Origin of the sequence: Streptomyces beigongshangae (genome assembly GCF_019710745.1) — a bacterium.
GTDB classification, from domain to species: domain Bacteria; phylum Actinomycetota; class Actinomycetes; order Streptomycetales; family Streptomycetaceae; genus Streptomyces; species Streptomyces beigongshangae.
This window is the reverse complement of the sequence record NZ_JAHKJW010000063.1, coordinates 1-40983: the sequence shown is the minus strand read 5'-3', so window position 1 is coordinate 40983 and position 40983 is coordinate 1. Positions and strand designations below refer to the sequence as shown.

36 protein-coding genes and 2 pseudogenes are annotated in these 40983 nt (G+C 71.5%); 12 read left to right on the top strand and 26 right to left on the bottom strand.

The genetic code is table 11. The annotated features are described in order from the left end of the window. Nucleotides 1-653 (top strand): TerD family protein (locus KM933_RS32845; RefSeq protein WP_221359209.1); only part of this gene is annotated, 653 nt, incomplete at its 5' end. A 77-nt stretch (nucleotides 654-730) separates the two neighbouring features. Here the strand turns inward: KM933_RS32845 and KM933_RS32840 are convergent. Beyond that, the gene (locus KM933_RS32840) at nucleotides 731-2191 is read right to left on the bottom strand and encodes an alkaline phosphatase PhoX (protein ID WP_221359207.1); all 1461 of its coding nucleotides are present in this window, start codon (nucleotides 2189-2191) and stop codon (nucleotides 731-733) included. A 281-nt stretch (nucleotides 2192-2472) separates the two neighbouring features. Here KM933_RS32840 and KM933_RS32835 point away from each other — a divergent pair, with 281 nt between their 5' ends. Continuing rightward, nucleotides 2473-2691, top strand: a complete 219-nt coding sequence (locus tag KM933_RS32835; protein ID WP_221359211.1) for a hypothetical protein — start codon at nucleotides 2473-2475, stop codon at nucleotides 2689-2691. A gap of 135 nt (nucleotides 2692-2826) precedes the next feature. Here the strand turns inward: KM933_RS32835 and KM933_RS32830 are convergent, their stop codons facing one another. Continuing rightward, nucleotides 2827-4251 (bottom strand): hypothetical protein, encoded by a 1425-nt coding sequence (locus KM933_RS32830; RefSeq protein WP_221359206.1) that lies wholly within the window; start codon nucleotides 4249-4251, stop codon nucleotides 2827-2829. Nucleotides 4252-4623: 372 nt separating this feature from the next. Between KM933_RS32830 and KM933_RS32825 the strand changes: the two genes are divergently transcribed. Beyond that, nucleotides 4624-6456, top strand: coding sequence for an endonuclease/exonuclease/phosphatase family protein (locus KM933_RS32825; RefSeq protein WP_221359204.1), 1833 nt, complete (start codon nucleotides 4624-4626; stop codon nucleotides 6454-6456). A gap of 190 nt (nucleotides 6457-6646) precedes the next feature. Here KM933_RS32825 and KM933_RS32820 read toward each other — a convergent pair whose 3' ends face one another. From KM933_RS32820 to KM933_RS32770, 11 genes are all read right to left on the bottom strand, one after another. Then, entirely contained in the window at nucleotides 6647-7348 is a 702-nt protein-coding gene (locus KM933_RS32820) for an antibiotic biosynthesis monooxygenase (RefSeq protein ID WP_221359202.1), read from the bottom strand. Between the two features lie 252 nt (nucleotides 7349-7600). Then, nucleotides 7601-8590 (bottom strand): 2,3,4,5-tetrahydropyridine-2,6-dicarboxylate N-succinyltransferase, encoded by a 990-nt coding sequence (gene dapD, locus KM933_RS32815; protein WP_221359200.1) that lies wholly within the window; start codon nucleotides 8588-8590, stop codon nucleotides 7601-7603. A gap of 26 nt (nucleotides 8591-8616) precedes the next feature. Then, a complete protein-coding gene (locus KM933_RS32810; protein WP_221359198.1) occupies nucleotides 8617-8937 on the bottom strand; it encodes a DMT family transporter in 321 nt (106 codons plus the stop codon). A gap of 133 nt (nucleotides 8938-9070) precedes the next feature. After that, nucleotides 9071-9403 carry a metal-sulfur cluster assembly factor gene (locus KM933_RS32805; RefSeq protein WP_030039960.1) on the bottom strand — a complete coding sequence of 111 codons (333 nt, stop codon included), beginning with the start codon at nucleotides 9401-9403 and terminating at the stop codon, nucleotides 9071-9073. Beyond that, nucleotides 9400-9867 carry a Fe-S cluster assembly sulfur transfer protein SufU gene (gene sufU / locus KM933_RS32800; protein ID WP_221359196.1) on the bottom strand — a complete coding sequence of 156 codons (468 nt, stop codon included), beginning with the start codon at nucleotides 9865-9867 and terminating at the stop codon, nucleotides 9400-9402. Before sufU ends, KM933_RS32805 begins: the two co-directional genes overlap by 4 nt. 16 nt (nucleotides 9868-9883) lie before the next feature. After that, nucleotides 9884-11140 (bottom strand): cysteine desulfurase, encoded by a 1257-nt coding sequence (locus KM933_RS32795; protein WP_221359194.1) that lies wholly within the window; start codon nucleotides 11138-11140, stop codon nucleotides 9884-9886. After that, entirely contained in the window at nucleotides 11137-11901 is a 765-nt protein-coding gene (gene sufC / locus KM933_RS32790; RefSeq protein WP_221359192.1) for a Fe-S cluster assembly ATPase SufC, read from the bottom strand. Before sufC ends, KM933_RS32795 begins: the two co-directional genes overlap by 4 nt. A gap of 7 nt (nucleotides 11902-11908) precedes the next feature. Further along, entirely contained in the window at nucleotides 11909-12250 is a 342-nt protein-coding gene (locus KM933_RS32785) for a non-heme iron oxygenase ferredoxin subunit (protein WP_221359189.1), read from the bottom strand. Continuing rightward, nucleotides 12250-13470, bottom strand: a complete 1221-nt coding sequence (gene sufD / locus KM933_RS32780) for a Fe-S cluster assembly protein SufD (protein ID WP_221359187.1) — start codon at nucleotides 13468-13470, stop codon at nucleotides 12250-12252. Before sufD ends, KM933_RS32785 begins: the two co-directional genes overlap by 1 nt. 58 nt (nucleotides 13471-13528) lie before the next feature. Then, entirely contained in the window at nucleotides 13529-14953 is a 1425-nt protein-coding gene (gene sufB / locus KM933_RS32775; protein WP_221359185.1) for a Fe-S cluster assembly protein SufB, read from the bottom strand. Beyond that, entirely contained in the window at nucleotides 14950-15711 is a 762-nt protein-coding gene (locus KM933_RS32770; RefSeq protein WP_221359183.1) for a helix-turn-helix transcriptional regulator, read from the bottom strand. Before KM933_RS32770 ends, sufB begins: the two co-directional genes overlap by 4 nt. A 239-nt stretch (nucleotides 15712-15950) precedes the next feature. Between KM933_RS32770 and KM933_RS32765 the strand changes: the two genes are divergently transcribed. The 3 genes from KM933_RS32765 (at nucleotide 15951) to KM933_RS32755 (ending at nucleotide 18777) form a co-directional block, all read left to right on the top strand. Then, on the top strand, nucleotides 15951-16874 hold the full coding sequence (locus KM933_RS32765; RefSeq protein ID WP_221359181.1) for an ABC transporter ATP-binding protein: 924 nt from the start codon (nucleotides 15951-15953) through the stop codon (nucleotides 16872-16874). Further along, complete coding sequence (locus KM933_RS32760; protein WP_221359179.1) at nucleotides 16871-17665, top strand: ABC transporter permease; 795 nt, start codon at nucleotides 16871-16873, stop codon at nucleotides 17663-17665. Before KM933_RS32765 ends, KM933_RS32760 begins: the two co-directional genes overlap by 4 nt. A gap of 104 nt (nucleotides 17666-17769) precedes the next feature. Beyond that, the gene (locus tag KM933_RS32755; RefSeq protein ID WP_221359177.1) at nucleotides 17770-18777 is read left to right on the top strand and encodes a COX15/CtaA family protein; all 1008 of its coding nucleotides are present in this window, start codon (nucleotides 17770-17772) and stop codon (nucleotides 18775-18777) included. A 31-nt stretch (nucleotides 18778-18808) separates the two neighbouring features. Here the strand turns inward: KM933_RS32755 and KM933_RS32750 are convergent, their stop codons facing one another. The 3 genes from KM933_RS32750 to KM933_RS32740 form a co-directional block, all read right to left on the bottom strand. Then, on the bottom strand, nucleotides 18809-19915 hold the full coding sequence (locus KM933_RS32750; RefSeq protein WP_221359175.1) for an amidohydrolase family protein: 1107 nt from the start codon (nucleotides 19913-19915) through the stop codon (nucleotides 18809-18811). A gap of 143 nt (nucleotides 19916-20058) precedes the next feature. After that, nucleotides 20059-20415 (bottom strand): hypothetical protein, encoded by a 357-nt coding sequence (locus KM933_RS32745; protein WP_221359173.1) that lies wholly within the window; start codon nucleotides 20413-20415, stop codon nucleotides 20059-20061. 137 nt (nucleotides 20416-20552) lie between these two features. Further along, a complete protein-coding gene (locus KM933_RS32740) occupies nucleotides 20553-21509 on the bottom strand; it encodes a heme o synthase (RefSeq protein WP_221359171.1) in 957 nt (318 codons plus the stop codon). Nucleotides 21510-21875: 366 nt separating this feature from the next. Between KM933_RS32740 and tkt the strand changes: the two genes are divergently transcribed. Genes tkt through pgl form a run of 5 tightly spaced genes read left to right on the top strand, consistent with a single transcriptional unit; the run spans nucleotide 21876 to nucleotide 28574 of the window. After that, nucleotides 21876-23978, top strand: a complete 2103-nt coding sequence (gene tkt, locus KM933_RS32735; protein WP_221359169.1) for a transketolase — start codon at nucleotides 21876-21878, stop codon at nucleotides 23976-23978. A 34-nt stretch (nucleotides 23979-24012) separates the two neighbouring features. Continuing rightward, complete coding sequence (gene tal, locus KM933_RS32730) at nucleotides 24013-25131, top strand: transaldolase (protein WP_221359167.1); 1119 nt, start codon at nucleotides 24013-24015, stop codon at nucleotides 25129-25131. Nucleotide 25132: 1 nt separating this feature from the next. Continuing rightward, complete coding sequence (gene zwf, locus KM933_RS32725) at nucleotides 25133-26659, top strand: glucose-6-phosphate dehydrogenase (protein WP_308013617.1); 1527 nt, start codon at nucleotides 25133-25135, stop codon at nucleotides 26657-26659. Next, complete coding sequence (gene opcA / locus KM933_RS32720; RefSeq protein ID WP_221359163.1) at nucleotides 26656-27771, top strand: glucose-6-phosphate dehydrogenase assembly protein OpcA; 1116 nt, start codon at nucleotides 26656-26658, stop codon at nucleotides 27769-27771. Before zwf ends, opcA begins: the two co-directional genes overlap by 4 nt. Next, entirely contained in the window at nucleotides 27768-28574 is an 807-nt protein-coding gene (gene pgl, locus KM933_RS32715; RefSeq protein WP_221359161.1) for a 6-phosphogluconolactonase, read from the top strand. Before opcA ends, pgl begins: the two co-directional genes overlap by 4 nt. A gap of 213 nt (nucleotides 28575-28787) precedes the next feature. On the opposite strand, the pseudogene KM933_RS32710 reads toward pgl, so the two are convergent. Next, nucleotides 28788-29024 (bottom strand): annotated as a pseudogene (locus KM933_RS32710) (DUF4097 family beta strand repeat-containing protein); the annotation flags it as partial. Here KM933_RS32710 and KM933_RS32705 point away from each other — a divergent pair. Next, nucleotides 29023-29331: pseudogene (locus KM933_RS32705) on the top strand (MarR family transcriptional regulator); the annotation flags it as partial. The pseudogenes KM933_RS32710 and KM933_RS32705 overlap by 2 nt on opposite strands. A gap of 79 nt (nucleotides 29332-29410) precedes the next feature. On the opposite strand, the gene pgi reads toward KM933_RS32705, so the two are convergent. From pgi to KM933_RS32660, 9 genes are all read right to left on the bottom strand, one after another. Next, complete coding sequence (gene pgi, locus KM933_RS32700; protein WP_221359159.1) at nucleotides 29411-31066, bottom strand: glucose-6-phosphate isomerase; 1656 nt, start codon at nucleotides 31064-31066, stop codon at nucleotides 29411-29413. 225 nt (nucleotides 31067-31291) lie between these two features. Beyond that, nucleotides 31292-31627, bottom strand: coding sequence for an RNA polymerase-binding protein RbpA (locus tag KM933_RS32695; protein WP_003957010.1), 336 nt, complete (start codon nucleotides 31625-31627; stop codon nucleotides 31292-31294). A gap of 300 nt (nucleotides 31628-31927) precedes the next feature. Next, on the bottom strand, nucleotides 31928-32158 hold the full coding sequence (gene secG, locus KM933_RS32690) for a preprotein translocase subunit SecG (RefSeq protein WP_009300451.1): 231 nt from the start codon (nucleotides 32156-32158) through the stop codon (nucleotides 31928-31930). 144 nt (nucleotides 32159-32302) lie between these two features. Then, nucleotides 32303-33079 (bottom strand): triose-phosphate isomerase, encoded by a 777-nt coding sequence (gene tpiA / locus KM933_RS32685; protein WP_221359157.1) that lies wholly within the window; start codon nucleotides 33077-33079, stop codon nucleotides 32303-32305. Between the two features lie 6 nt (nucleotides 33080-33085). Further along, nucleotides 33086-34297 carry a phosphoglycerate kinase gene (locus KM933_RS32680; RefSeq protein ID WP_221359155.1) on the bottom strand — a complete coding sequence of 404 codons (1212 nt, stop codon included), beginning with the start codon at nucleotides 34295-34297 and terminating at the stop codon, nucleotides 33086-33088. A gap of 143 nt (nucleotides 34298-34440) precedes the next feature. Beyond that, a complete protein-coding gene (gene gap / locus KM933_RS32675) occupies nucleotides 34441-35451 on the bottom strand; it encodes a type I glyceraldehyde-3-phosphate dehydrogenase (protein WP_221359153.1) in 1011 nt (336 codons plus the stop codon). A gap of 202 nt (nucleotides 35452-35653) precedes the next feature. Then, nucleotides 35654-38617 (bottom strand): M14 family metallopeptidase, encoded by a 2964-nt coding sequence (locus KM933_RS32670; RefSeq protein WP_221359151.1) that lies wholly within the window; start codon nucleotides 38615-38617, stop codon nucleotides 35654-35656. 369 nt (nucleotides 38618-38986) lie between these two features. After that, a complete protein-coding gene (gene whiA / locus KM933_RS32665) occupies nucleotides 38987-39976 on the bottom strand; it encodes a DNA-binding protein WhiA (protein WP_221359149.1) in 990 nt (329 codons plus the stop codon). Then, on the bottom strand, nucleotides 39967-40983 hold a 1017-nt coding region (locus KM933_RS32660), incomplete at its 5' end, for a gluconeogenesis factor YvcK family protein (RefSeq protein ID WP_221359147.1). The genes KM933_RS32660 and whiA, both read right to left, overlap by 10 nt.

Sequence of the window (40983 nt, the reverse complement as noted above, 5' to 3'; positions counted from 1 at the left end):
CGGCCGCGCCCCTCGCCGCCCCCGCCGCCCCGCCCGCGCCCCCGGCGGCGCCTCCGGCCCCCGCCATGGGCGCCGGGAAGATCAACCTCGACAAGGGCCGCGTAAGCCTCCAGAAGAACGAGACCGTGTCCCTGGTCAAGGGCGGCCGCCCGCTCCTCTCCCAGGTGAAGATGGGCCTGGGCTGGGAGCCGGCGTACCGCGGCAAGGACATCGACCTGGACGCCTCGGTGATCGCCTACGGCCCGCAGCGCAACCACATCGACAGCTGCTACTTCGGCAAGCTCTCGATCGTGAACGGCGCGATCAAGCACTCCGGCGACAACCTCACGGGCGAGGGCGGCGGTGACGACGAGGTGATCGTCGTGGACCTCGGCCGCCTCCCCCAGGACGTCACGGGCCTGGTCTTCACGGTGAACTCCTTCTCCGGCCAGAAGTTCACGGAGGTGGCCAAGGCATACTGCCGTCTCCTGGACGCCGCCACGGGCGAGGAACTGGTCCGCTTCGACCTCACGAGCGCGGAGCCGCAGACCGGCGTGATGATGGCCAAGCTCATCAAGCAGTTCTCCGGCGAGTGGGAGATGACGGCCCTGGGCACCTTCGTCAAGTCCCGCACGGTCCGCGGCATGGTGAAGCCGTCGGCCCAGGCGCTCTAGGCCCCGGCCACCGGCGCCACGGCCCCGCACCCGGCAGCGCGACCGGGGCGGGGCCGTGGGGCGGGACCGGCGGAGTCTCAGCGGCGCCGCTGCCGCTTCCAGGGGCCCTCGACGGCCACCATGATGCCCGGCTCCTGGATGTTGGCGTACAGGGTCTTCCCGTCGGGCGAGAAGGTGACGCCGGTGAACTCGCTGAACTCGGGCTCCTCCTCGGTGCCGATGTTCAGGTCGTTGCGGGCGATGGGGTAGGTGCGGCCGCTCTCCGTCGCGCCGAAGAGGTGCGAGACGCCCTCGCCGTCCTCGGCGATGACGAGACCGCCGTACGGGGAGACGGTGATGTTGTCGGGCCCGTCGAAGGCACCGTCCTTCGACGGGTCGGGGTTCACCCCGAGGAGGACCTTCAGGGTGAGCGTGCGCCGCTTGGGGTCGTAGAACCAGACCTGTCCGTCGTGCCGGCCCGGGCTCTCCTCCCGGGCGTAGGACGAGACGACGTACGCGCCGCCGTCGCCCCACCACATGCCCTCGAGCTTGCGGGCGCGGGTGACCTCACCGGCGCCGAACTGCTCGCGCACGGGCACGGTCCTGGCGTCGCGGTCGGGCACGTCGATCCAGTCGACCCCGTACACGGTGCCGATCCTCGTGGCACGGGACAGGTCGTCGACGTAGCGGCCGCCGGAGTCGTAGCACCTGGGCGCCTGGAGCACCCCGGCGTCGTCGGCGAGCGTACGGAACTTCCCGCGGCCGTGGGTGAAGCCGTGCGGGGGCTTCCAGCGGAAGAACAGACCGTTGGGGTCGGAGTCGTCCTCGGTGAGGTAGGCGTGCCCCCGCTTGGGGTCGATGACGACGGCCTCGTGGTCGTACCGGCCGAAGAACTTCAGGGGCTTGGGGTCGCGGTTGGCACGGCGGTCGATCGGGTCGACCTCGAAGACGTACCCGTGGTCCTTGGTCATGCCGTTCTCGCCGGCCCGGTCGGAGTTCTCCTCGCAGGTGAGCCAGGTGCCCCAGGGGGTGCTGCCGCCCGCGCAGTTGGTGGAGGTGCCGGCGATACCGACCCATTCGGCGACCGCGCCGCCGGGACGCACCTCGACGACCGTGCAGCCGCCGGACGCGGCCGGGTCGTAGACGAGTCCCTCGGCCAGCGGCACGGGGTACGCCCAGCCGGCGCGCGGTCCCTTCAGCTCGTGGTTGTTGACGAGGAGGGTGGTGCCGCGCGGGCCGTCGAAGGCGGCCGTGCCGTCGTGGTTGGACGGGGTGAACTCCCCCGACTCCAGTTTCGTCCGCCCGCTGTGCGTGATGACGCGGTAGGAGAACCCGGCGGGCAGCGCGAGGATGCCCGCCGGGTCGGGCAGGAGCGGCCCGTAGCCGACGCTCCCCCCGGGCCGGCCGGCGTCGTGCAGTTCGTCGTCGCCCACGGTCTCGGTGTCCGTGGCGGCGAGGGCGCCGGGCGCGGTGGCGAGCGTGCCGACGCTGCCGGTCAGCGCGACACCGGCGCCGGCGATCGCGGATCGTCCGGTGAATTCCCTGCGGGTGAGCGGCATGCTGTCTCCTGTGGCGGTGGAGTGTGACCGTGGCGGGGGTGACGCGTGGGTGGTGCGGACCCGGCTGCCGGGCACCGGGACACGGTCCCGTCCGCGCCTGAACACCGGTTGAACACCGCCCGACGTATCGGGCCCCCCTTGTGTGAACGCGGCCCGTTCCGTCCGTCCGGCCCGTCGGGGGCTCCCGCGCCGCCATACGGCGCAACAGCACTCGCGTCCGGACCGCGGGCCGCCATAATCTCGGTACCAAGGATCCGCACGCCCTCTGGAGGCGAGCCGAAGTGGACGCACGTCAGGCACGCCGGCTGCACGAGGAGCGGCTGATGGCACTGGCCCATGTCAGTGGTGTCGGCATCGGCCGCGACGAGGACTCCGGCGAGGACGTGATCGTCGTCTTCGTGACCCGCAAGGTCCCGCGCGACGACCTCGCCCCCGAGGACACGGTCCCGGACGAGCTGGAGGGCATCCCGGTCCGGGTCCTGCCCATGGACTCCCCCTGAGGCTTTCCCGCGGTCCCGGCCATCGGCCGAAGGGCAGGGGCGCAGCCCCGCCCACCAGGGGCGCGGGGAACCGCGCGACCGGCCCCCACGCACCCGCGGCCGAAACTCCCGCGTCTGCCCCGCCTCCGCCCCGCTTCAACCCCGCTGCGACCGCGCCTTGAACGCCGCCTTGCGCGCCTCCTTGGCCACCGCCCGGTCCGGATGCAGCCGCCCCATCGCCTCCAGCACCTCCGGCGTGGCCGGATGCTCCACCCGCCACGCCGCGGCGAAGAACGAACCGTGCTGCGCCGCGAGCCCTTCCACCAGCGCCCGCAGCTCCTCGGAGTTCCCCTCCGCCGCGAGCTGCGCGGCGATCGTGTCGACGGTCAGCCAGAAGACCATCTCCTCGGACGGCGCGGGCACGTCCGGCACCCCCCGCTCGGCGAGCCAGACCCGGGCGAGCCCGCCCAGTTCGGCGTCGTCGAGCACCTCGTGCAGCGCGGGCGCGGCCTCCGCGCCGACCAGGGACAGCGCCTGCTGGCAGCGCAGCCGCCGCAGCGGGGCGCCCGCGTCGGCGCCCCGGGCGGCGGCGAGCAACTCCCGCGCGGCGTCCAGCGGTTCGCGCCGGGCGAGCCACTGCTCGGTCTCCGCCTGTGCGGCCGTCGGCGGGAACGTGGACGTGGAGTCGAGCAGCACGTCGGCCCCCTTGTCCGCGAGATCGCCCACCGCGGGCGCCGCGAACCCGGCCTCCAGGAGCCGCGCCCTGATGCCGTACACCCCGAGCGGGGTGAGCCGCACCATCCCGTACCGGGTGACGTCCGTGTCGTCCACGGCCGCGGAGGGCTCCTCGTCGGCGTCGGCCATGAGCGCCTCGTCGACGGGCTGGAAGTCGACGAGCCCGGCCGGCTCCAGGACCCGGAACTGGTCGTCGAGCCGCATCATCGCGTCCGACACCTGTTCCAGGACGTCGTTGGTGGGCTCCCCCATGCCGTCCGGCACGATCATCGACGCGGCGAGGGCGGGCAGCGGCACCGGGGCGTCGTCCGGGCCGTCCGCGCGGGCGGTCAGCAGATAGAGGTTGCCGAGCACGCCGTCGAGGAACTCGGCCTCCGCCTCGGGGTCCCAGTCCAGTGCGGAGAAGTCGATCTCGCCGCCCGCGTCCACGGCCTCCACCAGGTCCTCCAGGTCGGGCACGCTCGCGTCGGCCAGCACCGTCTCCAGGGCGCCCGTCCACAGTCCCAGCACGTCCTGCGGCGCTCCCGACAGGACGAGGCCCAGGTCGGCGCCGGTGGTGACCGTGCCCTCCTCCTCGTCCACGACCACGACCAGCCCGGTGTCCACGGCCACCCGCCATGCCTCACTGGCGTACGCCGCGGCGTCCTGCCCGTCGAGGCCCAGCTCCGCGGCGGCGGCCGCCAGCTGTTCCCCGACGAGTTCGCCGCCGGCCCCGACCCGGATGTCCGGACCGGCCCAGCGGGCGAGCCGCACGGCACGCGAGAGCAGCGGCGTGGCGAGCGCGTCCCGCGCGAGCTCCGCTTCGGAGTGCAGACGCACCGGCGGCAGGGGGGAGCTGTCTGACATCGGCTGGTTCTCCTAGGACGAACAGTCGGTACGAGCGGTCGGGCGTACATGTCGGCATCCGTCTCGGCATCCGTCTCGACGCCCGCCCCCGACGGACGTGCCGGATGTTTCGGACGTACCGAACGACCCCGGGGCCGCCCGCCGTGCCGCGCACGGGTCGGCGGGCCGCCCGGAAGACCGTCCTGGGGCCGTCCGTGACATGCGGTATCAGCCTAGACGGATTTGAACCCATGCCGCCCGGTTCATGAACCCGCCGGAAGTATTCAGCCAGGGAGCCTTGACAAGCCCCGTGGCCGGGCACGAGATTGACGCGCGTAGATCCGCCGATCCGTCTTCGTTCCGGCTCCCACGCACGTCCCCGGAGGGATTCCGTTGCCGAGCAAGCCTTCCGCGCGCATAGCCGCGCTCACCGTCGCCGCCGCCTGTTCCATGGCGTCCCCGGTGGTCCTCACCTCACCCGCCCACGCGGATGCCGTGGCCGTCCACGACATCCAGGGCTCCACCCGGACCTCCCCGCTCGTGGGGCGGCAGGTCACGGACGTGGCCGGCGTCGTCACGGGCGTACGGACCTACGGTTCGTCCCGCGGTTTCTGGATCCAGGGTCCGTCCGCGGACGCCGACCCGGCCACCAGCGAGGGCGTCTTCGTCTTCACCGGCTCCACGCCGACGGTCGCCGTCGGCGACTCGGTCACCGTCTCGGGCACGGTCACGGAGTTCGTGCCGGGCGGCGCCTCGTCCGGCAACCAGTCGGTCACGCAGATCTCCCGGCCGGCGGTGACGGTGGTGTCGAGCGGCAACGCGCTGCCCCGGGCCGCGGTCATCGACAGCCGTTCCGTGCCCGCCGCGTACGCGCCCGGGGGCGACCCGGCGGCGGGCGGTTCGGTCGACGGCCTCACCCTGCGGCCGAAGAAGTACGCCCTCGACCTCTACGAGTCCCTGGAGGGCATGAACGTCGCGATCGGCTCGTCGCGCGTGGTCACCGCGACCGACGCGTTCTCCGAGCTGTGGGTGACGGTCAAGCCGCACGAGAACGCGAACCGCCGGGGCGGCACCGTCTACGGCGCGTACACCGAGCAGAACACCGGCCGGCTCCAGATCCAGTCGCTGGTCCCGGCCGCCACGCAGCCCTTCCCGGCGGCGGACGTCGGCGACACCCTCAAGGGCACCACCGAGGGCCCGCTCGACTACAGCCAGTTCGGCGGCTACACGCTGACCGCCCGCACCCTGGGCACGGTCGTGTCCGGCGGCCTGGAGCGCGAGACGACCCGCGGGCAGTCGCGCGGCGAGCTCGCGGTCGCCACGTACAACGTCGAGAACCTCGACCCGGCGGACGGCACGTTCGCCGACCACGCGGCCGCGATCGTCGACCACCTCCGGTCGCCCGACATCGTGTCCCTAGAGGAGATCCAGGACGACAACGGCCCGGTGGACGACGGTACGGTCGCCGCCGACCTGACCCTGCGGAAGCTGGCCGACGCGATCACCGCCGCCGGCGGACCCGCCTACGAGTGGCGCTCCATCGACCCGGTGGACCTCGCGGACGGCGGCGAGCCGGGCGGCAACATCCGCCAGGCGTTCCTCTACAACCCGGCGCGGGTGTCGTTCGTCGACCGCGCGGGCGGCGACGCCACCACCGCCGTCGGCGTCACGAAGGTGCGCGGCAAGGCGCACCTGACACTCTCCCCGGGCCGCGTCGACCCGGCGAACGCTGCCTGGACGAACAGCCGCAAGCCGCTCGCGGGCGAGTTCGTCTTCCGCGGCGAGACGGTCTTCGTGATCGCGAACCACTTCGCCTCGAAGGGCGGCGACCAGGCGCTGCACTCGCAGTTCCAGCCGCCGGCGCGCAGCTCGGAGACCCAGCGCCACCTCCAGGCGACCGCGGTGAACACCTTCGTCAAGGAGATCCTGGCGAAGCAGCGCAACGCGGACGTCGTCACGCTCGGCGACATCAACGACTTCGAGTTCTCGCGGACGACGAAGCTCCTGGAGGCCGGCGGGGTCCTGTGGTCGGCCGTCAAGTCGCTGCCGGAGAGCGAGCGGTACACCTACGACTACCAGGGCAACAGCCAGGTCCTCGACCAGATCCTGGTCAGCCCGTCGATCCGCGGGGGCCGCGGCCTCGCCTACGACAGCGTGCACATCAACGCGGAGTTCGCCGACCAGATCAGCGACCACGACCCGCAGGTGCTGCGCTTCCGCCCGTAGCCGTTCCATCGTGTCCGCGGTGCCCGCGGCGAGCGGCGAGGCCCGGGTCCAGGAGGGGGTTCCCGGACCCGGGCCTCTCACCGGTGCCCGTCCCGTCCCCACGGAGGGCGCCCGGTAAGACGCCGGACCGCCGCCGGGGGTTCATCGCCGAGGGCGGCCGGTTCGAGGAGCCGGTTCACCAGGGGCGGGGTCACTCGGGGGCGAGACCGAGCGCGTGGGTGTAGCGGCCGACCGTGGACCGCTTCAGTCCGGGGTACGTCTGTACGCGCTCCCACTGCGGCGTGCGCGACCCCACCCCGTCGCCCGGCGCGGCCATCGCCCGCCGGTGCGCGTCGGCGCTCTCCCACTCGGCGTAGTTGAGGACCTTCCTGCCGTCGGTGCTCAGGTGGAAGTGGGCGGAGATGCCGCCGGGGTGCGGGGCCGGCTCGCTCTCCAGGGCCTCGAACACCGCGTCCACCCAGGCCCGTTGCCGCGCGGCGTCGGCGTCCTCGAACTCGATCTCCACGATCACGACGCAGCCCGGCGCCCGTGTCCCCGTCTCCCGGACGCCGCTGCGGTGGTGCCGGTACCGGTCGAGTCCCACCCGCTCGATCCCGGGCACGACCACGTCGATCTCGTCCACCCGCTCCTGCCGGTGGACCTTCACGAACGCCTCGTGATCCTGTTCGCTCCGCCACTGGGAGTGGTGCAGCAGGGTCGTGCCGTCCTCCCCGGCGTACACGTGGTACCCGAGCAGTCCTTCGGCCGGCCACGGCCGCCTCTCCCAGGTGGCGGCGATCGCCTCGACCGCCGCCCGCTGCCGTTCGGGGGTCCCCACCCGCCAGGTGCTGAAGATCGGGGCCCCGACCTCGGGACGGGCCATCTCGGGGTGCTCATCGGTACGACGGGTCATCACGGCCTCCGGTGATCGCTGCTCTGCACGGACGCCACCCACCCTCCGACCTCAACCGGACTGGAGGTCAAGCCGTGCTCGGGGACGCGGNACCTCAACCGGACTGGAGGTCAAGCCGTGCTCGGGGACGCGGGGAACCGCGCGGCCCGCACCCGCTCGCCCGCACCCGCCCCGCGGCATCCGCCCGCGCACGACGGCGAGCGCCCTCCCGCCGTGCGGGAGGGCGCTCGCCGAAGAGAGCCGCGGAACGCCTCAGTTGTGGCTGTGGAGCACGTCGTTCAGCCCGCCCCACACCGCGTTGTTCGGCCGGGCCTCGACCTTCCCCGTCACCGAGTTGCGGCGGAACAGGATGTTGGAGGCCCCGGACAGCTCACGGGCCTTGACGATCTGCCCGTCGGGCATCGTCACCCGCGTGCCCGCCGTGACGTACAGCCCGGCCTCGACCACGCACTCGTCGCCGAGGGCGATGCCGACGCCCGCCTCGGCCCCGATCAGGCACCGCTCGCCGATGGTGATGCGCACGTTGCCGCCGCCCGACAGCGTGCCCATGGTGGAGGCGCCGCCGCCGATGTCGGAGCCGTCGCCGATCACGACGCCGGCCGAGATCCGGCCCTCGACCATCGACGTGCCGAGCGTGCCGGCGTTGAAGTTCACGAAGCCCTCGTGCATCACCGTGGTGCCCTCGGCGAGGTGCGCGCCGAGGCGGACCCGGTCGGCGTCGGCGATCCGGACGCCCTTGGGCGCCACGTAGTCCGTCATGCGCGGGAACTTGTCGATGGACGTCACGGCCAGGTGGAGGCCCTCGGCGCGGGCGTTCAGCCGGACCTTCTCCACGTCGTCCACGGCCACCGGGCCGAGCGAGGTCCAGGCGACGTTGGCGAGGTGGGCGAACAGGCCGTCGAGGCTCAGTCCGTTCGGCCGCACCAGCCGGTGCGAGAGCAGGTGCAGGCGCAGGTACGCGTCGTGCGCGTCGACCGGCTTCTCGTCGAGCGAGGAGATGACCGTACGGACCGCGACCACCTCGACGCCACGGCGGGCGTCCGGTCCGACGGCCTTCGCGGCGCCCTCGCCGAGAAGCTCCACCGCGCGCTCCCCGGACAGCCGCTCGGAGCCGGAGGGGCCGGGCTCGGCCACCAGTTCGGGTGCCGGGAACCAGGTGTCGAGGACGGTGCCGTCGGCGGTGATCGTGGCGAGCCCCGTGGCGACGGCGCCGGTGGTGCGTGTAGCAGTCGTGTCGGTCATGACAGAAACCTAACGTGGCGGGGCCGTCAGTGCGCCCCGCCCGTGTTCAGCACCACGACCCCGGCGATGATCAGCGCGACCCCGGCGAACTTGGTGACCGTCAGTCCCTCCCCGAGGAACACCGTCCCGATCACCACGACGGCCGCCGTGCCGAGCCCGGACCAGATCGCGTACGCCGTGCCGACGGACACCGTCCTGAGCGTCTGCGCGAGCAGCAGGAAGGCGACGACGTAGCCGACGGCGGTCAGCACCGAGGGCCAGAGCCTGCTGAAGCCGTCGCTGTACTTCATGGCGGTCGTGGCGGCCACCTCCGCGGCGATGGCTCCGGTGAGCAACACGTATCCCATGGACGCGAGCGTACGCAGCACCGCACACACCCGTACACGGAGCCGGCCCGGCCCGGCCGGCTGCGGGAACGCGGCACGGCCCCCGGCGCGAGCGCCGGGGGCCGTGCACATGCCTGCAGATCCCGCGGAGGGCTCAGACGTTGAAGCCCAGCGCCCGCAGCTGCTCGCGGCCGTCGTCCGTGATCTTGTCCGGGCCCCACGGCGGCATCCACACCCAGTTGATGCGGAGCTCGTTCACGATGCCGTCCGTGGCGGACTTGGCCTGGTCCTCGATGACGTCGGTGAGCGGACACGCCGCCGACGTCAGGGTCATGTCGATCGTCGCGATGTTCGCGTCGTCGATGTGGATGCCGTAGATCAGTCCGAGGTTGACGACGTCGATGCCCAGCTCGGGGTCGACGACGTCGTACAGGGCCTCGCGGACTTCTTCCTCGGAGGCCGGTTTCATCTCGATGGTCTCGCTCATGCCGTCTTCCTCTCGGCGCCGGCCTCGCCCAGGGCCTGGGCCGTCGCGTCCTTCCAGGCCATCCAGCTCAGCAGCGCGCACTTCACGCGGGCCGGGTACTTCGAGACCCCGGCGAACGCGACCGCGTCCTCCAGGACCTCCTCCATCGCGTCGTCGGGCTCGATGCGTCCCTTGGACTGCATCAGCTCCAGGAAGGTCTCCTGGATCCGCTGCGCCTCGGCCAGGTCCTTGCCCACGAGCAGGTCGTTCAGTACGGAGGCCGATGCCTGGCTGATGGAGCAGCCCTGGCCCTCGTACGAGACGTCGCCGATCGTCGTGCCGTCGTACTTCACGCGCAGCGTGATCTCGTCGCCGCACGTCGGGTTGACGTGGTGCACCTCGGCGTCGCCGTCCCGCAAGCCCCGCCCGTGCGGGTGCTTGTAGTGGTCCAGGATGACTTCCTGGTACATCGAATCCAGCTTCACGGTGTCAGCCAGCCCTTCAGCCGAAGAAGTTCCGTACGTGCTCCAGACCGTCGACCAGTGCGTCGATCTCGGCCGGCGTGGAGTACAGATAGAACGACGCCCGCGTGGTCGCAGGAATTCCGTACCGCAGGCAGACGGGCCGTGCGCAGTGGTGTCCGACCCGGACCGCGATGCCCTGCTCGTCCAGGACCTGGCCCACGTCGTGCGGGTGGATGTCACCCAGCGTGAACGAGATCGCCGCGCCGCGGTCCTCCGCGGTCGCCGGACCGATGAACCGCAGGTCGGGGACCTCGCCGAGCTTCTTCACCGCGTACTCGGTGAGGGCGTGCTCGTGCGCGAGGATCTTGTCCATGCCGATCGCGTCCAGGTAGTCGATCGCCGCGCCGAGACCGACCGCCTGGGCGATCGGCGGGGTGCCCGCCTCGAACTTGTGCGGGGCGGGGGCGTACGTCGACGAGTGCATCGACACCGTCTCGATCATCTCCCCGCCGCCCAGGAACGGGGGCAGGTCCTCCAGCAGCTCCTGGCGGCCCCAGAGGACGCCGATGCCGGTCGGACCGCACATCTTGTGGCCGGTGAAGGCCACGAAGTCGGCCTGCAGGGCCTGTACGTCCAGCGGCATGTGCGGAGCGGCCTGGGAGGCGTCGACGCAGACCAGCGCACCGACCTCCTGCGCGCGGCGCACTATCGCCTCGACCGGGTTGACGGTGCCCAGGATGTTCGACACCAGCACGAAGGAGACGATCTTCGTCTTCTCCGTGATGACCTCGTCGATGTTCGACAGGTCGAGCCGGCCGTCGTCGGTCAGGCCGAACCACTTCAGCTTCGCGCCCGTGCGCTGCGCGAGCAGCTGCCACGGCACGATGTTGGAGTGGTGCTCCATCTCCGTGATGACGATCTCGGTCTCGTGGTCCACCCGGTAGGGCTCGTCGGCCCAGCCGAGCATGTTGGCCACGAGGTTGAGCGACTCGGAGGCGTTCTTCGTGAAGATCACCTCGTCGCGGCTCGGCGCGTTGACGAACGCCGCGACCTTGTCGCGCGCGCCTTCGTACAGCGCCGTGGCCTCCTCCGCGAGCACATGCACACCGCGGTGGACGTTGGCGTTGTAGCGCTCGTAGTAGCCACTGAGCGCGTCGATCACCTGGCGCGGCTTCTGCGAGGTCGCCGCGTTGTCCAGGTAGACGAGCTTCTGGCCGTCGTGGACCTGGCGGTCCAGGATGGGGAAGTCCTTACGGATCGCCTCGGTGTCGAGGAGGCCCGGCAGCTGTGTCACTCGGATGCGCCACCCTTCACGTACTTGTCGTAGCCCCCGGCCTCCAGCTGGTCGGCGAGCTCCGCGCCGCCGGACTCGGCGATGCGGCCGTTCGCGAACACGTGGACGTGGTCGGGCTTGATGTAGCGCAGGATGCGTGTGTAGTGCGTGATCAGCAGGGTGCCGACCTCACCGGTCTCCCGGACGCGGTTGACGCCCTCGGAGACGACGCGCAGGGCGTCGACGTCCAGGCCGGAGTCGGTCTCGTCGAGGACCGCGATCTTCGGCTTGAGCAGTTCCAGCTGGAGGATCTCGTGGCGCTTCTTCTCGCCGCCGGAGAAGCCCTCGTTCACGTTGCGCTCGGCGAAGGAGGGGTCCATGTTCAGGCGCTGCATGGCCTCCTTCACCTCCTTGACCCACAGGCGCAGCTTGGGGGCCTCGCCGCGGATCGCGGTGGCGGAGGTGCGCAGGAAGTTGGAGACGGAGACGCCGGGGACCTCGACCGGGTACTGCATCGCGAGGAACAGGCCCGCGCGGGCGCGCTCGTCGACGGACATCTCCAGGACGTCCTCGCCGTCGAGGGTGACGGTGCCGCCGGTGATCGTGTACTTGGGGTGACCCGCGAGCGAGTAGGCGAGCGTCGACTTGCCGGAGCCGTTCGGGCCCATGATGGCGTGCGTCTCGCCCTGCTTCACGGTGAGGTCGACGCCCTTGAGGATCTCCTTCGTGGCGTTGTCGGCCTCGACGGTGACGTGCAGGTCTCGGATTTCAAGCGTTGCCATGGGTGCCTCAGGACTCCTGGGTGAGGGAGGCGTGGACGTCGACGAGGACGCTGCCCCCTTCGATCTTTACGGGGTATACGGGGACGGGGCGCGTCGCGGGGAGGCCGGACGGCTTGCCGGTTCGCAGGTCGAAGGCGGAGCCGTGCAGCCAGCACTCGATCTGGCAGTCCTCCACCTCGCCCTCGGAGAGCGAGACGTTCGCGTGCGAGCAGATGTCGTGGATCGCGAACACCTCGCCCTCGGTCTGCACGAGCGAGACCGGCGTGCCGTCGAGTTCCACCCGCTTCGGGGTGTCCTCCGCCAGCTCGTCGAGTCCGCAGGCGCGCAGGAACGTGGGAGAGTCAGCCATCAGACCGACGCCCCCAGCTCCTCGTCGATCTTCACGAGAAGGCGCTCCTCGATGTCGTCGACGCCGATCTGCTGGACCAGCTCGGCGAAGAAGCCGCGGACCACGAGCCGGCGGGCGTCGTCGGCCTGGATGCCGCGGGCCATCAGGTAGAAGAGCTGCTCGTCGTCGAAGCGGCCGGTCGCCGAGGCGTGCCCGGCGCCGACGATCTCGCCGGTCTCGATCTCCAGGTTGGGCACGGAGTCGACGCGGGCGCCGTCGGTCAGCACCAGGTTCCGGTTCATCTCGTACGTGTCGGTGCCCTCGGCCCTGGCCTCGATGAGCACGTCGCCGATCCACACGGCGTGCGCGGCCTCGCCCTGGAGGGCGCCCTTGTAGACGACGTTGGACTTGCAGTGCGGGACGTTGTGGTCGACCAGGAGGCGGTGCTCCTGGTGCTGGCCGGCGTCCGTGAAGTACAGGCCGAGCAGCTCGGCCTCGCCGCCGGGACCGGCGTACGTGACGCGCGGGTGCAGGCGCACGACGTCGCCGCCGAAGGTGACCACGAAGGACTTGAAGGTGGCGTCCCGGCCGATCAGCGCGTTGTGCTGGCCGACGTGGACGGCCTTGTCGTCCCAGTCCTGGACGGAGACGACGGTGAGCTTCGCGCCGTCGCCGAGGACGAAGTCGACGTTGGCGGCGAGGACCGCGTCACCGGTGTGGTCGATGACGACGACGGCCTCGGCGAAGGCTCCCAGCTCGACGACCTGGTGGCCGTAGGCGACACCGCCCTGGCCGTGCACGGCGATGCGGATCGGCTCGGTGAGGACCGTCTCCTTGGGGACGGTGACGACACCGGCCTTCTCGAACGCCGAGTAGGCCTGCGCGGCGACGCGGTCCACCGGGGTGCCGGCCCGGCCGAGCCGCTCGTCGTCGCGGCCGACGGTCTCGACCGTGACGCCCTCGGGCGCCTCGATGTCGACCCGCACGCCGTCGCCGGTGGCGACGGCCGTGCCGTCGTGCAGCCCGCGCAGCCGCTCCAGCGGGGTGAACCGCCATTCCTCCTCGCGGCCGTGGGGGACCGGGAAGTCCGCCACGTCGAAGGACGGGGGCGCGCTCATGCGCGTGGCGACGGTCGACTCGGCGGCCACCGCGATCTGGCCGGCGGTCGTGCTGCCCACCGGTAGGGGTCCCCCCGCACGAGCGGAGTCGAGAATGGGGGAGTTCTGCTGAGCCTCAGCCATGGCTGTCGGTCTGCTCTCTTCCTACGTCAGAAATCTGGCTACTGCTTCGGGGGTGGGTCTAGCCGACCGCGCCTTCCATCTGCAGTTCGATCAGCCGGTTGAGCTCCAGGGCGTACTCCATGGGCAGCTCCTTGGCGATGGGCTCGACGAAGCCGCGCACGATCATCGCCATCGCCTCGAACTCGGAGAGACCGCGGCTCATCAGGTAGAAGAGCTGGTCCTCGGAGACCTTGGAGACGGTCGCCTCGTGGCCCATGGACACGTCGTCCTCGCGGACGTCCACGTAGGGGTACGTGTCCGAGCGGGAGATCGTGTCGACGAGCAGCGCGTCGCAGAGCACGTTCGACTTGGAGCCGTGGGCGCCCTCGCCGATCTCGACGAGACCGCGGTAGGACGTACGGCCGCCGCCGCGTGCCACGGACTTCGACACGATGTTGGAGGAGGTGTTCGGCGCCATGTGGACCATCTTGGAGCCGGCGTCCTGGTGCTGGCCCTCGCCCGCGAAGGCGATGGACAGGGTCTCGCCCTTGGCGTGCTCGCCCATCAGGTAGACGGCCGGGTACTTCATGGTGACCTTGGAGCCGATGTTGCCGTCGATCCACTCCATGGTCGCGCCCTCGTACGCCACGGCGCGCTTGGTGACCAGGTTGTAGACGTTGTTCGACCAGTTCTGGATGGTCGTGTAACGGCAGCGGGCGTTCTTCTTGACGATGATCTCGACGACCGCGGAGTGCAGCGAGTCCGACTTGTAGATCGGGGCGGTGCAGCCCTCGACGTAGTGCACGTAGGCGCCCTCGTCGACGATGATCAGGGTCCGCTCGAACTGGCCCATGTTCTCCGTGTTGATGCGGAAGTACGCCTGGAGCGGGATCTCGACCTGCACGCCCTTCGGCACGTAGATGAAGGAGCCGCCGGACCACACCGCGGTGTTCAGCGACGCGAACTTGTTGTCGCCGACCGGGATGACCGTGCCGAAGTACTCCTTGAAGAGCTCCGGGTGCTCCTTCAGGGCGGTGTCGGTGTCGAGGAAGATGACGCCCTGCTCCTCCAGGTCCTCGCGGATCTGGTGGTAGACGACCTCGGACTCGTACTGGGCCGCGACACCGGCGACGAGGCGCTGCTTCTCCGCCTCGGGGATGCCGAGCTTGTCGTACGTGTTCTTGATGTCCTCGGGCAGGTCCTCCCAGGACTCCGCCTGCTTCTCCGTGGAGCGCACGAAGTACTTGATGTTGTCGAAGTCGATGCCGGAGAGGTCGGAGCCCCAGTTCGGCATGGGCTTCTTGTCGAACAGGCGCAGGCCCTTGAGACGGAGCTTGGTCATCCACTCCGGCTCGTTCTTCTTCGCGGAGATGTCCCGGACGACGTCCTCGTTGATGCCGCGCTTGGCGGAGGCACCGGCCACGTCGGAGTCGGCCCAGCCGTATTCGTAGTTGCCCAGACCCTCGAGCTCGGGGTGGGCGGTCTCCTCGATGGGGAGCGTCATGCGGGGTTCCTCCCGGCGGTGCTTGCGGATGCGTTGTCAGAAATCTCGGCGGGCCCGGCCGGCCCGGAGATCTTGGGGATGAACGTCGTGCAGACGCCGTCGCCGTGGGCGATGGTGGCCAGCCGCTGGACGTGCGTTCCGAGCAACTGGGAGAAGAACTCGGTCTCCGCCTCGCACAGCTGCGGGAACTGCCCGGCGACGTGGGCGACCGGGCAGTGGTGCTGGCAGAGCTGCTCACCGACCGGTGCGCTGCGCGCCGTAGCAGCGTACCCGTCCGCGCTCAGGGCCTTGGCCAGGGCCTCGGCCCGCTTCTCGGGGGCCGCGGACTCGACGGCCTCGCGGTACGCCCCGGCCTGGGCGGCCATCCTGGCGCGGGCGAAGGCGAGGAGCGCGCCCTCGCCGCCCTCGCGCTCCGCGATCCAGCGCAGGGCGTCGGCGGCGAGCTGGTCGTAGGACTGGTCGAAGGCGTCGCGGCCGCAGTCGGTCAGGGCGAACACCTTGGCGGGCCGCCCGCGCGTACGGGCGCCGTAGACCTTCTGCTCTCGGGCGACCACGACGTCGTCGGAGACGAGGGCGTCCAGGTGCCGGCGGACGGCGGCGTGGGTCAGGCCCAGCCGTCCGGCGAGGTCGGCCACGGTCGACGGACCGTGGTCCAGGATGGACCGCGCGACCCGGTTGCGCGTCGAGCGCTCACCGGTCGCGAGTTCCTCCTGAGGGGCCCCCGTGGGGGTCTCCCGAGCCTCGCCGACGTTTTTCACAACGCCATTGTTGCGTAATTCCTCAGGGAGTGACAAGCCGTGCTGGTGGCGGGCGGGGTGCGGTGCATCACTTAGGCAAACCTAAGCTTGACCTGCGGGAATGATCTTTGATCGATCAACCGGGCGGTCCGGGGGCGGGCGCGGACCGCGCGCCGGTGGCGCCCTCCGTGCCCCGCCCCGCTCTGCGGCGCCCGCCGGGTCCTCCCTAGACTTGGCCCCCATGCGAAGTGAGGCCGCCCATGCGAAGTGACCCAGTCGTCCAGGTCAGCGGCCTGGTGAAGCGCTACGGCGGGAGAACCGCCGTGGCCGGCCTGGACCTGGTGGCCCGGCCGGGCATCACCGCCGTGCTCGGGCCGAACGGCGCGGGCAAGACGACCACCGTCGAGAGCTGCGAGGGGTACCGGGAGCCGGACTCCGGGACGGTCCGGGTGCTGGGCCTCGACCCGGTGCGCGAGGCCGCCGCCCTGCGCCCCCGCATCGGCGTGATGCTCCAGTCCGGCGGTGTCTACTCCGGCGCCCGCGCCGGCGAGATGCTCCGGCACGTGGCGAGGCTGCACGCGCATCCGCTGGACGTGGACGCGCTGACCGAGCGCCTGGGCCTGGGTGGCTGCGGCCGCACGGCGTACCGGCGGCTCTCCGGCGGTCAGCAGCAGCGCCTCGCGCTCGCCATGGCGGTCGTCGGCCGCCCCGAACTGGTCTTCCTGGACGAGCCGACCGCGGGCCTCGACCCGCAGGCGCGCCGGGCCACCTGGGACCTCGTCCGCGAGCTGCGGGCCGACGGGGTCTCGGTGATCCTGACCACGCACCACATGGACGAGGCGGAGCAGCTCGCCGACGACGTGGCGATCATCGATGCGGGCCGGGTCGTCGTCCAGGGCCCGCCCGAGGAGCTGTGCCGCGGGGGCGCCGAGAACACCCTGCGCTTCGGCGGCCGCCCCGGCCTCGACATGTCCTCGCTCCTCAAGGCCCTCCCGGCCGGTTCCACGGCGGACGAGCCGGCCCCGGGCTCGTACCGGGTGGGCGGCCAGATCGACCCGCAGCTGCTCGCGACGGTCACGACCTGGTGCGCCCAGCACGGGGTGATGCCGGAGAAGATCTCCGTGGAGCGGCACACCCTGGAGGACGTCTTCCTGGAACTCACCGGTAAGGAGCTGCGCGGATGAGCGCGGGAACGGACGGCCGGGCCACGGCCGCGGGCACCTACGCGCCGAGGCCGGGAGCGGCCCCGCTGTCCCGCATGATCGCGGCGCAGGCGGCGCTGGAGACGAGGATGCTGCTGCGCAACGGCGAGCAGCTGCTGCTGACGGTCGTCATCCCGACGCTGCTGCTCGTGCTGTTCAGCGCGGTGGACATCGTCGACACGGGTGCGGGTGAGGCCGTCGACTTCCTGGCGCCGGGCATCCTCGCGCTGGCCGTGATGTCGACGGCGTTCACCGGCCAGGCCATCGCGACGGGCTTCGAACGGCGCTACGGCGTGCTGAAGCGGCTCGCCGTCTCGCCGCTGCCCCGCTGGGGGCTGATGACGGCCAAGACACTGTCCGTGCTGGTCACGGAGGTCCTCCAGGTCGTCCTGGTGACGGTGATCGCCCTGACGCTCGGCTGGTCGCCCCAGGGGGGCCCGCTCGCCGTGCTGCTCCTGCTGGTCCTGGGCACCGCGGCGTTCTCCGGCCTCGGCCTGCTGATGGCGGGGACCCTGAAGGCGGAGGCCACCCTGGCCGCCGCGAACCTGGTCTTCCTGCTGCTGCTCGTCGGCGGCGGCGTGATCGTCCCGCTGGACAGGTTCCCCCCGGTGGCGCAGGACGTGCTCGGCCTGCTGCCGATCTCGGCCCTCTCCGACGGCCTGCGGGACGTGCTCCAGCACGGGGCCGGGACGCCCTGGGGCGACCTGGCGGTGCTGGCCGTCTGGGCGGTCGCGGGCCTCGCCGCCGCGGGCAGGTTCTTCCGCTGGGAGTGACGGACCGGGGTGACGGACGGAAGTGACGGACGGAAGTGACGGACCGGTGGTACGCGGCGGTGGGGAGGGGGGCTCGTGAAAGCGTGCACAAGCAGCCCCCTACGATGGACGCCGTGCCAAACGTGACCCGAGCGGACGCCGCTCAAGCCGTGCGCAACCCGCTCGCCTTCATCGCCGGGCGCTGGACCCCCTCCCCCCGGACGGTCCGGCGCGCCGCCCTCGCCGCGCTCGTCATGGCGGTGCTGATCGTGGTCACCGGTGGTGCCGTCCGGCTGACCGGCTCGGGCCTCGGCTGCCCCACCTGGCCCAAGTGCACCGACGACTCGCTCACCAGCACCCGTGAGATGGGTGTGCACGGCGTCATCGAGTTCGGCAACCGCATGCTGACGTACGTGCTGTGCGCCGCGGTCGGCTGGGCGATCGTCGCCGCGCGTGCGCAGAAGCCGTACCGGCGCGGCCTCACCCGGCTCGGCTGGGCGCAGTTCTGGATCGTCATGGGCAACGCGGTCCTCGGCGGCATCGTCGTCCTGGTGGGCCTGAACCCGTACACGGTCGCCGCGCACTTCCTGCTCTCCACCGCCCTGATCGCCGTCGCCACGGTGATGTGGCACCGCACCCGGGAGGGCGACGGCGCGCCGCGTCCGCTGGTGGGCGAGCCGGTGCGGCAGATGACCCGGGTACTGGTCGCCGTCACCGTCCTGCTGATCGCGGTGGGCACGGTCGTCACCGGCGCGGGCCCGCACGCCGGCGACTCCAGCGAGGTCCACCGCATCCCGCTGGACTGGGAGGACGTCACCAAGCTGCACGCCGTCCTGGCCTGGATCGTGGTGACGCTGACCTTCGCCCTGTGGTTCGTCCTCAAGGCGGTCGACGCCCCCGGGGCCCCCCTGCACCGCACCCGCGACCTCTTCCTGGTGCTGCTCGCCCAGGGCGCCGTCGGATACGTCCAGTACTTCACCGACCTGCCGGAGGTCCTGGTCGGCCTCCACATGTTCGGCTCCTGCCTGGTGTGGATCGCCACGCTCCGCGTCCTGCTGGCACTGCGGGAGCGGCCCGCCGCCGCGGGGGTCGCGGCGGAACCGCCGGAGCGGTCGGCACTCACCCGTACCTGAGCGGCCACGGGACGGCCGGTCCGGGGGCGGCTCACCCCACCCCGTACACCCGTCGCGCGTTCCCCGCCGCGACCAGCCCCGCCACCCGCTGCGCGTCGGCCCGCGACCAGGCCCCCTCGGCCACCCAGGCGCCGAGCACCCGCGCCAGCGCCTCGCGGAACAGACGTGCCGCGACCACGTGGAGTTCGGGCAGTCCCTGGGCCCCGCTGGAGAAGAGCAGCTTGCCGAAGGGGGCGAGCTCCAGTATCTCGGAGAGCACGGCGGCCGCCCGGGCGCCGGTCCGTACGAGCGCCGCGCCCAGGTCGGCGTACACGTGCGGGAACGCTCCCGCGAGATGCGCCGCGTGGCGGTGGTACGGATAGCCGTGCAGCAGCACCAGATCGGTGCCGAGGCCGGTCGTCGCGCGGGCGAAGTCGGCGAGCAGGACGGGGTCGGCGCGGTCGACGCGCGAGCCGGGGCCGCCGAGACCGGCGTGGAGCTGGAGCGGCAGCCCGGAGGCGACCGCGGTCCACAGCAGGTGTCCGATCAGCACCGGATCGCTCAGCGGACCGCCCACCCGGCGGCCCGCCAGCCACCGGCCGGCCGCGCCCCGCACCTCCGCGGGCCCCGGCGGCTCGGGCGCGAGCGCCGGTCCGTGCCGTGCGCCCGCCACGGAGGTGAAGGCCACGGCGTGGGCGGCCGCGCCCCGCACCGACTCGGCGAGGTTGGCCAGGAACGACCCGACGGTGCCCGAGGTGTCGGCGACCTGCTCGGCGAGCAGTTCGAGACGGACGATCTCATGGGCGTCCGCGGCCCCCGTACGGGCCATCTCGCCGGGGCCGGTGAGGTCGCCCGGCAGTCCGGTGTCGACCAGGTACGTGGTGATGCCGCTCCCCCGCAGCAGCCTGCGCCCCGCCTCCAGGACGCCCAGCTCCCGGCGCCGCGCCAGGTAGTGGGCGGGCGGGCAGTGCGGTTCGAGGCCGAGCAGCGGGGGACACCAGCGGCGTACGGCGAAACCGGTCTGCGTGTCGAAGAACGTGGTGCCGGCGGCGGGCGGTCCCCCGCTCCCGGCGAGCCGGGCCTCGAAGGTGCCGAGGCCCAGCTCCGTCCGCAGCACGCCGTGGCAGTACTGGTCCACCAGCGACGGCGTTTCGATCATCCGGACTCCCCCACGGGTGGGCTCTGCCATGTGCAGGGCTTAACGGGTGAGGGGGTTCCCGGGTGTGGGTCCGGGGCGTTTCGGTGGGTGCGGCCCGGCCGCGGCCGGGCCTGCCGTTCGCCGCATCCCCGCGGGGGCACGGGTCAGCCGTTGGAAGGGCCGCCCACCTGGATGCCCGCCATACGGGTCCATTCGTACGGGCCGGTCCTGACCTTGTTCGCGAAGTCGCCGCCGAAGTCCTCGTGGACGGTGATGCCGGACCGCTTCACGGCCTGTTCGGCGAGGGCGTGGGTCGGGGCCACGAGGTCGCCCCACTCGCCGTCCTCCCCCACGAGGACGATCCGGGCGCCCTTCTGCCCGAGGTACGCGACATGCCCCTCGGCACCGCCGTGCGCCTGCGCGAAGGAGGAGATCCGCCGGGCGAGCTTGGCCACGCGCCGCTCACCCCGGGCGTCCCGCGGGGCGCCCGCGCCTTCGTCAACCTGCTGAGTGTCTGCCATACCCCGATGCTACCGACGGGTAGCAACCAGGGCCACGCCCGGTGTCCCTCCAGGGGCACGGGGAACTGCGCGACCGGCCACGACGGACCCGCGCCCGGCAGCATTCCGGAGCCACTCCGGGAGGGAGACGCGGCGCGTCAGCGAAGGAACGGGTCCACGGCCACCGCCACGAACAGCAGCGACACGTACGTGATGGACCAGTGGAACAGCCGCATCTCCTTGAGCTTCGCCCCCACGGCACCCCCCTTGGCCCGGGACTGCAGCCCGTGCGCCTCCCAGAGCCAGAACCCTCCGGTCACCAGCGCCACGACGGTGTAGAACCACCCCGTGTAGCCCAGCGGGGTGAGGAGCAGGGAGACGACGACCATCGCCCAGCTGTAGAGCACGATCTGCCGTGCGACGACCCGGTTGGAGGCGATGACCGGCAGCATCGGCACGCCCACGCGCGCGTAGTCCTCCTTCACCTTCATGGACAGCGGCCAGTAGTGCGGCGGTGTCCAGAAGAACATGACGAGGAAGAGGATGACGGGGGCCCACGACATGGAGTCGGTGACGGCCGACCAGCCGATGAGGACGGGCAGGCAGCCCGCGATGCCGCCCCACACGATGTTCTGCGAGGTACGCCGCTTGAGGATCATCGTGTAGACGACGACGTAGAAGAGCAGGGCCCCCAGCGACAGCCAGGCGGACAGCCAGTTGACCGTCAGCCCGAACAGGAGCGTGGAGACCACGGCGAGCGTGATGCCGAAGGCCAGGCACTCGCGGGGGCTCACCATCCCGGTGACCAGTGGGCGCTGCGCCGTACGCTCCATGAGCGCGTCGATGTCGCGGTCGATGTACATGTTCAGCGCGTTGGCGCCACCGGCGGAGAGGTAGCCGCCGAGGCAGGTGAGGAGCACCAGCTTCAGATCGGGCACCCCCTGCTCGGCCAGGAACATCACCGGGACCGTGGTGATCAGCAGCAGCTCGATGATCCGCGGCTTGGTGAGAGCGACGAACGCCTTGACCCGGGCCCCGAACGGCCGGTGCTTCCTGCCCTGGCTCGTCCCTCCGAGCAGCCCCGCTGGACGGGATTCAACGGCCGTCACGCACACCCCTGACAGAGACTCCCAGCGAACCCCGGGTGTGAACTCCCGGTAAAGGCTCGCGCGTACCACGCCACTGTAGACGTTGCCCAGACCCCGGCCTTCGCGGGGGTCGGGTCGTGTCGAAAGGGCTCGCGGAGGACTGATCGGCCGTGTATTGAGCAGTCGGACGAGCAGGGCCGTATTCACCTGCCGAACACGGATGCCGCATACGGAACGCGCCGGTCGGGAGGCGGGAGAAGGAGAGTCCCGGCAGTCTGGAATGACTCGAAAGAATGCGCGTTGCCACGGGGGTAGGCTCGACAGCGAGCCGGTGGGCGCCGCGTGCACCGGCATTCGACATGTGCAACATGTGGAGAGGAGCCCTGACCCAGGGTGAGCACCAAGCCGACCACAACGGACCTCGAGTGGACCGAACTGGACCAGCGGGCCGTCGACACCGCCCGCATCCTGGCCGCCGACGCAGTACAGAAGGTCGGGAACGGCCATCCGGGTACGGCGATGAGTCTGGCACCCGCCGCGTACACCCTCTTCCAGAAGGTGATGCGGCACGACCCGGCGGACCCCGAATGGACCGGCCGCGACCGTTTCGTGCTGTCCGCGGGCCACTCGTCCCTGACCCTCTACACCCAGCTGTACCTGGCCGGCTTCGGCCTGGAGCTGGACGACCTGAAGTCCTTCAGGTCATGGGGCTCGAAGACCCCGGGGCACCCCGAGTACGGGCACACCCGCGGCGTGGAGACGACGACCGGGCCGCTCGGCCAGGGCGTCGCCAACGCGGTGGGCATGGCGATGGCCGCCCGCTACGAGCGCGGTCTCTTCGACCCGGAGGCCGCCCCCGGCACCTCCCCGTTCGACCACTTCATCTACGCGATCGCCGGTGACGGCTGCCTGCAGGAGGGCATCTCCGCCGAGGCGTCCTCGATGGCCGGCCACCAGAAGCTCGGCAACCTGGTCCTGCTGTGGGACGACAACCACATCTCGATCGAGGGCGACACCGAGACCGCCGTGTCCGAGGACACGGTGAAGCGGTACGAGGCGTACGGCTGGCACGTGCAGCGCGTGGAGCCGCAGGAGAGCGGCGACCTCGACCCGGCCGCCCTGTACGCCGCGATCGAGGCCGCGAAGGCGGTCACGGACAAGCCGTCGTTCATCGCGATGCGCTCGATCATCGCCTGGCCCGCCCCGAACGCGCAGAACACCGAGGCCGCGCACGGCTCGGCGCTCGGCGACGACGAGGTCGCGGCCACCAAGCGCGTCCTCGGCTTCGACCCGGAGAAGACCTTCGAGGTCGCCGACGAGGTGCTGGCGCACGCGCGCAAAGCGCTCGACCGCGGCCGCGAGGCCAAGGCCGAGTGGGAGAAGGGCTTCGCCGAGTGGCGCAGCGCCAACCCGGAGCGCGCCGCCGAGTTCGACCGCTTCGCCGCGGGCGAGCTGCCGGCCGGCTGGGAGGAGAAGGTCCCGGTCTTCGAGACCGGCAAGGGCGTCGCCACCCGTGCCGCGTCCGGCAAGGTGCTCCAGGCCCTCGGCGCCGTCATCCCCGAGCTGTGGGGCGGCTCGGCCGACCTCGCGGGCTCGAACAACACGACGATCGACAAGACGTCGTCGTTCCTCCCGGCGGACAACCCGCTGGAGCAGGCCGACCCGTACGGCCGCACGATCCACTTCGGCATCCGCGAGCACTCCATGGCCGCGGAGATGAACGGCATCGCGCTGCACGGCAACACCCGCATCTACGCCGGCACCTTCCTGGTGTTCTCGGACTACATGCGCAACGCCGTCCGCCTGTCGGCGCTGATGCACCTGCCGGTGACGTACGTGTGGACGCACGACTCCATCGGACTCGGCGAGGACGGCCCGACCCACCAGCCGGTCGAGCACCTGGCCTCGCTGCGCGCCATCCCCGGGCTGAACGTCGTGCGCCCGGCCGACGCCAACGAGACCGCGCTCGCGTGGCGCGAGATCCTGCGCCGCTACACCAAGGTCTTCGGCGAGGGCAACCCGCACGGTCTGGCGCTGACCCGCCAGGGCGTCCCGACGTACGCCGCCAACGAGGACACGGCCAAGGGCGCGTACGTGCTCTTCGAGGCCGAGGGTGCCGACGGGCGGAGTGCCGAGCCCGAGGTCGTCCTGCTCGCCACCGGCTCCGAGGTGCACGTGGCCGTCGAGGCCCGTGAGCGGCTCCAGGAGGAGGGCACCCCGACGCGGGTCGTGTCCGTGCCGTGCGTGGAGTGGTTCGACGAGCAGGACCAGGAGTACCGGGACGCGGTGCTTCCCCCGTCCGTCCGGGCGCGGGTCGCGGTCGAGGCCGGCATCGGCCTGACCTGGCACCGTTTCGTCGGGGACGCGGGCCGCATCGTCTCCCTGGAGCACTTCGGTGCCTCGGCCGACGGCAAGGTCCTCTTCCAGGAGTTCGGCTTCACCGCCGAGAACGTCGCGGACGCCGCCCGGGAATCGATCGCCGCAGCCCAGCGCTGACGCTTACATACGACACGTAGGAGATGCATTTCCCATGACAGACGCACTGAAGCGCCTCTCCGAAGAGGGCGTCGCGATCTGGCTGGACGACCTGTCGCGCAAGCGGATCACGTCCGGCAACCTCGCCGAGCTGATCGACCAGCAGCACGTCGTCGGCGTCACCACCAACCCCTCCATCTTCCAGAAGGCCATCTCGCAGGGCGACGGCTACGACCAGCAGCTGTCGGACCTCGCCGCCCGCGGGGTCAGCGTCGAAGAGGCCATCCGCATGATCACGACGGCGGACGTCCGGGACGCCGCCGACATCCTGCGGCCGGTCTTCGACGCGACGCAGGGCCAGGACGGCCGCGTCTCGATCGAGGTCGACCCGCGCCTGGCGCACAACACGAAGTCGACCGTCGCCGAGGCCAAGCAGCTCGCCTGGCTCGTCGACCGGCCGAACACGCTCATCAAGATCCCGGCGACCGAGGCCGGCCTGCCCGCGATCACCGAGACGATCGCCCGGGGCATCAGCGTCAACGTCACGCTGATCTTCTCCCTGGAGCGCTACCGCAAGGTCATGGACGCGTACCTGGAGGGTCTGGAGAAGGCCCAGGCCGCCGGCCTCGACCTCTCCACCATCCACTCGGTGGCGTCCTTCTTCGTGTCCCGGGTGGACACCGAGATCGACAAGCGACTGGACGCCCTCGGCACCGACGAGGCCAAGGCCGCCCGCGGCAAGGTGGGCCTCGCCAACGCCCGGCTCGCCTACCAGGCGTACGAGGAGGTCTTCTCCTCGGAGCGCTGGGCCGCCCTGGACAAGGCGCAGGCCAACAAGCAGCGTCCGCTGTGGGCCTCGACCGGCGTCAAGGACCCGGCCTACAAGGACACCCTGTACGTCGACGACCTGGTCGCGCCGAACACGGTGAACACCATGCCGGAGGCGACGCTGTTCGCCGCCGAGGACCACGGCGACATCACCGGCGACACCGTCACCGGTACGTACGAGCAGGCCCGCGCCGAGATCGACGCGGTCGAGAAGCTCGGGATCTCGTACGACGAGGTGGTCCAGCTCCTGGAGGACGAGGGCGTCGAGAAGTTCGAGAGCGCCTGGAACGACCTGCTCAAGTCGACCGAGGCCGAGCTCAAGCGCCTCGCCCCCTCGGAGGGCTGAAATCTTGTCGAGCAGCAATCCGCTGCGTGACCCGGCGGACCGACGGCTCCCGCGTATCGCGGGGCCGTCGGGCCTCGTCATCTTCGGGGTCACGGGCGATTTGTCCCGTAAAAAGCTTATGCCTGCTGTTTATGACCTGGCCAACCGCGGTCTGCTGCCGCCGGGCTTCTCGCTCGTCGGCTTCGCGCGCCGCGAGTGGGCGAACGAGGACTTCGCCCAGGAGGTCCACGACGCCGTCAAGGAGCACGCCCGCACACCGTTCCGCGAGGAGGTCTGGCAGCAGCTCATCCAGGGGATGCGCTTCGTCCAGGGCACCTTCGACGACGACGACGCGTTCGAGCGGCTGCGCGACACCATCGGTGAGCTGGACAAGGCGCAGGGCACGGGCGGCAACTTCGCCTTCTACCTGTCCGTGCCGCCGTCCGCGTTCCCGGTGGTCATCCAGCAGCTGAAGAAGCACGGCCTCGCCGACCAGACCGGCGGCTCCTGGCGCCGCGCGGTCATCGAGAAGCCCTTCGGCCACGACCTGAGGTCGGCCGAGGACCTCAACGCCACCGTCGAGGAGGTCTTCTCCCCGGACCAGGTCTTCCGCATCGACCACTACCTGGGCAAGGAGACGGTCCAGAACATCCTGGCGCTGCGTTTCGCCAACCAGATGTTCGAGCCGATCTGGAACCGGTCGTACGTCGACCACGTGCAGATCACCATGGCCGAGGACATCGGCATCGGCGGCCGCGCCGGCTACTACGACGGCATCGGCGCCGCCCGTGACGTCATCCAGAACCACCTGCTCCAGCTGATGGCCCTCACCGCCATGGAGGAGCCCTCCTCCTTCGACGCGGACGCGCTCGCCGCCGAGAAGACCAAGGTGCTCGGCGCGGTGCGGCTGCCCGCGGACCTGGGCGCGAACACGGTCCGCGGCCAGTACGCCGAGGGCTGGCAGGGCGGCGAGAAGGCCGTCGGCTACCTCCAGGAAGACGGCATCGACGCCCAGTCGAAGACCGACACCTACGCGGCGATCAAGGTGGAGGTGGACAACCGCCGCTGGGCGGGCGTCCCCTTCTACCTGCGGACCGGCAAGCGCCTGGGCCGCCGGGTCACCGAGATCGCCGTCGTCTTCCAGCGCGCCCCGCACTCCCCCTTCGACCACACGGCGACGGAGGAACTGGGCCAGAACGCGATCGTCTTCCGCGTCCAGCCGGACGAGGGCATCACGGTCCGCTTCGGCTCCAAGGTGCCCGGCACCTCCATGGAGATCCGGGACGTCTCGATGGACTTCGCGTACGGTGAGTCGTTCACCGAGTCCAGCCCCGAGGCGTACGAGAGGCTCATCCTCGACGTCCTGCTGGGCGACTCGAACCTCTTCCCGCGCACCGAGGAGGTCGAGCTGTCCTGGAAGATCCTCGACCCGATCGAGGAGTACTGGGACAAGCACGGCAGGCCCGCGCAGTACCCCGCGGGCACCTGGGGGCCCGTCGAGGCCGACCAGATGCTCGAGCGAGACGGACGGAGCTGGCGCCGGCCATGAAGACGGATCTCACGGACACCACGGCCAGCAAGATCAACAAGGCGCTCGTGCAGGCCCGCCGGGCGATCGGCACCCCCGCCGTCGGCATGGTCCTCACCCTCGTCATCGTCACCGACGAGGAGAACGCCTACGACGCCCTGAAGGCCGCCAACGACGCCTCGCGCGAGCACCCCTCGCGCACCCTGGTCGTCATCAAGCGCGTCTCGCGCACCCCCCGCGACCGCACGAAATCGCGGCTGGACGCCGAGGTACGGGTCGGCGCGGACGCCGGCGCCGGCGAGACGGTCGTCCTGCGGCTGTACGGCGAGGTGTCGGACCACGCCCAGTCCGTCGTCCTGCCGCTGCTGCTGCCGGACGCGCCGGTCGTCGTCTGGTGGTCGGTGGACGCACCCCGCGACCCGGCGGGCGACCCGCTGGGCGCCCTGGGCCAGCGCCGGGTCACCGACAGCTACACGGCGGAGAAGCCCGTCGAGGAGCTGAAGGCCCGCGCCGAGAGCTACGAGCCGGGCGACACCGACCTGGCGTGGGCCCGGATCACCCCGTGGCGCTCGATGCTGGCCGCCGCTCTCGACCAGGTCGACTGCGAGGTCGTCTCCGTCGAGGTGGCGGGCGAGGAGGCCAACCCGAGCGTCGAGCTGCTCGCCATGTGGCTCGCCGACCGCCTGCACGTGCACGTGCGGCGCGCCGTCTCCGCAGGTCCCGGCCTGACCCAGGTGCGCCTGGAGACGACCGGCGGCCCCATCACCCTGCACCGGTCGGACGGGGCGATGGCCACGCTGGCGCTGCCCGGCCAGCCGGACCGCGCGGTGGCGCTCAAGCGCCGCGAGACGTCCGAGCTGCTCGCGGAGGAGCTGCGCAGGCTCGACCCGGACGACACGTACGCGTCCGCGCTGCGGTTCGGGGTGGACCGGCTGGGCGGCATACAGTCGGCCTCGCAGCGGCCCGAGGCGGCGACGTGGACCCCCGGCGAGCTCCCGGTCCGTCCGGTGCAGGACTCCGCCGCGGCGCCGGCCGGGAAGCCCGTGCCGGCGGACGGCACGGCGGGCGACGGTGACGCCTCACGGCCCACCCCCGCCCACATGCCCCCGGTCAAGAAGGCGGACCCGCAGTGAGCGCCCCCCAGCTGGTCGTGCACCGCGACAAGGAGCTGATGGCCCGGGCCGCGGCGGCCCGGCTCATCACGAAGGTCGTGGACGCGCAGACCTCGCGCGGGTACGCCTCGGTCGTGCTGACCGGTGGCCGCAACGGCAACGGCCTGCTGGCCGCGCTCGCGGCGGCGCCCGCCCGGGACGCCGTCGACTGGGGCCGGCTCGACCTGTGGTGGGGCGACGAGCGGTTCCTGCCCGAGGGCGACCCCGAGCGCAATGTCACCCAGGCCCGGGAGGCGCTGCTCGACTCGGTGCCACTGGATCCGGAGCGCGTGCACGCCATGCCCGCGTCGGACGGCCCCTGGGGCTCGGACGTGGAGGCGGCCGCGGAGGCGTACGCGGCGGAGCTCGCGGAGGCGGCCCGGCCCGAGACGATGCGATCAGCGGCTGCCGCCGCGGGCGGTCCGGTCCCGGTCTTCGACGTGCTGATGCTGGGCGTCGGGCCGGACACGCACGTGGCGTCGCTCTTCCCCGAGCTGCCCGCGGTCCGGGAGACGGAGCGGACGGTGGTCGGGGTGCACGGCGCGCCGAAGCCGCCGCCGACCCGGATCACGCTCACGCTGCCCGCGATCCGGGCGGCCCGCGAGGTGTGGCTGCTCGCGGCGGGCGAGGACAAGGCGGAGGCCGCGGCGATCGCGCTGTCGGGCGCGGGGGAGATCCAGGCGCCGGCTGCGGGGGCGTACGGCCGCTCCCGCACGCTGTGGCTGCTGGACGCGCCCGCCGCGTCCCGGCTGCCGCGCGCGCTGTACCCGCCGGCCTCGTCCTGACGGACGGCGGGCCGCCGGGTGCGGGCCCACCCTGACCGACCGCGCGGTTCCCCGCGTCCCTTTTCCGGCTTTCCGGTTTTCCGGCTTTTCCGGGGGCGCGGGGAACCGCGCGGTCTTTTCCAGGTCCGGGCGCTCGCAGAAGCCCGCGGCGGCGTCGACGCGGAAGCCGTCGAGGCCCCGGCCGGGCCGGAGGCGCAGGGCGCGGTCGGCCGCTCACAGGCTGCGGGCGGTGACGTCCCCGTAGGCGGTGGTCGCGTGGACGGTCAGGGCGGCGCCGTCGGCGTTCCTGAGCGCGTTGCGGATGCGGCCGTGGGAGGTGCCGGCGTCCAGGGAGGCGGAGACCCCGGGGGCGGCACCGACCGAGATCCCGCCGTGCTCGGTGCGCAGCGTGACCGTGCCGCGCACGGCCTCGGCGATGCGGATGTCGCCCTTCTGGTTGCTGATCCCGGCGGACGCGTTCCTCGAGAGCCAGGGCCTCATCCGCCGGGAACGCGACGAACGCCGCCGCGAGCGCTACGTGGTCGACGACGACGTCCTGTACCGGTCGACGACGGCCGGCGCCCGCGCCACCGCCCACCTCGGCGAGATCGCCCGGCAGGGCGTGGGCGTCCTCGGCCCCGGCACCCCGGCCGCCGCCCGTCTGGAGAACATCGCACGCTTCGTCGACTTCGTCCCCGAGAGCATCGCCCGCGCCGCGGACCAGGCCCGTGAGATCCTCCACACGAAATCCGGGGCGGCCCCGGACAGCACCGCCTGAGCCGCCTTCGGGTCATGGGCCGGGGCCCGGACGGGGGCCATGGCCTCCGTCCGGGCCCCGGCCCCGGCCCACCGTGCCGCTACGCGCGGCCGCGCAGCTCCCGGTACGTGGCCACCAGTGCCTCGGTGGACGGGTCGAGGCCGGGGACGTCGGCGCCCTCGGTCAGGGCCGGCTCGACGCGCTTGGCCAGGACCTTGCCCAGTTCGACGCCCCACTGGTCGAAGGAGTCGATGTTCCAGATCGCGCCCTGCACGAACACCTTGTGCTCGTACAGGGCGATCAGCTGGCCCAGGACCGAGGGGGTCAGTTCGCGGGCCAGGATCGTGGTCGTGGGGTGGTTGCCGCGGAACGTCTTGTGCGTCACCAGTTCCTCGGGCACCCCCTCCCCCCGGACCTCGTCGGGGGTCTTGCCGAAGGCCAGCGCCTGCGTCTGGGCGAAGAAGTTGGCCATCAGCAGGTCGTGCTGGGCCTTGAGGTCCTCGCCCAGGGCGGCGACCGGCTCGGCGAAGCCGATGAAGTCCGCCGGGATCACCTTCGTGCCCTGGTGGATGAGCTGGTAATAGGCATGCTGCCCGTTGGTGCCCGGCGTGCCCCACACCACCGGGCCGGTCTGCCAGTCGACCGGGGCGCCGTCACGGTCCACGGACTTGCCGTTGGACTCCATGTCCAACTGCTGCAAGTAGGCGGTGAACTTCGACAGGTAGTGCGAGTACGGCAGCACCGCGTGCGACTGCGCGTCGAAGAAGTTGCCGTACCACACCCCCAGCAGCCCCAGCAGCAACGGCACGTTGGCCTCGGCGGGCGCGGTGCGGAAGTGCTCGTCGACCAGCCGGAAGCCCTCCAGCAGCTCCGTGAAGCGCTCCGGGCCGATCGCGATCATCAGCGACAGGCCGATGGCGGAGTCGAAGGAGTAGCGCCCGCCGACCCAGTCCCAGAACTCGAACATGTTGGCCGTGTCGATGCCGAAGTCCGCGACCTTGTCCGCGTTCGTCGACAGCGCCACGAAGTGCCGCGCCACGGCCTCCTGGTCGGCCTTCAGCCCGTCCAGCAGCCACGCGCGCGCCGAGGTCGCGTTGGTGATCGTCTCGATGGTGGTGAACGTCTTGGAGGCCACGACGAACAGCGTCTCGGCCGGGTCCAGGTCCCGCACCGCCTCGTGCAGGTCGGCCCCGTCCACGTTCGACACGAACCGCACCGTCAGATCCCGGTCGGTGAAGGCCCGCAGCGCCTCGTACGCCATCGCCGGTCCCAGGTCGGACCCGCCGATGCCGATGTTGACCACGTTCCTGATCCGCCTGCCGGTGTGCCCGCTCCACCCGCCCGAGCGCACCTGCTCGGCGAAGCCGGCCATCCTCTCCAGCACGGCGTGCACCTTCGGCACCACGTTCTCGCCGTCCACCTCCACCACCGCGTCGCGCGCGGCGCGCAGCGCGGTGTGCAGGACCGCGCGGTTCTCGGTGGTGTTGATCCGCTCGCCGCGGAACATCGCGTCCCGCAGACCGGACACGTCCGTCGCCGCCGCCAGCTCCCGCAGCAGCGCGAGCGTCTCGTCGGTGACCAGGTGCTTGGAGTAGTCGACGTGCAGATCGCCCACCTGAAGCCTGTAGGCGGCGGCGCGTCCCGGGTTCCGGTCGAACAGCTCGCGCAGGTGCGTCTGGGCGAGTTCCTCCCGGTGCTCGGCCAGAGCGGTCCACTCGGGCGTCTGGTTGAGCCTGCTACGGCTTTCTGCGTTCATCTCGGACTTCCGCCTCTTTCCTGCCGGTGCTGCGTACCTTGCCCCGCTGCCGGTCCCAACCTAATTGATCAGCACGATCGCGGGCGTCACCACGGCGCTGCGGAGGCCGGGCGGCTGCGGGCGTACGGAAAATACGCCGCACGGGTACCACGTACGGGCACAGACACGACCGGACAGACGCGACCGGCCGGATACCTTTCGGTGTCCGGCCGGAACTTCGAACTCTCAGATCTCGCCCCGCAGTTTGGCGAGCGCCTCGGCGAGGATCGCCTCGCCGTCCGCGTCGCTGCGCCGCTCCCGCACGTAGGCGAGGTGCGTCTTGTACGGTTCGGTGCGCGGCGGATCCGGGGGGTTGTCCCGGTCCTGTCCGGCGGGGAAGCCGCAGCGCGGGCAGTCCCAGGTGTCGGGGACCTGCGCGTCGCTGGCGAAGCTGGGCTGCGTCTCGTGCCCGTTGGAGCACCAGAAGGAGATGCGCAGCCGGGGCGCGGACTCGCCACGCTCGGCTTCGCCCATCGGCCCCGCTCCGACCCGGCTTCCCCGGATCGCGTTGCCACTTGCCACGGTCGTAACTCCCTGCGTGATGGTGCCGCGAAGCGAGTCGGCGTGACGCTTCGCTGCGGGCGCCTCAGTCTACGTAAGGCCCAACGCGCGTCCAGTGATAGGAGTTACACCTCCGCACACGGACGCAAGCCCCATGATAGGCCGCGCTTGCGGGCGCGTACCGGACATGGGGCCTTACGTGCGGGATGGGCTTGTGCGCGGTGCGTATGTGCTGCGGTGCTTCCGTGCTGCCGTACCGGTGTGTTGCGGTGCTTCCGTACTGCCGTACCGGTGTGCTGCCGTGCCGGTGACGGCCGGTGGTCAGTTGTTGACCTTCATCAGGATGCCGAGCACCACGATGCAGGCGAACCAGAGCAGACCGACCACCACGGTGATGCGGTCGAGGTTGCGCTCGGCGACCGAGGAACCGCCGACGGACGACTGCATGCCGCCGCCGAACATGTCGGACAGGCCGCCGCCCTTCCCCTTGTGCATCAGCACCAGCAGCATCAGCAACAGGCTGAAGACGATCAGGGCGATCGAGAACCCCATAACCACGGCTGGACCAACTTCCTCGGACTTGGACGGACGACGGGGGCCGGCGCTTCGGGTACGAAGCCGCCCGGCCCCCGCAAGGGTACGACGTAACACCGCTACGGCATACTCGCAGCCGGTGGTTCCCCTCCGGAGCGCGGCCTACTGGTCGCGGAACCGGACGATCTTGACGAACTCGTCGGCGTCCAGCGACGCGCCGCCGACCAGGGCGCCGTCGATGTCGGGCTTCGCCATGATCTCCGCGACGTTGCCGGACTTCACCGAGCCGCCGTACTGGATCCGGACGGCGTCGGCCACTTCCTGCGAGTACAGCTCGGCGAGCTTGCCGCGGATCGCCCCGCAGACCTCCTGGGCGTCGTCGGCGCCGCAGACCTTGCCGGTGCCGATGGCCCAGACGGGCTCGTACGCGACGACGACCGACTCGGCCTGCTCGGCGGGGACGTCCTTGAGACCGTCCTCGACCTGGGCGAGCGTGTGCGCGACGTGGTTGCCCGCCTCGCGGACCTCCAGCTCCTCGCCGACGCACAGGATCGGGGTGAGGCCGTGCTTGTGGGCGGCCTTCACCTTGGCGTTGACGATCTCGTCGGTCTCGGCGTGGTACTGGCGGCGCTCGGAGTGGCCGATCGCCACATACGTGCACTTGAGCTTGGCCAGCATCGCACCGGAGATCTCGCCGGTGTAGGCGCCGGAGTCGTGCGCCGAGAGGTCCTGGGCGCCGTACTTGATCTTGAGCTTGTCGCCGTCGACGAGGGTCTGCACCGAGCGCAGGTCCGTGAAGGGCGGCAGGACCGCGACCTCACAGGCGTCGTAGTCCTTGTCGGCCAGGGCGAAGGCGAGCTTCTGGACGTGGGCGATGGCCTCCAGGTGGTTGAGGTTCATCTTCCAGTTGCCCGCCATCAGCGGCGTGCGAGTGGTCATGCGGGGTCAGTCCTCCAGTGCGGCGAGACCGGGGAGCGTCCTGCCCTCGAGGTATTCGAGGGAGGCGCCGCCACCGGTGGAGATGTGTCCGAACGCGTTCTCGTCGAAGCCCAGGATGCGCACGGCCGCGGCGGAGTCGCCGCCGCCGACGACCGTGAAGGCCTCGGAGTCGAGGAGCGCCCGGGCGATGGCCTTGGTGCCCTCGGCGTAGTCGGGGTGCTCGAAGACGCCCATCGGGCCGTTCCAGAAGACGGTGGCCGCGTCGGCGAGCTTCGAGGCGTACAGCTTGCCGGACTCCGGGCCGATGTCCAGGCCCATCCGGTCGGACGGGATCGCGTCCGCGGCGACGGTCTCCGGGGAGGACGGCGCCTTGGTCTTCAGGTCGGGGAACTCGGCCGCGACCACGACGTCGACGGGGACGACCAGCTCGACGCCGTTCCGCTCCGCGCGCTCGACGTACTCCCGGACGGCCGGCAGCTGGTCGTCCTGGACCAGGGAGGCACCGATCTCGTACCCCTTGGCCTTGAGGAAGGTGAAGGCCATGCCGCCGCCGATGAGCAGCTTGTCGGCCTTGCCGAGCAGCTCGTCGATGACGGCGAGCTTGTCGGAGACCTTGGAGCCGCCGAGGGCGACCACATAGGGGCGCTCGACGTCCTCGGTGAGCTTCTTCAGGACGCCGACCTCGGTGGCGATGAGATGGCCGGCGTAGTGCGGCAGCCGTGCCGGGAGGTCGAAGACGGAGGCGTGCTTGCGGTGCACGGCACCGAAGCCGTCGCCCACGTAGACGTCGGCCAGGGCGGCCAGCCGGTCGGCGAACTGGCCGCGCTCGGTGTCGTCCTCGGACGTCTCGCCGGCGTTGAAGCGCAGGTTCTCGACGACCGCCACCCGGCCCGGCTCCAGCCCTTCCACGGCCTCGTGGGCGGCGGGGCCGACGGTGTCCTGGGCGAAGGCCACGGGCGCGTCGAGGAGTTCACCGAGCCGCTCCGCGGCGGGCCGCAGCGAGAAGGCGGGATCCGGGGCGCCCTTGGGGCGGCCCAGGTGCGAGGCGACGACCACCTTGGCGCCCGCCTCGGTGAGGGCCCTGACGGTCGGCAGGACGGCGCGGATGCGGCCGTCGTCGGTGATACGGCCGTCGGCGAGCGGCACGTTCAGGTCGGCGCGCACGAAGACCCGCCTGCCGTCGACCCCTTCGGCGAGAAGTTCGTCGATCGTCTTCATGAGTGGACTCCTAGGGATGGCTCTTGTGTCCGGGAGAGTGTGTCCGGGAGGGCTGATCGCTCAGCACGTGCCACAGGGCCCGGGGTGCGCGGCGCTGCGCTGCCCGGGCCCTGTGCTCACACGGATTGCCCTGCTTCTGGGACCTAGAGCTGGTCGCCGACGAAGACCGTGAGGTCGACGAGGCGGTTGGAGTAGCCCCACTCGTTGTCGTACCAGCCGAGGATCTTCACCGAGTTGCCCTCCTGGACCATGGTCAGGGAGGAGTCGAAGGTGCAGGACGACGGGTCGCCGACGATGTCCGAGGAGACGATCGGGTCCTCGGTGTAGGTCAGGAAGCCCTTGAGGTCGCCGTCGTCGGCGGCCTTCTTGAACGCGGCGTTGACCTCGTCCTTGGTGACCTCGCGCTGCAGGGTCACGACCAGGTCGGTGGCCGAGCCGGTCGGGACCGGGACGCGCATCGCGATGCCGTCGAGCTTGCCCTTGAGCTGCGGGAGGACCAGCGCGGTGGCCTTGGCGGCACCCGTGGTGGTCGGGATGATGTTCTCGGCGGCGGCGCGGGCGCGGCGCAGGTCCGAGTGCGGGAAGTCCAGGATCCGCTGGTCGTTCGTGTACGCGTGGACCGTCGTCATCAGGCCCTTGACGATGCCGAAGTTCTCGTCGAGGACCTTGGCCATCGGCGCCACACAGTTGGTGGTGCAGGAGGCGTTCGAGATGATGTGGTGGTTGGCCGCGTCGTACTTGTCCTGGTTGACGCCCATCACGATGGTGATGTCCTCGTCCTTGGCCGGAGCCGAGATGAGGACCTTCTTGGCGCCGCCGGTGATGTGCTTCTCGGCGTCGGCCTTCTTGGTGAAGATGCCGGTCGACTCGATCACGATGTCGACACCGAGGTCGCCCCACGGGATGTCGGCGGGGTTGCGCTCGGACAGCACCTTGATGGTGTGCCCGTCGACCGTGATGGTGTCCTCGGTGTGGGACACCTCGGCCTTGAGGCGGCCCAGGATGGTGTCGTACTTCAGCAGATGCGCGGTGGTCGCGGTGTCACCCAGGTCGTTGACAGCCACGATCTCGATGTCAGCACCCTGCTCCAGCAGCGCGCGGAAGTAGTTACGACCGATGCGGCCAAAGCCGTTGATGCCTACGCGGATCGTCACGAACCGATCTCCTCGTCAGGTGCGCCGGCTGTGTATGCCGGTGAGTTGTATGGGATGTCCCCGACCGCTTACGACCCTACCCCCCTGACGCTCCCGGAGTGACATCGAGCTGCCCCTATACACGGCAGAGCGGCCCGTACCCGTCAGTAGGGGTACGGACCGCCCGCGGACTCGACGCCCTTCCGCCGCGTCGGCCGCCGCGTCAGCCGCCGTGTCGGCCGCGCAGGGCGGCCAGTGCCCTGCCCAGCAGTGCCGTGCGGTCGGCCGCCGAGGTGACGTGTTCCAGGCCGAAGCCGAGGAGCACGGTGTCCCGCGTGGTGACCGCGGCGTACGTCTTGAAGAGCTCACCGGACAGACCCCAGTCCCGGACGACCGCGGGGCTGCCCGCGGGCGGCCCGGGGACCTGCCAGGCGCCCAGCGACGTCTCGAAGCCCTCGGTCGGGCCGGCCGTGCCGCCGGTCACGACGGAGGCGTTGTCGGCGAGGACCCCGCGTCCGCCGGTGCCCGGGTCGCTGAGGTAGCTCAGCGACACCTCGACCGTCCTCCCGGCGTACGCGGACAGGTCGAACTCGACCTGCTGCCAGCCGTCGGAGGCCCCGGTGAGACTGTTCCAGGAGCCGCTCGTGCCGGTGGGCGTGCACTCGCTCCCGCTCCGGGTCAGATAGCGCCGGAGGGCGGGGTGCGCCTGGATGAAGTACCCGGCCCCGCACTCGGCGGGAACCGCGGTGGTGGTGGCGCCGCCCTTCTCGGGGAGCGTGGTCCAGTCGTCGGCCCCGGCCGTGTGCGCTTCGAGCACCACGTGGTCGTACCCCGCCTCGGTGTCCCACAGCAGCCGGGTGCGCAGGGCGGGCGCGTCGGCCGCGCTCACCCCGGTGAGGTCGACGGTGCGGGTGAGGCGGTTCCAGGCGTAGTCGGAGTGCGTGACGGCCGCCATGGACACGCCCTCGTACGGGCCGTACGGGTTGACGGTGCCCGGGTACGTCCCGGCGCCCGCGCTCGCGAACTGCGGGTACCGCCCGACCGGCAGGGTGTCCGAGGTGACGCTGTAGGCACCCGCCGCGTTCAGCGGATTCCCGGGCGTGTCGCCGAGCGGTCCGGCGGCGCCCGCGAGCTTCCCCGAGCCGGTGAAGGCCGTGGCGCCCGGGGTGTTCGTACGGGTGTAGGCGCCGAGGTAGTACTGGCTGAAGTCGTTCGTCAGGGCGCCCGGCAGCGCGACCTGGCCGCCCGCCTGCTCGCCCGCCTCGATCAGTTTGCCGCCCTCGTTGAGGTGGGCGCGCAGCTGCAGCTGGGTGGTGTGACCGGGGCGGTCGGCGCCGGTGTAATGGACGACGGTCCTGAAGTGGCTCAGGACGCCGAGCGCGTCGGGCGCGCCCCGGGCGGCGACGTCCCAGACGACGGCCCTGCGGCCGTTGGCCCTCAGGGCGTCGACGTAGACCTGGGCCTTCGTCGCCGCGACGCCCTCCTCGGCGACGACCAGCGTGTCGGCGCCCGGCCGTTCGGCGACCGTGTACGTGAAGTGCTCGCTGGAGGTGGGCTTCCCGGCGCGGGTCCGGCCGGTGAACCAGACCTCGACCTTCTCGCCCGGCCGGCCGTCCCGTACCTTCGCGCGGTACTCGTCGAAGTAGAGGTCGTCCTCGCCGCCGAAGGTCTCGCCGCCCTTCCAGGGCCTGAGCGCCTGGCTCTTCGTACGGCCGCCGTCGACGCGGTACCTGAGCTCCTTGTCGCGTACGGACTTGCGGGCGACCACGGAGACCTCCTGGTCGGCGCCGCGGGAGTACGAGGTCGCGAAGGGGGCCGGGGTGAAGTCGGGGGCGTCGACGCCGACCGGGGACCTCGGCCGGTCGGGCCGGGAGGCCGCCTCGGCGACGGCGAGCGCGAACGGGACGTTCTTGGCGAACTCCTGCTGGATCAGCTTCTCGTCGTCCGGGAAGGTGAAGACCGACGCGCAGTCGGCCGCGTTCCAGGCGTCGTCCGGGTAGAGGTCCGACACGGTCTGGCAGGTCGACATCTCAGGGGTGAACATCGCCGTGCCGTTGACGTTGGACGCGTGCCCGTCGGCCTCGCCGTTGGTCGTGTAGAGCTCGGAGGAGACCTGCGGACGGTAGCCGGGTATCGCCGGGTTCTCGGGGGTGCCGGCGAGGGACCGGTAGAGCACGTCGTCGGGGCTGGGGGTCGCCACCTGCCAGCCGACCCCGTAGAGGATCAGTTCGGCGGCGGAGTGGTAGTTGATGCCGTACTCGAAGCCGATGCGCTTCTGGAAGGCGTCGATCGCCTTGGTCTCGGGCTCGGAGCCGGGGCTCGCGCCGCGGTAGGTCTGGCTCGTGGGGTACGGGGACGAGCCCTCGTCGTCGTAGCCCCACTTGTAGGGGAAGTTGCGGTTGAGGTCGACGCCGTCACCCGTGGTCCAGGCCCCGTCGCCGTTGACGTCGCGCATGTTCTTGCGCCACTGGCGGTCGCCCTCGGCCTTGAACGTCCAGTCGTAGCCGTCCGGGTTGGCGGACAGCACGAACCACAGCTCGGTGGAGTCCACGAGGTCGGTGACGCGCCGGTCCTTGCCGTAGTTGTCCAGGTAGTGGTGCATCAGGCGCCGGGTCATCTCGGGCGTGATCCACTCACGGGCGTGCTGGTTGGACAGGTAGAGCACGGAGGGCTTGGCGCCGTCCTTGGTCCTCTTGGCGCCCTTGGTGAGCTTGAGGGCCAGGATGTCCTGGCCCTGGACGGTCTTCCCGAGGGAGACGACCTTCGTCAGGGACGGGTGCCGCTGTCCCGTCCTGAGGATCTCCTCGCGGAGGTTGCCCTCGCCGCTGTACGGGCGGTAGACGCCGTCCCCCGCGGCCGCCACGCGCGCGCGTGCGCCGGCCGAGAGCCTGTGCTCGGTGAGGTCGACGCCCTCGTCCTCCAGCTGCCCGGCCTGCCTGTCGGTGAGGTAGACCTCGACCGAGGCCGTGCCCTTCCGCGGTACCCGTTCGCTCAGCTCGTGACCGTCCTGGCCCGCCGCCAGGAGCAGGGGTACCTGCTCCGCGGTGACCTCCGCACGGAACACCTTGACCTCGTCCGCGCCCGGGCCGGCCGCGGCGCCGGGTTCCGCCTGCGCCATGGGTGCGACGGCCACTGCCCCGAGCAGGAGCGCGCCGGCAGCGAGGATCGATCTCGCTCTTCGTCTCATGAGCCCCCCTTGCAGAAGTCCGCCACGGCGGCGAACAGATGCCAGGCTCATGACACTTCATGGTCAAGTCAAGGGGATGTCCCCGACGGTGGGGCGGGGGGGATCGGGGGGATTTGAGGGCCCCGGGGGGGTGGGTGAGGTCGATCGCCGGGTGCGGGTCGGTGGGGGTCGCCCGCGCCGTTCCCCGCGCCCCTGAGGTGGGCGGGGGTGACCGGCGGTCCCCCGCCGACCGCCTCGGGACCGACTCGCCCGAGGAGCGCGGGGAACTGCGCGCCCGGCCCAGGACGGCCGGCACCCGACCACCCCCGCGGAACCCCGCCCAGGGGCCCAGGGGTGCGGGGAACGGCACACCAGGACAACCGGGCGGCGTCAGCCGACCAGGTTGTCCGCCATCTCGTCACTCAGGTTGGACTCCGTGCCCGGAATCCCCAGATCCTGCGCCCGCTTGTCCGCCATCGCGAGGAGCCGGCGGATCCGCCCCGCCACCGCGTCCTTGGTGAGGGGCGGATCGGCGAGCGCGCCCAGCTCCTCCAGGGACGCCTGCTTGTGCTCCATCCGCAGGCGCCCGGCGGCGGCGAGGTGCTCGGGGACCTCGTCCGCGAGGATCTCCAGGGCCCGCTGCACCCGCGCCCCGGCGGCGACCGCCGCCCGGGCCGACCGGCGCAGGTTCGCGTCGTCGAAGTTGGCGAGGCGGTTCGCGGTGGCGCGGACCTCGCGGCGCATCCGCCGCTCCTCCCAGGCCAGCACGGACTCGTGCGCGCCGAGCCGGGTCAGGAGCGCGCCGATGGCGTCGCCGTCGCGCACGACGACCCGGTCCACCCCCCGCACCTCGCGCGCCTTCGCGGCGATCGACAGCCGGCGGGCGGCGCCCACCAGGGCGAGGGCGGCCTCCGGCCCGGGGCAGGTCACCTCAAGGGAGGACGAGCGGCCCGGCTCGGTGAGCGAGCCGTGGGAGAGGAAGGCCCCGCGCCAGGCCGCCTCCGCGTCACAGGTGGCCCCCGAGACCACCTGCGGCGGCAGACCGCGGATCGGGCGGCCGCGACCGTCCACGAGACCCGTCTGGCGGGCCAGCTGGTCACCGCCGGCGACCACCCGGACGACGTAACGGGAGCCCCGGCGCAGACCGCCGGGCGCCATCACGATCAGCTCGGAACTGTGGCCGAAGATCTCCATGATGTCCCGCTTCAGCCGCCGTGCCGCCATCGCGGTGTCCAGCTCCGCCTCGATCACGATGCGGCCGCTCACCAGGTGAAGGCCGCCCGCGAACCGCAGCACGGCGGAGACCTCCGCCTTTCTGCAGCAGGTCCGGGTGACGGGGAGCCGGGAGATCTCGTCCTTCACCGCTGCCGTCATCGCCATGGGCCGATCCTTCCATGCATCCGAAAAATACGGTCGTACGCGGCGGCCAACAACTCCGGATCGTGCCTCGGAGTCCCGTCGGTCCTGGCCACCGGCGCCAGCTCGACCGCCGCGCCGAACCGCTCGGCGGCGTCGGCGAGTATCTCGCGGTCGGGCACGGCGGCCTCGTCGGCCAACACCACGTCCAGGGCGAGTTTAGGGGCGTGTCGTCCCAAAACCTCCAAATGACGCTGCGGGGAGAAGCCCTCGGTTTCTCCGGGCTGCGGTGCGAGGTTCAGCGGGAGGACCCGGCGCGCCTTCGTCTCGGTGAGGGCGTCGAGCAGCTCGGGCACCAGCAGGTGCGGGATCACCGAGGAGAACCAGGAGCCGGGGCCGAGGACCACCCAGTCCGCGTCGAGGACCGCGGCGACGGCCTCGGGCACGGCCGGCGGGTCGTGCGGTACGAGGTGCACGGACTGCACCTCACCGGGGGTGAGCGCCACGGTCGCCTGGCCCCGTACGGTGCCGACCTCCTCGGGCCGCTCCGGGTCGTGCCCCCTGACCAGCGCCTGGAGCTCCAGCGGCACGGCGGACATGGGCAGCACCCGGCCGTGCGCGCCCAGCAGCCTGCCGACCAGGTCGAGCGCCTGGACGTGGTCGCCGAGCTGCTCCCACAGGGCGACGATCAGCAGGTTGCCGACCGCGTGCTCGTGCAGGTCGCCCTGGGACTGGAAGCGGTGCTGGATGACCCGGGCCCAGGTCTGGCCCCAGTCGTCGTCGCCGCACAGCGCGGCCAGGGCCTTGCGCAGGTCGCCGGGCGGGAGCACGCCCAGCTCGTCACGGAGCCGGCCGCTGGAACCGCCGTCGTCGGCGACCGTGACGACCGCCGTGAGGTCGCCGGTGATGCGGCGCAGGGCGGCGAGCGAGGCGGACAGCCCCATGCCCCCGCCCAGCGCGACGACCTTGGGCTGGGCGCCGCGGCGCCGCGGCCTGGCGCCGCGGGCCTCGGCGGGCTTGGCGGGTCCGGC

Bases quoted from the DNA above. Each gene is read 5' to 3' on its own strand.
- opcA (WP_221359163.1), top strand. From the start codon at position 26,656: ATGAAGACGGATCTCACGGACACCACGGCCAGCAAGATCAACAAGGCG.
- KM933_RS32830 (WP_221359206.1), bottom strand. From the start codon at position 4,251: ATGTCAGACAGCTCCCCCCTGCCGCCGGTGCGTCTGCACTCCGAAGCG.
- KM933_RS32840 (WP_221359207.1), bottom strand. From the start codon at position 2,191: ATGCCGCTCACCCGCAGGGAATTCACCGGACGATCCGCGATCGCCGGC.
- KM933_RS32785 (WP_221359189.1), bottom strand. From the start codon at position 12,250: ATGGCTGACTCTCCCACGTTCCTGCGCGCCTGCGGACTCGACGAGCTG.
- KM933_RS32680 (WP_221359155.1), bottom strand. From the start codon at position 34,297: ATGAAGACGATCGACGAACTTCTCGCCGAAGGGGTCGACGGCAGGCGG.
- dapD (WP_221359200.1), bottom strand. From the start codon at position 8,590: ATGACCGACACGACTGCTACACGCACCACCGGCGCCGTCGCCACGGGG.
- KM933_RS32765 (WP_221359181.1), top strand. From the start codon at position 15,951: ATGCGAAGTGACCCAGTCGTCCAGGTCAGCGGCCTGGTGAAGCGCTAC.
- secG (WP_009300451.1), bottom strand. From the start codon at position 32,158: ATGGGGTTCTCGATCGCCCTGATCGTCTTCAGCCTGTTGCTGATGCTG.
- sufC (WP_221359192.1), bottom strand. From the start codon at position 11,901: ATGGCAACGCTTGAAATCCGAGACCTGCACGTCACCGTCGAGGCCGAC.
- KM933_RS32760 (WP_221359179.1), top strand. From the start codon at position 16,871: ATGAGCGCGGGAACGGACGGCCGGGCCACGGCCGCGGGCACCTACGCG.
- KM933_RS32670 (WP_221359151.1), bottom strand. From the start codon at position 38,617: ATGAGACGAAGAGCGAGATCGATCCTCGCTGCCGGCGCGCTCCTGCTC.
- whiA (WP_221359149.1), bottom strand. From the start codon at position 39,976: ATGGCGATGACGGCAGCGGTGAAGGACGAGATCTCCCGGCTCCCCGTC.
- pgi (WP_221359159.1), bottom strand. From the start codon at position 31,066: ATGAACGCAGAAAGCCGTAGCAGGCTCAACCAGACGCCCGAGTGGACC.
- tpiA (WP_221359157.1), bottom strand. From the start codon at position 33,079: ATGACCACTCGCACGCCGCTGATGGCGGGCAACTGGAAGATGAACCTC.
- sufB (WP_221359185.1), bottom strand. From the start codon at position 14,953: ATGACGCTCCCCATCGAGGAGACCGCCCACCCCGAGCTCGAGGGTCTG.
- KM933_RS32755 (WP_221359177.1), top strand. From the start codon at position 17,770: ATGGACGCCGTGCCAAACGTGACCCGAGCGGACGCCGCTCAAGCCGTG.
- tal (WP_221359167.1), top strand. From the start codon at position 24,013: ATGACAGACGCACTGAAGCGCCTCTCCGAAGAGGGCGTCGCGATCTGG.
- KM933_RS32805 (WP_030039960.1), bottom strand. From the start codon at position 9,403: ATGAGCGAGACCATCGAGATGAAACCGGCCTCCGAGGAAGAAGTCCGC.
- sufD (WP_221359187.1), bottom strand. From the start codon at position 13,470: ATGGCTGAGGCTCAGCAGAACTCCCCCATTCTCGACTCCGCTCGTGCG.
- KM933_RS32750 (WP_221359175.1), bottom strand. From the start codon at position 19,915: ATGATCGAAACGCCGTCGCTGGTGGACCAGTACTGCCACGGCGTGCTG.
- KM933_RS32745 (WP_221359173.1), bottom strand. From the start codon at position 20,415: ATGGCAGACACTCAGCAGGTTGACGAAGGCGCGGGCGCCCCGCGGGAC.
- KM933_RS32820 (WP_221359202.1), bottom strand. From the start codon at position 7,348: ATGACCCGTCGTACCGATGAGCACCCCGAGATGGCCCGTCCCGAGGTC.
- KM933_RS32810 (WP_221359198.1), bottom strand. From the start codon at position 8,937: ATGGGATACGTGTTGCTCACCGGAGCCATCGCCGCGGAGGTGGCCGCC.